At 59.6% G+C, this 53574-nt stretch carries 48 protein-coding genes (1 of these 48 cut by a window edge); 39 read left to right on the forward strand and 9 right to left on the reverse strand.

Going from position 1 to position 53574, the window contains the following annotated elements; translation table 11 throughout:
• The 3 genes in view from V7714_RS16715 to V7714_RS16725 are tightly spaced (at most 22 nt apart) and all read left to right on the forward strand, a layout consistent with a single transcriptional unit that may run on beyond the window.
• On the forward strand, positions 1-492 hold the end of the coding sequence (locus V7714_RS16715; protein ID WP_335710724.1) for a helix-turn-helix domain-containing protein. It extends 492 nt beyond the left edge of the window; the window shows 492 of its 984 coding nt (coding positions 493-984); its start codon lies beyond the left edge, outside the window; its stop codon occupies positions 490-492.
• Between the two features lie 22 nt (positions 493-514).
• Positions 515-664 (forward strand): hypothetical protein, encoded by a 150-nt coding sequence (locus V7714_RS16720; protein WP_335710725.1) that lies wholly within the window; start codon positions 515-517, stop codon positions 662-664.
• A 9-nt stretch (positions 665-673) separates the two neighbouring features.
• Positions 674-1378, forward strand: coding sequence for a helix-turn-helix transcriptional regulator (locus tag V7714_RS16725; protein ID WP_335710726.1), 705 nt, complete (start codon positions 674-676; stop codon positions 1376-1378).
• Positions 1379-1930: 552 nt separating this feature from the next.
• Here V7714_RS16725 and fghA read toward each other — a convergent pair.
• The 5 genes from fghA to V7714_RS16750 form a co-directional block, all read right to left on the reverse strand.
• Positions 1931-2776 (reverse strand): S-formylglutathione hydrolase, encoded by an 846-nt coding sequence (gene fghA / locus V7714_RS16730; protein WP_442891405.1) that lies wholly within the window; start codon positions 2774-2776, stop codon positions 1931-1933.
• Between the two features lie 19 nt (positions 2777-2795).
• Positions 2796-3920, reverse strand: a complete 1125-nt coding sequence (locus V7714_RS16735; RefSeq protein ID WP_442891395.1) for an S-(hydroxymethyl)glutathione dehydrogenase/class III alcohol dehydrogenase — start codon at positions 3918-3920, stop codon at positions 2796-2798.
• 102 nt (positions 3921-4022) lie between these two features.
• Positions 4023-5585 carry an FGGY-family carbohydrate kinase gene (locus V7714_RS16740; protein WP_335710728.1) on the reverse strand — a complete coding sequence of 521 codons (1563 nt, stop codon included), beginning with the start codon at positions 5583-5585 and terminating at the stop codon, positions 4023-4025.
• Complete coding sequence (locus V7714_RS16745; protein WP_335710729.1) at positions 5582-7165, reverse strand: glycerol-3-phosphate dehydrogenase/oxidase; 1584 nt, start codon at positions 7163-7165, stop codon at positions 5582-5584. The genes V7714_RS16740 and V7714_RS16745 overlap by 4 nt, the downstream gene beginning before the upstream one ends.
• Complete coding sequence (locus V7714_RS16750; protein WP_335710730.1) at positions 7153-8769, reverse strand: FAD-binding oxidoreductase; 1617 nt, start codon at positions 8767-8769, stop codon at positions 7153-7155. The genes V7714_RS16745 and V7714_RS16750 overlap by 13 nt, the downstream gene beginning before the upstream one ends.
• Before the next feature lie 174 nt (positions 8770-8943).
• On the opposite strand from V7714_RS16750, the gene V7714_RS16755 reads away from it, so the two are divergent.
• The 5 genes from V7714_RS16755 to V7714_RS16775 all read left to right on the forward strand — a co-directional run bounded on the left by V7714_RS16755 (position 8944) and on the right by V7714_RS16775 (position 15111).
• Positions 8944-9885: an AraC family transcriptional regulator gene (locus V7714_RS16755; protein WP_335710731.1), complete on the forward strand. Its 942-nt coding sequence runs from the start codon at positions 8944-8946 to the stop codon at positions 9883-9885.
• A gap of 417 nt (positions 9886-10302) precedes the next feature.
• Positions 10303-11832 carry a methyl-accepting chemotaxis protein gene (locus V7714_RS16760; RefSeq protein WP_335710732.1) on the forward strand — a complete coding sequence of 510 codons (1530 nt, stop codon included), beginning with the start codon at positions 10303-10305 and terminating at the stop codon, positions 11830-11832.
• Between the two features lie 19 nt (positions 11833-11851).
• Positions 11852-12607, forward strand: a complete 756-nt coding sequence (locus tag V7714_RS16765; protein ID WP_335710733.1) for a substrate-binding periplasmic protein — start codon at positions 11852-11854, stop codon at positions 12605-12607.
• 68 nt (positions 12608-12675) lie between these two features.
• A complete protein-coding gene (locus V7714_RS16770; protein ID WP_335710734.1) occupies positions 12676-13443 on the forward strand; it encodes a substrate-binding periplasmic protein in 768 nt (255 codons plus the stop codon).
• 414 nt (positions 13444-13857) lie between these two features.
• Positions 13858-15111: a DEAD/DEAH box helicase gene (locus V7714_RS16775; protein ID WP_335710735.1), complete on the forward strand. Its 1254-nt coding sequence runs from the start codon at positions 13858-13860 to the stop codon at positions 15109-15111.
• Here the strand turns inward: V7714_RS16775 and V7714_RS16780 are convergent.
• The gene (locus V7714_RS16780) at positions 15081-15617 is read right to left on the reverse strand and encodes a DUF1993 domain-containing protein (RefSeq protein ID WP_335710736.1); all 537 of its coding nucleotides are present in this window, start codon (positions 15615-15617) and stop codon (positions 15081-15083) included. The genes V7714_RS16775 and V7714_RS16780 overlap by 31 nt on opposite strands.
• A 219-nt stretch (positions 15618-15836) precedes the next feature.
• Between V7714_RS16780 and V7714_RS16785 the strand changes: the two genes are divergently transcribed.
• Positions 15837-16541 carry a glutathione S-transferase N-terminal domain-containing protein gene (locus V7714_RS16785; RefSeq protein ID WP_335710737.1) on the forward strand — a complete coding sequence of 235 codons (705 nt, stop codon included), beginning with the start codon at positions 15837-15839 and terminating at the stop codon, positions 16539-16541.
• Between the two features lie 13 nt (positions 16542-16554).
• Here the strand turns inward: V7714_RS16785 and V7714_RS16790 are convergent, their stop codons facing one another.
• From V7714_RS16790 to V7714_RS16800, 3 genes are all read right to left on the reverse strand, one after another.
• On the reverse strand, positions 16555-17388 hold the full coding sequence (locus V7714_RS16790) for a PA0069 family radical SAM protein (protein ID WP_335710774.1): 834 nt from the start codon (positions 17386-17388) through the stop codon (positions 16555-16557).
• A gap of 372 nt (positions 17389-17760) precedes the next feature.
• A complete protein-coding gene (locus V7714_RS16795; protein ID WP_335710738.1) occupies positions 17761-18135 on the reverse strand; it encodes a hypothetical protein in 375 nt (124 codons plus the stop codon).
• A 403-nt stretch (positions 18136-18538) separates the two neighbouring features.
• Positions 18539-18958, reverse strand: a complete 420-nt coding sequence (locus V7714_RS16800; RefSeq protein ID WP_335710739.1) for a hypothetical protein — start codon at positions 18956-18958, stop codon at positions 18539-18541.
• Positions 18959-19130: 172 nt separating this feature from the next.
• On the opposite strand from V7714_RS16800, the gene V7714_RS16805 reads away from it, so the two are divergent.
• The 30 genes from V7714_RS16805 to V7714_RS16950 form a co-directional block, all read left to right on the forward strand.
• Positions 19131-19361, forward strand: coding sequence for a helix-turn-helix domain-containing protein (locus tag V7714_RS16805; protein WP_335710740.1), 231 nt, complete (start codon positions 19131-19133; stop codon positions 19359-19361).
• Between the two features lie 458 nt (positions 19362-19819).
• Positions 19820-20086, forward strand: a complete 267-nt coding sequence (locus tag V7714_RS16810; RefSeq protein ID WP_335710741.1) for a flagellar biosynthetic protein FliQ — start codon at positions 19820-19822, stop codon at positions 20084-20086.
• Between the two features lie 7 nt (positions 20087-20093).
• Complete coding sequence (locus V7714_RS16815; protein ID WP_335710742.1) at positions 20094-20861, forward strand: flagellar biosynthetic protein FliR; 768 nt, start codon at positions 20094-20096, stop codon at positions 20859-20861.
• A 7-nt stretch (positions 20862-20868) separates the two neighbouring features.
• Positions 20869-21957, forward strand: coding sequence for a flagellar biosynthesis protein FlhB (gene flhB, locus V7714_RS16820; RefSeq protein ID WP_335710743.1), 1089 nt, complete (start codon positions 20869-20871; stop codon positions 21955-21957).
• A complete protein-coding gene (flhA, locus tag V7714_RS16825) occupies positions 21954-24002 on the forward strand; it encodes a flagellar biosynthesis protein FlhA (protein ID WP_335710744.1) in 2049 nt (682 codons plus the stop codon). The genes flhB and flhA overlap by 4 nt, the downstream gene beginning before the upstream one ends.
• A 13-nt stretch (positions 24003-24015) precedes the next feature.
• Positions 24016-24741: a flagellar hook-basal body protein gene (locus V7714_RS16830; RefSeq protein WP_335710745.1), complete on the forward strand. Its 726-nt coding sequence runs from the start codon at positions 24016-24018 to the stop codon at positions 24739-24741.
• A gap of 8 nt (positions 24742-24749) precedes the next feature.
• Positions 24750-25517, forward strand: coding sequence for a flagellar hook-basal body protein (locus V7714_RS16835; RefSeq protein WP_335710746.1), 768 nt, complete (start codon positions 24750-24752; stop codon positions 25515-25517).
• A gap of 59 nt (positions 25518-25576) precedes the next feature.
• Positions 25577-26470 (forward strand): flagellar basal body P-ring formation chaperone FlgA, encoded by an 894-nt coding sequence (flgA, locus tag V7714_RS16840; protein WP_335710747.1) that lies wholly within the window; start codon positions 25577-25579, stop codon positions 26468-26470.
• Complete coding sequence (locus V7714_RS16845; protein ID WP_335710748.1) at positions 26467-27045, forward strand: flagellar basal body L-ring protein FlgH; 579 nt, start codon at positions 26467-26469, stop codon at positions 27043-27045. The genes flgA and V7714_RS16845 overlap by 4 nt, the downstream gene beginning before the upstream one ends.
• A 16-nt stretch (positions 27046-27061) precedes the next feature.
• On the forward strand, positions 27062-28159 hold the full coding sequence (locus V7714_RS16850; RefSeq protein WP_335710749.1) for a flagellar basal body P-ring protein FlgI: 1098 nt from the start codon (positions 27062-27064) through the stop codon (positions 28157-28159).
• 16 nt (positions 28160-28175) lie between these two features.
• Positions 28176-28559 carry a flagellar basal body rod protein FlgB gene (locus tag V7714_RS16855; RefSeq protein ID WP_335710750.1) on the forward strand — a complete coding sequence of 128 codons (384 nt, stop codon included), beginning with the start codon at positions 28176-28178 and terminating at the stop codon, positions 28557-28559.
• Positions 28559-28990, forward strand: a complete 432-nt coding sequence (gene flgC / locus V7714_RS16860) for a flagellar basal body rod protein FlgC (RefSeq protein ID WP_335710751.1) — start codon at positions 28559-28561, stop codon at positions 28988-28990. Before V7714_RS16855 ends, flgC begins: the two co-directional genes overlap by 1 nt.
• On the forward strand, positions 28990-29292 hold the full coding sequence (fliE, locus tag V7714_RS16865) for a flagellar hook-basal body complex protein FliE (protein WP_335710752.1): 303 nt from the start codon (positions 28990-28992) through the stop codon (positions 29290-29292). The genes flgC and fliE overlap by 1 nt, the downstream gene beginning before the upstream one ends.
• A gap of 12 nt (positions 29293-29304) precedes the next feature.
• Positions 29305-30735: a flagellar basal-body MS-ring/collar protein FliF gene (gene fliF, locus V7714_RS16870; RefSeq protein WP_335710753.1), complete on the forward strand. Its 1431-nt coding sequence runs from the start codon at positions 29305-29307 to the stop codon at positions 30733-30735.
• Positions 30732-31217, forward strand: a complete 486-nt coding sequence (locus V7714_RS16875; protein ID WP_335710754.1) for a hypothetical protein — start codon at positions 30732-30734, stop codon at positions 31215-31217. Before fliF ends, V7714_RS16875 begins: the two co-directional genes overlap by 4 nt.
• Positions 31205-31966, forward strand: coding sequence for a FliH/SctL family protein (locus V7714_RS16880; protein ID WP_335710755.1), 762 nt, complete (start codon positions 31205-31207; stop codon positions 31964-31966). The genes V7714_RS16875 and V7714_RS16880 overlap by 13 nt, the downstream gene beginning before the upstream one ends.
• 2 nt (positions 31967-31968) lie before the next feature.
• Complete coding sequence (locus tag V7714_RS16885; protein WP_335710756.1) at positions 31969-33276, forward strand: FliI/YscN family ATPase; 1308 nt, start codon at positions 31969-31971, stop codon at positions 33274-33276.
• Between the two features lie 2 nt (positions 33277-33278).
• Entirely contained in the window at positions 33279-33737 is a 459-nt protein-coding gene (locus V7714_RS16890) for a hypothetical protein (protein WP_335710757.1), read from the forward strand.
• 1 nt (position 33738) lies between these two features.
• Positions 33739-34752: a hypothetical protein gene (locus tag V7714_RS16895; RefSeq protein ID WP_335710758.1), complete on the forward strand. Its 1014-nt coding sequence runs from the start codon at positions 33739-33741 to the stop codon at positions 34750-34752.
• Positions 34753-34758: 6 nt separating this feature from the next.
• Complete coding sequence (locus V7714_RS16900) at positions 34759-35157, forward strand: flagellar hook assembly protein FlgD (RefSeq protein ID WP_335710759.1); 399 nt, start codon at positions 34759-34761, stop codon at positions 35155-35157.
• A 37-nt stretch (positions 35158-35194) separates the two neighbouring features.
• On the forward strand, positions 35195-36379 hold the full coding sequence (locus tag V7714_RS16905) for a flagellar hook protein FlgE (RefSeq protein ID WP_335710760.1): 1185 nt from the start codon (positions 35195-35197) through the stop codon (positions 36377-36379).
• Complete coding sequence (locus tag V7714_RS16910; protein ID WP_335710761.1) at positions 36380-37165, forward strand: FliM/FliN family flagellar motor C-terminal domain-containing protein; 786 nt, start codon at positions 36380-36382, stop codon at positions 37163-37165.
• Complete coding sequence (locus V7714_RS16915; protein ID WP_335710762.1) at positions 37162-37512, forward strand: FliM/FliN family flagellar motor switch protein; 351 nt, start codon at positions 37162-37164, stop codon at positions 37510-37512. Before V7714_RS16910 ends, V7714_RS16915 begins: the two co-directional genes overlap by 4 nt.
• The gene (locus V7714_RS16920) at positions 37509-37895 is read left to right on the forward strand and encodes a flagellar biosynthetic protein FliO (RefSeq protein ID WP_335710763.1); all 387 of its coding nucleotides are present in this window, start codon (positions 37509-37511) and stop codon (positions 37893-37895) included. Before V7714_RS16915 ends, V7714_RS16920 begins: the two co-directional genes overlap by 4 nt.
• Entirely contained in the window at positions 37888-38640 is a 753-nt protein-coding gene (fliP, locus tag V7714_RS16925) for a flagellar type III secretion system pore protein FliP (protein WP_335710764.1), read from the forward strand. The genes V7714_RS16920 and fliP overlap by 8 nt, the downstream gene beginning before the upstream one ends.
• A gap of 19 nt (positions 38641-38659) precedes the next feature.
• Complete coding sequence (locus tag V7714_RS16930; protein WP_335710765.1) at positions 38660-39415, forward strand: sigma-70 family RNA polymerase sigma factor; 756 nt, start codon at positions 38660-38662, stop codon at positions 39413-39415.
• Positions 39416-39614: 199 nt separating this feature from the next.
• Positions 39615-40220 (forward strand): hypothetical protein, encoded by a 606-nt coding sequence (locus V7714_RS16935; RefSeq protein WP_335710766.1) that lies wholly within the window; start codon positions 39615-39617, stop codon positions 40218-40220.
• A gap of 21 nt (positions 40221-40241) precedes the next feature.
• Positions 40242-41384, forward strand: a complete 1143-nt coding sequence (locus V7714_RS16940; RefSeq protein WP_335710767.1) for a tetratricopeptide repeat protein — start codon at positions 40242-40244, stop codon at positions 41382-41384.
• A 24-nt stretch (positions 41385-41408) separates the two neighbouring features.
• The gene (locus tag V7714_RS16945; protein WP_335710768.1) at positions 41409-41789 is read left to right on the forward strand and encodes a hypothetical protein; all 381 of its coding nucleotides are present in this window, start codon (positions 41409-41411) and stop codon (positions 41787-41789) included.
• A gap of 354 nt (positions 41790-42143) precedes the next feature.
• Positions 42144-53574 (forward strand): LamG-like jellyroll fold domain-containing protein (locus V7714_RS16950; RefSeq protein ID WP_335710769.1); only part of this gene is annotated, 11431 nt, incomplete at its 3' end.

Consider the following 53574-nt stretch of genomic DNA (forward strand, 5'->3'; position numbering starts at 1 on the left):
ACTGAACCGCGTATCGCGGTGTGCTTGCCTGGCCGCGCACCACTCTCCAACGAACTTGCGACGAAACTGCAACTGTATCATTGCCAGACGGTAGAATATGCCTCTGGTACGGCGCTGCTGGAGGCCATGCAGCGCTCGCCCCTGCAGATGATCGCCCAGTCTGCTGCCCGCGCGATGGCAGACTTGGACAGCAACCCCAGCTATGCCCGCTATGAAGCGACGCGCGCTTTGCTACGCCAGTTCGATATCTGGCATGTGGAGGGTGACTCGCAGGTGGCTGAGCAGTTCAAGCAGGCCCCCAACCTCCTGATCGTGCATGAGTCACTGTCGGACTGGCCGGTGTTTGTTCAAGCTGTTCGTGCAGCCTGTGGCCGCTACGTGCCTGCGCTCGTGTTGTGCGCGGAACCTCCGCAGCCCCGCCTAATCGAAGGCCACTATTTTTGCTCCATCCAGTTGGCCGATGTGCTCGGTATGATACGTAGACTGGTTTAACCCCTTAGACAAAGGAATAGTCGTGATTGAACTCTTTATCCTGTTGCTGATCAACCTGCTCGGCGTCACTACCCCTAGCCCCGCTACAGAACAGCCTAAGGAGCAAGCACCCGCTGGGCTTGTGCAGCCACAGGGCGATACGCCGCAGCCTATCATCAACCCAGGCGTATAAAGTTTGGCCATGGAAGCACTGCGCGACTCGTTGGGGCATGTGAGGCTGGCGGATGAGCTGGCTGACCAGATTTCTGCCATGGCGAGTGAGCTGGGCTTCCGCAATTTTATGCTGGGTTATGTCAATCCGACACTATCCAACACACCGTTCTGGATAGATCGCATGCCAAGTCGTACCTGGGATGCCGGTACTGTTGTGGCAAGAGATCCAGTGACGACTGAAGTGGTAGCCACCACGGCGCCCAAAACTATTATATGGACAGCAGAGACCTACGCTTCGGCGGGCGCGGCGGATTTATGGGAGCTGGGTAACTCGATAGGCATACACAATGGTGTGGTGCATGCTGCACGCCCCGGTGGCCGGCGGCGCATGATGCTGAGCATGGATCGCGATGCAGCCTTCGATGGTACGCTGGAACAGCAGATCACCCAGGCCAAACAGCTGGCTTATTTTACCGACATGCTGGCAGGGACAGTCATTACCCTGTTCGATACGCAAGACCAGATCGAAGCCGATTTAAGCAAGACCGAATTGGAAGCGCTTAAATGGGTGTTTGGCTTTGGTTATTCTGCGATTGAAATTGCAGAGCGATTGCATATCTCTTATCTTGCGGCGCGGCAATTGCTACAAAGTGCTACCGAGAAAATTGGCGCAGGGAATTACATACAGGCCAGTATGGTCGCGGCGCGCTATGGTGCGCTAGGGGCGGTTTGATAGGTGGGGCCGTAGCAATAAAACGCTGCGTTGATGCTCCGAGATGGCACCCAAACTCAGGTATTCTTGCCACTGAATGCGACAGTCCTAGCGAATACGGGCATCAACTGTCTTGCTTGGAGCAAGGAATTGATTTATTTCGAATCAATTCCTTACATTCAAGACTCAGTCATCCTTGGATCTATATGCAATGTGTGACCTTTCCACACGCAGCGCTACCAGGAATTAGTTAGCATGAAGGGCAAAGGAGCCCATCTTGTTGATAAACTCGCCGAGCATCCCACACACCAGCAGCTAATGCGTCACATGGTGCCAAGTCGATGTCAGCGGCAGTCCCGTAGGTAAAGGTTTGCCTATGTCGCCCTCCGACTTCCGGATGAGGTTGCTCCATATTAATGGAAATATCATCACTCTTACTAACACCGTGCTGTGCCATGTGATTATCAGAAGGAATGTGGTGAGGTGTAATATTATCCCCCTTTGTACCAGCCCTTTTCAGCACACTATACGGTGCTACCTGACCTTCATTTGGTAAAAACTGCTTGTTTGGAACTACCCCTCAGCAACCTCCCCCAGCCAGTGCGCATGAAAGCGCAGATGATCTTCGATAAAGCTCGCAATAAAGTAATAGCTATGGTCGTAGCCGGGCTGCACACGCAAGGTGATGGGCCAGCCCCGTGCCTGGGCGATGTCGGCCAGTATCTGTGGCTTAAGCTGGGTGGGCAGGAAGTTGTCCTGCTCGCCCTGGTCTATCAATAGCGGCAGGGCGTGCTGGGCATGTTGCAGCAGGTGGCAGCTGTCGTAGTCTTGCCAAGTTGTTCTATCGTCACCCAGGTATGCGGTGAATGCCTTTTGTCCCCATGGGCTGGTCGTCGGCTGGCAGATGGGGGCGAAGGCTGATGCTGCGGCATAGCGGCCTGGGTTGCGCAGGGCAATCATCAGCGCACCGTGGCCGCCCATGGAGTGGCCGCAGATGCTGCGCCGTAGCGTAACCGGGAACTCACGCTCTATCAGTGCGGGTAATTCCTCCGCCACGTAGTCGTACATGCGGTAGTGGGCAGCCCAGGGTGCTTGGGTGGCGTTCAGGTAGAAACCGGCGCCTTGGCCCAGATCGTAGCTATCGTCGTCTGCCACCTCAGTGCCACGGGGGCTGGTGTCCGGCATTACGATGGCTATGCCCAGTTCGGCGGCCATGCGCTGCGCACCGGCCTTGGTGGCGAAGTTGTCGTCGGTGCAGGTCAGGCCGGACAGCCAGTACAGCACATCTACCTTGGCGCCCTGATCACACTGCGGTGGCAGGTAGATGGCAAAGGTCATGCTGGTACCGGTGCTGGTGCTATGGTGGCGAAAGCGCTTGTGCCAGCCACCAAAGGCGCGAAAGCTGGCGATCTGTTCCAGGGCATGGCTCATGCTAGTCTTACTTGGCGTAATGGATGACGGAGCGGATGGACTTACCTGCGTGCATCAGCTCGAAGGCGGTGTTGATCTCCTCGAGCGGCATGGTATGGGTGATGAAATCATCCAACCGGAATTCGCCGGCCAGGTAGCGCTCGACATACTGCGGCAACTCGGTGCGGCCACGCACGCCACCAAAGGCGGAGCCGCGCCAGACTCGGCCGGTTACCAGCTGGAAGGGGCGGGTGGCAATTTCGGCGCCTGCTTCGGCCACACCAATGATGACGGACTCCCCCCAACCCTTGTGGCAGCACTCCAGGGCCGAGCGCATGACGTTGACGTTGCCTATGCACTCGAACGAGAAGTCCACGCCACCACTGGTCATCTCGACAATGACATCCTGTATGGGCTTGTCGAAATCCTTGGGGTTGATGAGGTCGGTCGCGCCAAGTTGTTTGGCCAGGGCAAATTTATCGGTATTGATATCTATGCCGATGATGCGGCTGGCGCCAGCCATGCGGGCGCCGATCACGGCTGAGAGGCCAATGCCACCCAGGCCGAAGATGGCTACGGTATCGCCTTGCTTGACCTTGGCGGTATTGATGACAGCCCCCATGCCAGTAGTGACACCGCAGCCCAGCAGACAGATTTCTTCCAGTGGTGCTTCGGGGTTGACCTTGGCGAGGGCAATTTCGGGCACCACGGTGTATTCGGAGAAGGTGGAGGTACCCATGTAGTGGTAGATGGGCTTGCCGTCCTTGTAGAACCTGGTCGTCCCATCTGGCATCAAACCTTTGCCCTGGGTGGCTCGGATAGCCTGGCAGAGATTGGTCTTGCCCGATTTACAGAACTTGCATTCACGGCATTCCGGGGTGTAGAGCGGAATAACATGGTCACCCACGGCCACGCTGCTGACGCCTTCACCCAGTGCCTCGACGATGCCGGCGCCTTCGTGCCCAAGGATGGCTGGAAAGACGCCTTCGGAATCCTTGCCTTCGAGCGTGTAGGCATCAGTGTGGCAGACACCGCTGGCTACGATGCGCACCAGCACCTCGCCTTTCTGTGGCGGCATCAGATCGACCTCTTCGATGCTCAGGGGCTGATTGGGGGCCCAGGCAACGGCTGCACGGGTTTTGATCATCTTCATGGTGGTGCCTCAGTGGGAGGGAATGGCCAGATTCTAATGGGAACTGACCTGGGCTGGTGGTCTAGCGACTTTCTGGATGATGGCCACACCGCAAGATGCCGCCTATGCCCGGCGCGGATACCCTGTTATCTCGCGTATGGCGTGGTAGAGCGGTTGCAGGCGTTCGTACATCCGTTTGTACACCCTGGGGTAGAGCTGCTGGTAGATGGCGGCGTGCTCGGCCACGGGCTCGAATACCTTGCCTACACGGGTCATGTTGTGGATGGCGGTATCGAAATCAGGGTGCAGGCCGAGTGCAACCGCGCCGAGGATGGCAGCGCCCAGGCCGCTGGTTTCGTATAGATGGGGGCGTTCGCACGGCAGGTTGAATACGTCGGCGGTGATCTGCATGGCGGCGTCGCTTTGTGAGCCGCCACCTGAGATGCGTACACGTTTGATGGCGACGCCACTGCGCGTGGCGATGCGCTCGCCGGCTTCGCGTAGTGCGTAGGCCAGGCCTTCCAGGATGGCGCGGTAGAGGTGGGCACGGGTGTGGACGTCGCCAAAGCCGATGATGGCGCCTTTGGCCTCGGGGCCGGGCACCTTGATGCCGGGGTTCCAGAAGGGTTGCAGCATCAGTCCTTGGGCGCCGGGAGGCACGGCGTTGACCAGATCATCAAACAGGCTTTCGACGGCGACACCGCTGCTCTCGGCAGTCAGGCGCTCCTGCAGGCCGAATTGTTCCTTGAACCAGCTCACCATCCAGAAGCCACGGGTAATCTGTACTTCGGTGTTGTAGTGGCCGGGCAGCGCAGCAGGGTAGGGTGGCACAAAGGGCGTGGCCTCGACGTAGCGCTCGGTGGTGGTATTGATGGTGGCGGCGGTGCCGAAGGACAAGCAGGCTGTCTCCGGGCTGATGCAGCCGGCGCCCAGGACTTCGCAGGCTTTGTCGGCTGCACCGGCGATGACGGGCAGGCCTTCGGGTATGCCGGTATCGGCGGCGGTCTGCGCCGTGACCTTGCCTATGATGGTACCGCTGGCGGCAAGCTCGGGCAGCATGCAGGGCGAGATGGGCATGGCTTGCCATTTCCAGTCATGCCTGGGGGCCCAGCAGCCTTTTTTGTAGTCAAAGGGCACATAGCCGACCTGGCTGCCTATCGCATCGACATAGCGGCCGGTAAAGCGGTAGTTGAGATAGCCCGAGAGCAGCAGGAATTTGTGGGTGCGAGCCCAGATATCTGGCTGATGCTGGGCTATCCAGTTGGCCTCGGCCTCGTGCAGGAAATGTCGCAGGGTGTTGTGCATGCCAATGGCGCGGAACAGCAGCCGCCACCACCAGGAGAGCTTGGGCAGTTTGTCGGCACGGCGCTGATCCAGCCACAGGATGGCCGGGCGCAGTGGCTTGCCGTCAGCGTCCAGGTTGACCACTGTGCCACGCTGGGTGGTGATGACCACACCCCTTATGGCGGATTTGGGCACGCTGGTATTGGCCCACAGGTGCTGGCAGGCGCGGCTAAGGGCGTGCCAGAAGTCTTCGGGGTCGTTCTCTACCCAGCCCGGTTGGGGCGATTGATAGGTATCGATGCTGACCTGGGCTTTATCGACCAGGTTGCCGTGCAGGTCGAACAACAGCGCCCGGACGCTTTGTGTGCCGTTATCGATGGCGAGCAGGTAATCGTTGCTCATGGTGCGCTTTCGGTTCTGGTGGGTGGCAGGCTGTAGTGGCGGGCGATCAACTGCTGATAGCGCAGCAGCTCTGCCTCCCAGTGTGCATCGGTCCAGCCTAGTTCGGGCTGGCACAGGGCGCGTATACGGGCCTGATGATCCAGCCCCCCACGGGGCAGCAAGATGCCCAGCCGGGTGCGCCGTAGCAATAGATCATCAAGGTGAACCACAGACTCCGCCCTGGCGGCGCGTTGGAGTTCCTGCCACAGGGTATGGGTGCCGGGCACAAAGGCCAGGGTATCGGCTGTGGCGGCATCGGCGACCTCGGCAGCGTGCGGGCCATAGCGCGCGCGCAAGCGCTGGGCCATGGCTCCTGCCAACTGCGGCGGCAGGCTGCTGGCGGCACTGAAAACCGGGGCTGTGCTGGGCTGGTACGGCCGCCCCATGCGCTTGGCGGCCAGTGCCAGCGCATCTTGCGCCATCAGGCGGAAGGTGGTGAGTTTGCCACCCGTCAGGGTGATCAGTCCTTGCTCATCTAGTACCACATGGTCGCGGCCGGCGCTGGATGGGCTGCTGCCACCTTCATCCACCACCGGGCGCACGCCGGCATAGCAGGCTGAGACATCGGCCCGGCCTAGCTGGACGGCGGGGAACTGGTCGTTGACTGCCGCCAGCAGGTAGTCGACTTCGGCATCGGTAATGCTGGCTTCGGTATCGAGATCGCCGGCATGGTCCAGGTCGGTGGTGCCGATCAGGGTGGCGCCTTCCCAAGGGTAGAAGAACACTGGTCGACCGTCGCGTGGGTGCATCAGGCTGACCGCCTGGGCGACCGGCAGGCGCCAGAAGGGAATGACCAGATGGCTGCCGCGCAAGGGGCGCAACATGGGCTTGCGGCCCAGGCTGGCGCGCAGGCGGTCGGCCCAGGCACCGGTGGCATTGATCACGGTGCGAGCCTGCACGGCGATTTGCTTCCCGGTTTCCAGGTCTTCCAGCACCATGCCTGCCAACTGGCCGTGCGCAATGATGGGGGTGCGGGCGGCCAGGTAGTTGATGGCGATGCCGCCATCATGCTCGGCTTCTTCCAGCACCCGCCAGACCAGCCTGGCATCGTCGGTCTTGGCATCGCGGTAGACCATGCCACCTCGCAGCTTGTCGGGTGCCAACCCTGGGGCCAGTTGAGCGACGGCCTGGCTGCTGCAATAGGCGTGGCTGTTTTCTCCCGCCATGTGGTCGTAGATGGCCAGGCCCAGCTGGAACAGCCAGCGGCCCGGCTGCCGGCCTTTGCAGTCGGCAAACAGAAAGCTTTGCGGCTCGATCAGCTCTGGTGCCTCACGCATCAGGCGCTGCCGTTCATGCACCGAATGCAAGGTGGTGCGGAACTGCCCTTCCTTGAGGTAGCGCAGGCCGCCGTGCACCAGCTTGGAGGAGCGGCTGGAGGTGCCCCAGGCGAAGTCCCGCTGCTCGATCAGCAGGACTTTCCAGCCCAGTCGGGCCGCCTCGCGCAGCACACCGGCACCGCTGATGCCACCGCCGATGACCAGCAGGTCCCAATCGGTGATGCCCAGTCGGCTCAGCTTGTCCTGGCGGCTCAGACGTTCCACGGTCCGCCATCCTGCAACAGCTTGCCCGGATTCATGATGCCCTTGGGGTCGAAGTGGCGGCACAGTTCGGTCAGCGTAGCCATACCCAACGGGCCTTTCTCGGCAGCGAGGTAAGGGGCGTGATCGCGGCCCACGCCGTGCTGATGGCTGATGGTGCCGCCATGCGCCACAATCGCTTCCGAGACCCTGGCCTTGTAGCGCTTCCAGCGGGCCATGTTGGCGTCGTAGCCGCCCGCTGCCGTGGGCCAGACAAAGGTGGAGTAGATGCTACTGCCCTGTGCGTAGAGATGGGAGAGGTGGGTAAAGGCATGCACCCGCTCACCGTCCTCGGCAAAGGCGTCGCGGGCGGCTTGTTCCATGGCCAGCATCAGGGGTTTGACGCGTGGCCAGTCCACAGCGGTTTCTATGGTGTCGGCGCTGTAGCCGTGTTCCCACAGGGTGTTGCGCAGATATGGGCCCTTGAAGCGGTTCTGCGCCCAGCGGTCGCCCAGGCTGCGGCCGATGTAGACACCGCCATGCTGCCGAGTAAGCCGCTTGGCCTCGGCCAGTGCGTGCCTGGCGGTAGCGGGTGTGGCGGTCAGGCCCAGCATCAGCAGGCATTTTTCGTTACGGCAGCCGCGCCAGCCCAGGTAGCGTTCCAGCCAGGCGATCAGGTTGGCGTGCCCAGCCAGGGCCAGATTGGTTTCGGTTTCGATGGCATTGGAGAGCCGCAGCATGGAGAGAGGCAGTTTCATCTGCACCAACTGCCGTACGGCTGCTTCTGCCGCATCCCAATCGGGGAAGAACAGGCCATGGAAGCTCTCGTGGCCGGCCAACGGTGTGACTCGCATGACTGCCTCGGTCAGCACCCCAAAGCGGCCCTCTGAACCCAATACCAGCTCACGCAGGTCCGGGCCGGCGCTGGAGGCGGGCAGAGTGGGCATATTGAGCGTGCCAATGGGGGTTTCCATACGGCCGCCGGCAAACAATTGTTCGATGCGCCCATAGCGCAGCGACTGCTGCCCCGATGATCGGGTGACGACCCAACCGCCGACGGTGGAGTATTCGAACGATTGCGGGAAGTGACCCAGGGTATAGCCTTGGGCACGCAACTGGGCTTCGAGTACGGGGCCAGCCGTGCCGGCGCCAAAGGTGGCGAGCTGGCTGACGGTATCGAGATGCAGCAGCCGGTTCATTCGCGTCAGGTTCAGCGACAAGACCGGGCGTGGTGATACAGGGCAATCGAGGTGACCGGCCACGCTGGTGCCGCCGGCAAAGGGGATGACGATCCAGTCTGCTAGCTGTGCCATTGCCAGCAGTTCCTGTACCTGCTCGCTGGTCTCGGGGTAGGACACGCCATCGGGCACGGTAGGTGTGGTGCCGCAGCGCTTGCGTAGCCAGTCGGGGTAGCTCTCGCCCAGCGCCACGCTGAGCCGTACGACTGGGTCGGTACGGATCAAGGGGTGTGCCGGCAGGCGGGAGGGCGGGATGGCCGCCAGCAAGGCCTGCTGCTCGACATCCTGTTGTGGCCGGCCAGGGCCCAGCTTTTCCAGCAACATGGTGGTGGCCTTGTCGCTCAGGTTCATGGTGGTGGTGGTTTCTCCCCAACCGTTCCAGCGTCGCATGGCTTATGCTCCCAATCTCCCGCACGATGCGGATTGTTTATCTGTCAGTACTCTAGTTCAGTGATGCCGCCCAGCCATTTCGTTATTCCGCCAATCGCTTGTGCTATCGCGCCAAATCCGCGCGTGGTGGCGCCTTATGCCCGCACGCTATGGGACGCTGCGCGCAATGAGGGGGTGCCCGAGTCACTATTGCTGGCTGCTGCGCCCATGCCGCAGGGTGAGGCAGACATGCCGCTGGCCGATTACCTGGCGATGTTCGAGGCAGCACTGGCCGCCACGGATCCCTTGTTTGGCTGGCGCCTGGGGCAGCAGGTCAAGCCGACCACCTATGGCGTCAATGGCATCCTGCTGCTGGCTTGCCCCACCCTGGGTTTGGCGCTGGAGCAGGTATTGCGGTTTGAGGCGCTGGTGCATGACCTGGGGCGGTCTAGCCTGTTGCAGCAAGAGGGTGTGGCGGTTTATAGCTGGCGCAATGACATGGCCTCGCATGCGGTGGCCGGTGCCTTGGCCGAATCGGTGTTCTCTGGCATCAAGACCTGTGCAGAGTGGCTGGCGGGCCGTCCGGTAATGCCGCTAGCCTTGGAATTTACCCACGCGGCACCGAGGGGCGGTAGCCTGGCCAGCCTGGCTGGGGTGGAGGTGGCGTATGGCTGCCCGATCAACCGAGTGGTGTTCCCGGCGGAGCTGCTGGCCTTGCCCATACCGCAAGCCAACAATGGCTTGCTGCCGCTGCTGCAGGGCCATGCAGAGGCGCTCTTGCGTGAGCGCCACCAAACCGAGCCGGCCATCGTGGGGCAAGTACGGCAGGTAGTGCTGAACAACCTGGGGGAAGGCGGCCTCAAGCTGGCAGATGTGGCGCAAGCCCTGCATCTCTCCACCCGCACCCTGCAACGCCGGCTGACTGAGGCCGGCATGGCCTTCCAGGATCTGCTTGATACTACCCGGCACGAGCTGGCGCGGCACTATCTGGTCAGTTCTGCCATGCCCATAGGTGAAATTGGCTACTTGCTGGGTTATCGCGACCCTGCGGCCTTCCACCACGCCTTCAAGGGCTGGCAGGGCGAAGGGCCGGGTAGTTTCCGTGGGCGCAGCCAGCGCCCAGAGAGCCCGCTTTGAGCGCAAGTCATTAGGTGGGGACGGGGTGGCAGGCGCTAGGGCACCCTGGTCCTGGGCCCCGGGGCAGCCTGATCCGGCAGGCTTATCCCTGACAGTCACAGCCCCCCCCGACATAGCCGCTGTTCGCCATCATTTTGACTGAGCTTCGGCTTTCAATTCATCACAGGCGCTGAGTCATAAAACGCACAGCTGGCTGGTCTTGATTATTCAAAAATAAGAATATACTTATTCTTGTGCTAGGCTTGCTGCAAGCCAGTTGACCTAGCTGTCTTCTGCTCTCTGGAGTGCGATTGCCCTTGGTTTTTTCCCGTGGCTGACTAAGCTCAGTAGGCCAGTGCTATCAGCGCGTAGCCGCCATTAAGAACGGTTATCACACAATTCACTTTTCCTGGGGGACGGGATGACTGGGAGCAGGCAATGATATCTACCCGCAGCATCAGCGCCACGCTGAATACTCTCTTTGTACTGATCGTGACCCTCGTTCTGGTAACGATGGGGGCTTACAACCACTACACCAGCAAGGCACGCCTGGAGCGGGGGCTACAGGAACAGGCCGATGCATTGGCGGTGCGGCTTCAGTTGAGCCTGCCTGCTGCCATCTGGAATTTCGACAAGACCCAGATAGGCCAGGTGCTGGAGGCGGAGATGGTTTCGCCTACCTTTAACGGTATCCAGCTGGTGAATGGCAAGGATTACCTCAGTGGCCTGACCCGGGGCTCGGATGGTAAGGCTACCAATGCGGCTGCCGATGCCAAGATCAGCGGTGTGCTGCGCGAGGTGCAGCTGCAGTTCGATGACAATGGCCAGAAGAAGAATGTCGCCACAGCCAAGATTTATGTGGACCAGGGATCGGTGGATGCCGCACTGAGGCAGAGCATGATCGTGCTGGCCGTACAGATCGTGATTGCCGACCTTGTGCTGCTGCTTGCCTTGTCTGCCGCGCTGTCTGCCGTGGTACTGCGTCCGCTCAAGCGGCTCAACAACGCGTTGAAGGAGATCGCCTCGGGCGAGGCTGACCTGACACGCCGCCTGGCGATCATAGGCAAGAACGAATTTGCCGATGTCTCGCAATCATTCAATGTGTTTGTGGAGCGATTGCAGGGTGTGATGCGGCAGGTGTCTGATACGGCGCCACAACTGGCGGCAGCGGCAGAACAGACTAGCCGCATCATGGAGCAGAGCAGCGCCGGCATACAGTTGCAGCAGGAAGAGAGTGAGGCCGTGGTGGTGGCCGCAGGTGAGCTGAGCCGGCAGGTGCATGAGATATCAGTGAACACCAGTGCGGCGTCCGAAGCGGCCAATTATGCCGATATCGAGGCAGAGAAGGGTCAATCGGTGGTGAGCGCCGCCATCAGCACCATCAGTGAAGCCACGAACGAGGTTGAGAACGCCGCCCATGTGATTGCCGAGCTGGCAACCAATAGCGAGAAGATCGGTAGTGTGCTGTCGGTGATCAATGAGATCGCCAAGCAGACCAACCTGCTGGCGCTGAATGCTGCGATTGAGGCTGCCCGTGCGGGCGAAGCCGGTCGTGGCTTTGCCGTGGTGGCAGACGAGGTACGCACCCTGGCCAACCGTACCCACGACTCCACGACCGAGATACAGCAGGTGATTACCGAGCTGCAGAACGGTACCAGCCGTGCCGTGGCGGTGATGTCCATCAGCAAGGAGAAGGCTGATATGGGCCTCAAGCGTGCCCGTGAGGCGGGTGGCGTGATCCAGCATCTGGCCGAGTCCGCCCGCAAGATTGCCGAATTGAACGAGGAAATCGCTGCTGCCTCCAGCCAACAGGATGAAGTGGTGGTGGGGGTGACCGACAGCATCCGCGAAATACAGAAGGTTGTCAGCGAGGCTGCCAATGGCTCGCGCCAGACAACGATTGCCAGTGAGGAGGTAGCCCGCCTGGCCGTGCGTTTGCAGGCCACGGTGGAGCAGTTCAAGGTTTAGACCAATGAGGGATACATCCATGATACGTCGCAAGTTCACCCTGGCTTTGGGCGCATTGCTCGCAGCCGCCACCTTGTTGCCTGCGCAGGCAGACAACAAGACCATCACCCTGGCATCGCTGGAATGGCCACCGTACACCGGCGCCAAGCTAACCGAACAGGGTGCCAGCGTGGCGGTAGCCAAGGCAGCTTTCAAGGCCATGGGCTACGAGCTGAAGGTGCAGTTCTTTCCGTGGAGCCGTGCGGTGCAGCTGGGCAAGAGTGACCCAGGCTATGCGGGGTACTTTCCCGAGTACGACTCGGCCGACCTGCGCAAGGAATTCACGCTGTCTGACCCCATGGGCAACGGCCCCTTGGGCCTGGCGCAGCGCGTGGATACACCATTCAGCTGGAACAGCATCAACGATCTGTCCGCCAAGAAAATTGGCGTGGTGCAGGACTATGTGAACACCACCGAGTTTGACGCACGCGTGGCCTCCAAGCAGCAGAAGGTTGATGTGGCTATCGACGATGGCAAGAACTTGGTCAAGCTAGGCGCAGGGCGCTTGGACTTGGCCGTGGTGGATAGCAATGTCTTTAACTACCTGATGAAGACCGATCCTGAACTCAAGCCCTTTGCCGGCAAATTGGCCATGAACGCCAAAGTGCTGGAGGACAAAAAGCTGTTCATCTGCTTCAAGAAAGATGCCGAGGGCCAGCGTATCGCCAAGATTTTCAACGAGGGCCTGAAGAAAATAGACGTGAACGCCATTATGGCCAAGCGCCTGGGCAGCTGATAGTCAACACGGTAACCACCAATACGCTGGGCCAGAATCGGCCCAGTGCTTAGTATAAGGAGTGAGTAATGGGCAAAAAGCTGATTCTGGCTGGATTGCTGGCGGTGGCCGGCTTGGCGGTACAAGCCGCCGAGAAGCCTGCCTCGGTCAAACTCTGCTTTGACAATGTAGAGGTTTATCCCTGGGTAGTGGAAGGGCGGGATGGGCTCAATATTGTCCAGCTGAAAATGGCGGCACAAAAGCTGGGTGTGAAGATCGAATTTGTGCGTACGCCCTGGGCCCGCTGTCTGGATGACTTGGGCAAGGGCAATATGGATGGCGCCTTTGCTGCCAGCTTCAAGACCGATCGCTTGGCGGTAGGCTTCTACCCCGGCGCCAGCGACAAAGCCGATGCCACCAAGTACATGATGATGGACGGCTATTCGCTGTATAAGGCCAAGGGCAGCAATATCAATTTTGATGGCAAGACCATTGCCAACCTGACCAGCGCAGTAGGGGCCCAGCAAGGCTATTCCATTGTGGATCAGCTCAAGGGCATGGGTGTGCGGGTGGACGATGGCACCCGCAGCGCTGACGATACCCTGCGCAAACTGCTAGCCGGGCGTTTGCAGGCTGTGGCATTGCAGACCCTGGAAGGCGACAACTCCATACAGCAGGCGGAATTCGCCGGCAAGGTGGAGAAAGTCAGCACGCCGCTGGTGGAGAAGCCCTATTACCTGATGCTGTCCAAGCAGTTTGTGGGCAAGAACGCCGACTTCGCCAAGGAACTCTGGAATGCGGTGGCGGCGGCGCGCGAATCACCGGAGTACAAGAAGGCTGTCAGCAGCTTCAAGTAGTTGTAACGGTTTTGTGTGGCATCCAATGCCCGGCCTGGACCGGGCATTGTTGTTTCTACCGCGTTATCCAGAACATGAGTAAGTTTGATGCCATTGGTGCGGTCAGTTGGCGGCAAGCCGGCCTCGCTGGCGGGGGAGGGCTATGACCCCAGCTCTCGTATTCTGTCCGCCGAAGACACCACCTGGGCATGCTCAGCCTGGCAAGCCTGCCTGGCGTCGCTGTTGCGTCTAGGCAGCGACCCCGGCGCCATCCTCGTCTTTCAGGTGCCATGGCGGCCAACTGCACAATCGATCTGAATTGGCCCGATTGGGGCATCAACTGGCAGGGACTGCTCCCGCCTAGGTCTGCCAAGATTAGGCCTGATTGCTGGCTTGGGCACGTATAATCATTTCCTTTTATAAGTGCGGGATACCATGTCTTTTGCCGATCTGGGCCTGACTGAACCGCTGCTGGTGAAGCTGGCGGCCTGTCAGTATGCTGAGCCCACGCCTATACAGCAACAGGCGATTCCGGCCGTTTTGCAAGGGCGTGATGTGTTGGGGCTGGCGCCGACAGGATCGGGCAAGACTGCGGCTTACTGCCTGCCCTTGCTGCAGCAGCTGTCTGCCTTGCCCGAGAGCAAGGTACGACGTTTGCAGGTGTTGGTGCTGGTGCCGACGCGCGAATTGGCCATACAGGTGGATGAAACGCTGGGGCAGCTGAGCCAGGGTTCCCGACTGAAGCGGGTGCTTGCCTACGGTGGTGTATCAATCAACCCGCAGATGATGGATTTGCGGGGCGGTGCCGATGTGGTGATCGCCACCCCAGGGCGCTTGCTGGATCTGTTGGGGCAGAATGCGCTGAGCCTGGGTAGCTTGAGTACCCTGGTGCTGGATGAGGCAGACCGTCTGCTGGACATGGATTTTGCCGATGAGCTGGGCCGGTTGCTGGCCTTGATGCCTATGCAGCGGCAGAACCTGTTTTTCTCGGCGACTTTTCCTGCGGCTGTGATGGCGCTGGCCGACCGCTTGCTGCGGAACCCGGTGCGCATCGTGCTGACGACGGAACCCGCCTATGTGCCAGCCATCAGCCAACGTGCCATACAGATAGACGATAACCGCCGTACGGCTTTGCTGCGCCATTTGCTGCAGCAGGCCCAATGGACTCAGGTGCTGGTTTTTGCTGCATCCCAGCATGCTACCGAACGGCTGGCCGACAAGCTGGGCCGTGCCGGCATTGCCGCAGCTGCCCTGCACGGGCAGCTTAGCCAGGGTAGGCGTGGGCAGGTGCTGCAGGATTTCAAGGCGGGCCTGCTGCAGGTGCTAGTAGCAACCGATATTGCAGCCCGTGGCATTGATATTGTCCAGTTGCCGGTGGTGGTGAACTACGATCTGCCGCGTTCAGCGGTGGATTACGCCCACCGCATAGGCCGTACGGCGCGCGCGGGGGCGGATGGCCTGGCGGTGAGCTTTATCAGCGCTGATACCGAAGCGCACTTCCGCCTGATAGAAAAACGGCAAGGGCTGCGGGTTGGGCGCGAAGTGGTGGCGGGGTACGAGCCTATACAACAGGCCTCGGCGGTGGTGGACGCCAGTGGCAATGGCGGCATCAAAGGCAAGCGCAAGAGCAAGAAAGACAAGCTGCGTGAGGCTGCCGCCTATGCCACAAAAGAAAAACCAGGGGCATAGGCATGGTGGCCGTCGAAATCTTGCTTGCTGAGCGGCACACCCTGGTGGCGCAGGATGGCGTAAACCATGCCCAGGTGGAAGAAGAAGTTGGGCAGGGTGTAGTGCAGCAAATAGTCGTGCCGGTTGAACTGGCGCTGGGCCTGGCCTGCCTGGGTGGTGATGGGCAGTTCGGGGGGATGCGCCATCTGTTCGCGGGTCAGGCACTCCAGTAAACCCAGCGTCTGGCCCAGGCAGGCCTGCAGCCCTGCAAAGCTGCTGCCGGTATCTGGCAGGCTTGGGATAGCCTGGCCCGCCAAGGGGTAACAGGCGCGCAGGCTGAAGCCAGCGGTGATGCCGACCTGCTGCGCCAGGTTGAACATATCGGGTGCCAGACGCGCGGTCAGCAGCTTCTCAGCCGCGTACCCATCCTCTTGGGCATGGATAGCGGCTTTCGCCAGCATGTGCGCCAGTTGTTGCAGGTAGTGGCTGAACACTGGCACCGAAGCGTCGTAGAGGGTGGTTTGCATGATGACCGAGTCGCGTGTGGGGCAGCAAATCTAGCTGATTCCGGTGGATTTGGGGTGTTGGCGCTGCCAGCAAGCTCCTGCGTAGCGCTTGCGCAAACGAGTGTTGCGGCGGGGTGCTGCTTGAAAGCGGAGGCGGTCGCCCTGATGTAGAGCACTGCTGCTGTATCTACTTCCAATCATCAACCGGCGTGCAGGCTAGGCCTGCCCCGAAGGATAGACATGATCGACCTCTCGGCTTTCCCCATTACCCAGAAGTGGCCCGCATCCCATCCTGACCGGCTGCAACTGTATTCCTTGCCCACGCCCAACGGTGTGAAAGTCTCGATCATGCTGGAAGAGACAGGCTTGCCTTACGAGGCTCACCTGGTCAGCTTCGAGAGCAATGACCAGATGTCGCCGGCGTTCTTGTCCTTGAACCCGAATAACAAGATACCGGCGATATTGGACCCCCACGGCCCGGGCGAACGGCCCCTGGCCCTGTTTGAGTCGGGCGCCATCCTACTGTACCTGGCGGAGAAGACAGGGAAGTTTCTGCCGGCTGATCCCGCTGAGCGTTACGAGACGATACAGTGGCTGATGTTCCAGATGGGGGGAATAGGCCCGATGTTTGGCCAACTGGGCTTCTTCCACAAGTTTGCCGGCAAGGATTATGAAGACAAGCGTCCGCGTGATCGCTATGTGGCGGAATCCAAGCGCCTGTTGGCAGTGTTGAACCAGCGCCTGGCGGACAGGGAATGGATCATGGGCGAGCGCTATACCATCGCCGATATCGCCGTGTTCCCCTGGGTGCGTAACCTCATAGGCTATTACGGCGCGGGCGAGCTGGTAGGGGTTAGCGACTTTCCCCATGTGTTGCGCGCACTGGATGCGTTTGTGGCACGGCCAGCTGTTGCTACTGGCCTGGGGATACCTGCCAAGGCCTGATGTAGCCACTCAGTCAGCTAAATAGATCCAGCTGGCCGTTGAGCCTGGGTGGGCGGAACAGACTGCTATCCAGCCCCACGGTGGGCTGGTCCAGCCCCAGGCGCTGGCGTGCCAGCTTGAAGCGCTGTGACAGCATATCCGCAAACACCCCTACGCCGCGCATACGCTTGCCAAACCGGGCATCGTTGTCGCGGCCGCCGCGACTTTGCCGCAGCACACTCAATACATGATCACGCTTCAAGGGGTAGTGCTGGGCCAGCCAGTCATCAAACAGCTGGGCTAATTCCAGCGGCAGGCGCAGCAGAACATAGCCAGCGCGGCTGGCACCTGCTGCCTGACAGGTCTGTAATATCTGCTCCATCTCATGATCATTCAGTGCCGGAATCATGGGCGCCGCCAGCACCCCTACCGGTATGCCGGCCTGCGCGAGCTTGGCGATGGTCTCAATCCGGCGCAGCGGCTGGCTGGCACGGGGCTCCAGCTTGCGTGCCAGCTCTCTATCCAGGGTGGTAACGCTGATCATGACCTGCACCAGGCCGTCTCCGGCAAGGTCGGCCAGCAGGTCGATATCCCGCTCTATCAGGGCATTCTTGGTCAACAGCATGGTGGGGTGGCGTGTTTCTGCCAGCACTTCCAGTACGGCCCGGGTCAGCCCCAGCTCCCGTTCTGCAGGTTGATAACAATCGGTGTTGCTGCCTATGCAGATGCTGCTGGGCTGGTAGCCAGGCTTGGCCAGCTCGGCCCTGAGCAGCGCGGCTGCATTGGGCTTGGCGATAATTCTGGTTTCGAAATCCAAGCCCGGCGAATAGCCCCAATAAGCATGGCTGGGGCGGGCATAACAATAGATGCAGCAAAGTTATATGTAGAATTAAATTGTTCACACCTAGCGTAGGGCGTCCTAGCTGATTCTTGTTGCCTGTATCGCCTTCGACATATCTGTTCATGGACACATGGTCGCAGTCTCCGCAAGGTGAGTTGGCACTGGGAGACGCGCTGAGTATCTCAACCTTGAATACTGATGGTGGGGAGGGTCACTTCAAGATCCTTACAGCTTACGCAAATAGGCATCACGACTATCGCTATCACAGCGACATGCCACGCGCAGTTGACAGGTACTGATCAAACGAATGGAGCGTTGTCAGTTATGCCACAGATAGATCTCGCCATTCCTGAGAACGTTGCCTCGTTGAATAGCGTCTGGCGCGTGAAGTGCGCTGCGTCAATCACACACGCGCCAACTCTGCTTGGGTTCCCAGATAAGGTATTGGTTGAACCCACCGGTGAGCATGCCTGCCACATAACGCGCCGACACCAACACCTTGATCTTGTCCTGGTTTGTATCCTCGACGAAGCCCACGAGCTTCACGGGCGGCGCATCGCGGCACACTTTGGTACCGCGCTCGCCGATCCGAGCTTGCTTCTCAGTGAACTGGCGTTGCGCTTCAGCTAAGCGTCGAGCCGACTCCACCGGCGTTTGGTAACCCGCTTGGGCCAATCGCAGCCGGTATTCCTCGCTCACGATGCCGGGAACGGGCTCGATGACCTCGATCGTGAAGTCTCCGGCATTGCCGCTTTCCTTGGCCATGAACAGCACGGGAAATTCCTTACTGCTATTGATACAGTACGTACCGATCCAGGTCCCGCCGCGCGCGTTACAGATTTGCCTCAGCCCATGTCTCAACATGCTGGGCTTGGCACTACGCAGGGGTGCAATGGGCCAACTCATCCAAAGATAGGTATAGCTGTCGAATTGCCTATAGCGCGTCGGCCGGCCGGGGGCATCCAAGTCAATAAACGATGCCGAGAGCTTCCGGAACTCGCGCACGTAGCCGACCACCGAGGTGGACTCGTCGATGGGGATGCTCGGTGGCGTACTCGCACAGGACGCCACGAGCAGGGGGAGGCAAAGGAACGTGTATCGCCATTCGTTACGACGGCTAGCGGTAGCAAGTGACAGTCTCATGTGGGCTTTCAACGATGCGCCGCGATGGGCGGGGTTAGAGGCAAGGAATCCACTGGTAGCGATCAACCTTGGTTCGGTCGTCGTTCTTCATTACGTACTGGCGGCCGGATGCCACCTCAAAGCGCACTGCGGGCTGCGCCCTTGGCTTGAGCGGATGCTGGCCACGCGAAATCCCAACTAGGCGTTCAAGCCGCCAGCCTGACTGCTCATTGAGCCACCCCGGACTCAGCAGCTGGGCATCCAAAGCCTCCAGACTTTGGCCGCTTGTCCGCACCAATTCGTCCAGCTGTTCGATGTAGGCAAACAGCTTGGTCTCAACGTGGTGCTCACCATCCTCTAAAGCCACCCTTGGACTGACTAGGAAGAATGGCATCTGCACGGGCATCGCCACTTCGGCGCAGCTCTGGTCTTGGGCCCGGTCGTCGTTTTGTGCTGAAGATGGAATCAGGAACATAAAGAAGGCTCTCTCGGCTACTAGTCGTGGGGGATTGCGTCAACTCGCCCTCCTTCCATGAACATAAGTCACTTTTAGTTGTCATTATTGCAACTATACCGAGTGGAAGGCAATGGCGCGCCGCTAGATGCTGGCGCCCATGGCAACAACATCTGACTCCCCGACCCCTCGTATGATCTTCGCGCGCAACCTCCGCCGGGCGCGCCGACTCCAGGAAATGTCTCAAGAGGCGCTTGGCTTGGCGGCCGGACTAAGCAGAACCTACGTGTCGGAAGTTGAGCGTGGTGCACGCAACGTATCGATCGACAATATGGGCGCGCTAGCAAAAGCATTGGGCGTGCCGCTGAAGCATTTGGTCGATGCCGACATGTTCAATGCAGTAGAGATATTGCCCAAAGAATAATGAGTGGCGGTTCCATCGCCTTCGAGCAGCAGCGGCAACTCGCCGCACAAGTTTGCAATGCGCTGTAGCGTCATGAAGAGCGCTACCGCTCAACCCTGCTCTGTGTGAGCAGCGAACCTCGGAAGCGGCCAGACCACATTCCAGTCCCCCCATCAGCAACGCAATTGTCAATTCCCATACGACATTGGTATTTAAGTGGTGTTTGTGAGGTCGAGTCCGGCGCGCCGCCGTGGGCGGTGATCACAGATATGGATTCCTTGTCAAACAATACATAATGAGGGCTTCGTGGGAATGATGGCCATCTGTTCCGTTGCGAACATGATCTACTGAGTGGTATTGATTGTAAAATTCTCTTTTTTTTCATTGAGTTGGGTTGGTTTCTTGCCGACTGGCTGTGCTAGAATCGCACCCAATTTGGGTACTCTTATATAAATTCTGCTGAAAATTTCGGTGCATACATGCAACTAGACCAAGCGCATCAACTGCTGTCAGACATGCTGTGGAGCGGGTTGGCCATCTGTGCGCCCGTCCTGTTGATCGCCATGGTGGTGGGTCTGTTAATTAGCGTGATCCAGGTGGTTACGCAGGTTCAGGATATGTCCTTGAGCTTTGTGCCTAAGCTGGTCGCATCCGTGGTTGCCTTGTTCGTGTTTGGCCCATGGATGCTCCGGACCTTGTTGTCGTACGCCAGCAAGTTGATCCTGAGCGCGCCCAAGTACCTATAACGCGTTCATGCAGATCAATTACGACACTGCGTGGGCGGTGGCGGTGCTGCTTTGCTCGCTACGCTTGGCCGCGACGATTGCCCTTACGCCCCTATTGAATGGCTTCAGCGTCCCTGCGCGTGTCAAAGCCTTGCTGATGTTGATGCTCGCCGTCTGCATGGTCGGCACTAGCAACCTGACAGCAGCCAAAGTGCCTGCTGATCTGCTCGCACTGGCCTTTATGGCTATGGGCGAGCTGCTGATGGGGGCGATCATGGCTTTTGGCATCTTCACTGCCTTTGGGGCGTTCTCTCTTGCAGGGCGGCTGCTGGATTTTCAGATTGGGTTCACGGTGGGCGCGCTATTTGATCCGGTGACACGGCGCCAATCACCGTTGATCGCAACGCTGTTTGATTTGTTTGCAGTGTTGGCTTTTTTTGTCGCCAACCTGCATCACACAGTGCTCCGTGGCTTTGCGGCCTCGCTCAGCCATGTCCCTCTTGGCAGTGGCGGCATTGCCGTTGATCCCATGATTCTGGCGGAGCAGATGGGGCGTATGTTTGTGCAGGGCCTCAAACTTGCCGCTCCAGTCGCAATCTGTCTGCTGTTGGTGGAATTGGGTATGGCCATCCTGTCGCGCAACATTCCCCAGCTCAACGTATTTGTCATCAGTTTGCCGCTCAAGGTGATCGTGGGTATTGCCATGCTGGCATTCGCTCTGCGTCACCTTGTGCCCGTGGTATCGCAAACGCTCAATCTGGCCTTCCCTTACTGGGAACGGCTGCTGATCACGTAGGCTTGCAATGGCAGAACAAGAACAGGATCGCAGCGAGCAGGCAACACCGTACAAGCTGGAGCAGGCGCGAAAGAAGGGATCTGTGGCCAAAAGCCAGGATGCCGTCTACGTGGCCGTACTGACAGCGCTGTTGATATTCATTTATGGCTTTGGCTGGCAGGCTGTAAACGGCGTCCTCAAGGTAACGCAGACCGCATTGGTCTCCCTCAATCGCGATGACTGGACCGTGATGGGGGTCAGCACTTGGCTGTCGGGCATGCTGATAGATGCCGTTAGCCCCTTACTGCCTTTGGTGATGGCACTGATCATCGCCGCAGTGTTGGCGAGCGTGGCGCAAACGGGGCCCTTGTTTAGTTTTCATCCCATACAGCCCGACTTTACCCGGCTGAATCCTGCGACGGGTTTCAAACGGGTCTTCTCGCTCAAGATGGTGTACGAGGGCGGCAAGAGCGTGCTCAAGCTATTGGTGGTGGCTACGGTGCTGACACTGGTGCTGTCGGAGCTCCCAGCATTGTTTGTCTCCGCGCCGTATATGGATGTCAGGCATTACGCCCAACTGCTGCTGGACCAGGGAGCGTCGCTGATTTTCAAGTTGGCCTTGGCCATGATGGTGCTCGCTGTGCTCGATATGTCTTATACGCGTTGGGAGTTCATGCGGCAGATGCGTATGAGCAAGCGGGAGGTAAAGGATGAGCACAAGCAGCGAGAAGGGGATCCGCGCATACGCTCGCGCTTGCGTGAAATACGGCTGGAGCTGCTCAAGCGCAGCAAGGGGCTGACTCAAGTGCCTGAGGCGGACGTACTGATTACCAACCCAGTGCATTACGCAGTGGCTGTGAAGTATCGACATGGCGAGATGCTGGCGCCTCAGGTGGTTGCCAAAGGGGCGGGCAACCTAGCCCGCAAGATGCGAGAGGTGGCGGCAAGACACAATGTGGTGGTGGTGCAAAACCCACCGCTTGCAAGGGCCTTGTTCCGCCAGGTTGAAACCGAACAATACGTGCCTGAAACACTGTATCCACAAGTGGCCAAGATATTGGTCTGGGTTTATGCCATGCGCCGCAATAAAGCTGCAGAACAAGGGAGCGCTGCATGAACGCACTGCGCAAAGTATTTCATCAGAACACCGATATCGTGATTGTCCTGCTGGTGATCGGGGTGTTGGTCGTCCTGTTCACGCCTATACCGCCCCAGTTGCTGGACTTTCTGATTCTGTCCAACTTCAGCTTTGCCTTGCTGATACTGCTGCTGACTTTCTACATGCCCAAGCCGGTGGAATTCTCGACATTCCCGGCACTGCTGCTGATCGCCACGCTGTTTCGTTTGTCGCTGAATGTGGCGGCAACCCGGTTGATTCTCGGGCATGGGGACGCGGGCAAGGTAATTGGTGCAATAGGCAGTTATGTCGTTGGGGGTAACTACGCCATAGGTCTGATCGTCTTTCTGATCTTGATCGTTGTGCAATACGTGGTGGTAACCAATGGTGCCCAACGTGTATCGGAAGTTGCTGCACGTTTTACCCTGGACAGCATGCCTGGCCAGCAAATGAGTATTGATGCCGACCTGAACATGGGCTTTATCGATCAGGAAGAGGCCAAGCGCAGGCGTAAGAACCTGGAGAAGGAAGCAGGCTTCTATGGCGCCATGGATGGCGCCAGCAAGTTTGTAAAGGGTGACGCCATTGCCGGCATCATCATCATGCTGATCAATATCATCGGCGGGCTGGTGATTGGGGTAATGCAGATGGGCATGTCTTGGGGACAGGCCTTGCAGACATTTACCTTGCTGACGATAGGCGACGGTATCGTCACCCAGGTGCCGGCACTGGTGATCTCGGTGGGTACAGGCATCATTGTGACCCGGTCGGCATCGGATGCGCACTTGGGCAAGGAGGTGCTCAAGCAACTGGGTGCGTTCCCCAAGACTTTGCTGCTAGTGAGTCTGGCGCTGGGCGGGTTGATGTTTCTGCCGGGTATCCCGGTATTGCCTGCTGCCGTGCTGGCGATTGCTTTCGTTGGCCTAGCCTGGGTATCGCACCGCAATAAGCGGGCGGCGACTGAGAAAAGCGAGCTTGAGCCTGAGGACGCCGCGCGGCTGAGTGACGAAGAGGCGGCCTACAAGGAGCTTGAGGTCGAGCCTATAGAGGTATATGTCGCCACGAACCTGGGGGCGTTGCTGGGTGAGACACAAACGGTATTGATGGAGCGGATATCGACGTTCCGCAAGCAATATGCCGTTGAGTCCGGCTTGGTCCTGCCCAAAGTGAAAATCCGTGAAGCAGGGCGCTTGTCACCCAACCTTTATGAGATCGCCATCTATGGGGCTGTGGTGGCACGTGGCGAGTTGATGCCTGAGTACACGCTGGCCATTCATGGGGGCGGCAATACACGCAAACTGAACGGTATCGAGACTAAAGACCCCAGCTATGGCTTGCCTGCTGTGTGGATCGAGGACAGTGAGAAGGAAACGGCACGCAATAGCAAGTACACCTTGGTCGATGCACTGACGGTGTTTGTTACCCATTTCTGCGAAGTATTGCGGCAGCAATCAGGCGCTTTGCTGACGCGCACTGAAACGGAAAACCTGCTTGCTCGTGTAAGGCAGCAGCAAGTTGGTTTGGTGGAGGAAATCGTGCCGACCTTGTTGTCGGTCGGTGATATCCAGCGCGTGATGCAGAACCTGTTGAAGGAAAAAGTTTCCATCCGCCACCTGCAAGCCATCCTGGAGTCTCTGGGCGATGCAGCCAAAACAAGCCGTGATCCCAGCTACCTGACTGAAGTGGTGAGGCAGCGGCTTGGCCCCATCATTTGTCAGAGCCTGGTCAATAACCAGAACGTACTGCAGGTGCTGACGCTGGACCCATCGATCGAGCATAGGCTTGCCCAGGGTTTGCAGCCTATGGCTGAGGGGGGGGCACCCTCTATAGACCCGCAATTGACCGAGAAGGTCATGCGTCAACTGGCGCAGCAGGTCGAGAAAATGATGAAGAGCAACCTCATGCCAGTGTTGCTTTGCGCGCCAGAACTGCGTCGCCATCTGCGCACCCTTTCCGAGCGAATGATGCCGCATCTGCGCGTCATTGCGCTTACAGAAATACCCAATACCGTTGAGCTGCGTGCTTTCGGTTCAGTCACGATCTGATAGGAATCCCGCCATGCAGGATGCACTTTCCATTGCTGTCCAGAGCTTGCATAACGATATGCAACGCATCGAGACCCATACCCACAACCTGACCAACGCGACAGCCACAGGCTATCGACGTCAGATCAGCCTGCAATCTGCTGCTGCATTTGATCAGGTGTTTCAAGCCGAAAGCCAGGTTCAGCAAGGTCAACCGGGCAACCGTACCTTGGCTATCGATCAATCCGTCGGGGTGATGAAACCGACGGGCAAGGCATTGGATCTGGCGATTGCGGGTGAGGGCTATTTTGCTGTGCAGACAGCGCAGGGTGTGGCGTACACCCGCAGGGGTGATTTCCAGGTGGATGCAGAAGGGCGACTGGTGACGGCCAGTGGCGAGGCTGTGCTGAGCGAGCAGGGGCAGTTGCGTCTGCCACACGGCAGCTATGCGGTGGACAAGCACGGTGCCATTAGCGTGGATGGCAGGCAAGCTGGGCAGTTGCAGTTGGTAGAGATCAAGCGCGAGCATGCACTGGTTGCCTTGGGGAACGGCCTGTATCGACTGGCAGAGGCCGGTATCAACCCGGCTGCCATCAAAACCGAAATACGCAGTGGTTACCTGGAGGCTGCGAATGTTTCCACCGCACAGGAAATGGTCGGACTAATGGAGACCATGCGACATTTTGAAGCGAATCAGAAGCTGGTGCAGGGCTATGACGATGCCCTGAGCAAGGCCATACAAAAACTGGGTGAATTCTAGGAAATATCATGATTGAAGCACTTTATCTCGGTGTCAGCGGCATGCAGTCGCAGCAGGCCCAAATCGACAGCATTGCGCATAACCTGACCAATATGAATACGCCCGCGTTCAAGGCCTCACGCGTGCAGTTTCAGGAAGTCATGAACCAGGCAGCTGCCGATGAGGCTGCACAAGGCAAAGCGCTCATGCATCCGGCGGGTGTCAGGGTAATGAGCAGGGAGTTCGACTTCACACCAGGCTCGCTCAAAACCACGGGCTCTGCCATGGATATCGCCATCAACGGTATTGGCTTTCTGCCTGTGTCCATGCCGGACGGCAGTGTGGGCTATACCCGTGGGGGCACGCTGGTGGCAGATAGCAATGGCGTGTTGAGTACTCGCGAGGGTTACCCCTTGCAAGCGCAGATACAGCTACCGAGCGATGCCGCTGGTTTGCAGATCACACCCGACGGTCGCGTTTCGGCGAGCTTTGCTGATGGTCGCCCTGCCATGGAACTGGGAAGGCTGGAACTGATGCGCTTTGCACGCCCGGATGCCCTGGGTAGCCAAGGCGGCGGTGTTTATCAGGCCACAGAGGCATCCGGTGAAGCCCAGGCGATGACACCAGGCACCGATGGAACAGGCACGTTGGCACAAGGCTACCTGGAGAGCGCCAATGTGAATATGGCGGATGAAATGGTCCGTTTGATGATGGCGCAGCGCGCGTATGAGTTGGGTAGCAAGTTGGTACAGGCCTCCGATGAACTGATGGGCATGACCAATAATCTGCGTCGCTGATGTTGCTCGATCGCCTTGCCCTTGGGGCTCTTCTGCTGCCGCTGGTTTGTGCTGAAGCCATGCCGACCTTGACCTTGCATGATCAGGCGGTGCTGACAGGCACACGCTATCGTCTGGTTGACGTGGGTACGCTGGCCTGCAACGAGCAGCCGGACTGTATTGCGCTGGGCGCCTTGTTCCTAGGAACAGCGCCTCGGCCTGGTACGACGGTACGGATGAGTAAGACGCAACTGCAGGCCCAGTTGCGGCAGCTTGGCCTGCCGGCTGCCGGGCGTCTTGCATGGGCTGGCGCTGATGCAGTCGCCATTACGGCGAAGGCACAGTCCGTGCCGGCCGAGCAACTGGCGAGCACCGCTAGTGCTGCCCTGATACAAGCTTTGGGTGCGGATGGCCTGGAAATCATGGTCACCACGCCAGTTGCACCATTGCTGGCGCCGGATGGCGTTGTGAGCCTGCGCGCCCGGCCGGTATTGCTTGCGCCGCGCAGTGCCATGAAGGTGGATGTAGACGTCTTTATCGATGGACGTTTTTATCGTGCAGTTGCCGTACCGCTGGCTATTGCACTCCGGCGTCCTGTGCTTGTGGCCCGCCATGGCCTGAGCGCCGGAGCCAAGCTCGATTGTGCTGATTTCGTTGCAGAGGAGCGGGATATCGCCAAGCTGGCTACGCCCGCACAGGTCGCAGATTGCCAACGCAGCATGCGACTTCGCCATTCCATGCGGCAAGGCGAGGTGCTGGACCTGGCCAGACTGGCTCCCATGCCCGCGGTCCGCCAAGGAGATCGCGTGACGGTTAGCGTCCAGCAAGGCGGCATCGTTATCGAGACATCTGCCGTTGCACTGGCTGATGGCGAAATTGGCAAAACCATACAGATACGGCCCGGGCAAGCCTCGGCTGCTATCCCTGCCCGCGTGATTGCGGCAGGAAAACTGACTTTGATGGAGACACCATGACCAAGCCCAGGATAGTGATGACTGGCATGCTGGTCTGCCTGCTGGCGGGCACTTGCCTGGCCGACAGCTTGTATGACGAAAAAACGTTCCGCGCTTATACCGCGGACAACCGTGCCCGTTTACCTGGAGACCTGCTGACGGTGGTGGTTCTGGAGACTTCCAGCGCCACCACGAGTACCGACACTTCAGCCGATCGCACCAATGATCTGGGTATCAAGCTGGGGATAGACGGCAAAGCAAGCCAGGGCGGCAGCCTGCAAACGGGTAACGGCTATGACGCCCGTGGTCGTGCGCAACGTTCAGGTCGTTTGCTGGCGCAGATCACGGTAGCGGTTACTGCCGTCAGGCCCAATGGCGACCTGCAGGTGAATGGCCGGCAGGTGCTCGATATCAACGATGAGAAGCAGGAGATATTCCTGACCGGTGTTGTACGCCCTGCGGATATCGACGACCGCAATGTGGTGCAGTCATCACGCCTGTCAGAGGCCAGTATTCGCTATGCCGGCGAGGGGGAACTAGCCAACCGTGCGCGGCCTAGCTGGTGGAACCGTTTGCTTGGCTTGTTAGGGTGGTAATGCAATGAAGAAATGGATGCTTTTCATTCTGCTGTTGGCTTCGTTTACAGCCTCGGCAGATACCGACGGCGTGCGTATCAAGGATCTGGGTCGTTTGTCTGGCTGGCGCGAGAATGCCCTGGTGGGCTACGGGCTGGTGACGGGTCTGGCGGGGACCGGTGACTCTGCCAATAACAAGGCCACCCGGCAGTCGATAGCCAATGTGCTGGGGCAGTTTGGTGTCAATCTGCCACCCGAGGATGTCACTAGCCGCAATGCCGCTGTGGTTCTGGTTAATGCCAGCCTGCCTGCCTACGCTCGGCCGGGCGATACGCTCGATATTACGGTGACCTCACTAGGTGATGCCCGCAGCCTGGTAGGCGGCAGCCTGCTGCTGACGCCGCTCAAAGGTGCCAACCAGCGCGTTTATGCGCTGGCCCAGGGGGCCTTGTCGGTAGGGGGTTACAAGTACGATCTCAACGGTAATGTGGTGCAGAAAAATCACCCCACTGTCGGTTCGGTGCCGGCAGGTGCAACGGTGGAGCAGGGAGTGCGGGCCGATGTGGTGGATGAGCAGCGCAAGCTGACCTTCCTGCTTGCCGATCCGGACTTCACTACGGCTTCCCGCGTCGCCAGTGCGATCAATACGGCCATAGGCCGCAACGTGGCCCAGCCGCGTGACGCTTCTGCGGTGGAGATCGAATCACCCGGCGAGACCGGTGCCAAGCTGGTTGATTTTGTGACCCGTATCGAGCGCTTGACGGTGCAGCCAGATGTGCGTGCCCGAGTCGTGATCAACGAGCGGACCGGAACGGTGGTATCTGGCAGCGACGTGCGTATCGCCAAGGTGGCCATCTCGCATGGTGAACTGAAGGTATCCATTGTCACTGAGAACAGTGTGTCTCAACCCACCCTGGTAAGGGAAACGGGTCCGGATGTGCGCACCGAAGTGGTGTCGAACTCCCGCATTGATGTCGCTGAAGGCCCGAGCAACTTCATCGGGGCGCCTGGCAATACCGTCGGAGATCTGGTGCAGGCATTGAGCCGCATCAAGACCAATACACGCGACATCATCTCCATTCTTCGTGCAATCAAGGCTGCCGGCGCATTACACGCCGAGCTGGTCGTTCAATAAATCAGGGAATCGAACCATGCTCGATAGAGTTGAATCGGTCACGCTCAGCCTGGTCAGCCAGGCGCTCGATGCGGCGACACTCCGGCATCAGGCCATTGCGGCCAATATCGCCAATGTCAATACACCAGGTTACCGGCCGGTGCGTGTGAGCTTTGAAGAGCAGCTCACTGCCGCCGGCAGCCAGTTGAACAATGGCGGCACGCTGCGTGCCAGCGACTTGTTTGGCGTTGTGCCTAGGCTTGAACGTGCGGCAGTAGCACAAACGGGTAGCCATGGCGCAGGCCTGGACATGCTGACGGCCGAGATGGCGCAAAACACGGTGCAATATCAAGCCCTGCTCAAGGGGGTATCGCACCATTTCTCCATCCTCAGCACCATCATCAACGAAGGGAAACGCTAATGGATTTCCAGAACGCCTTCGCCATTAGCGCGGCCGGCATGAGCGTAGAAAAAACGCGGCTGGATGTGACCGCCATGAACCTGGCCAACATGAATAGCACCAAGGGTACGGATGGGCAGCTGTATCGCCCACTGCGCGTGGTGGCTAGTTCCGGTAGCGACAGTTTTGCAAGCCAGTTCAGCCGCCAAGCAGGCCTGAACAAGTTGCTGCCCCAGGTCAAGATTGAATCCATGAGTGTGGCGCCACGGGTTGAGCACGACCCGGGCCACCCTGATGCGGATGCCAACGGCAATGTCTCTCTGCCTGCCGTGAACCATCTGACCGAGATGGTCAATATGACGACCGCGTTGCGGGCCTATGAGGCCAATGTAGTGGCAATGAATGCAGCCAAAACCATGGCGCTGCGAGCCCTGGATATTGGAGGCCGATGATGAGCATAGAACAATTGGCGGCTTTGACTGCTATAGGTAACGACCCGGCAGTATCGGGCGCCAACCCGGTACAGGCCCCGCAAGCGGGATTTGCCACCTGGTTCGATCAGCAACTGGACGCCGTGAACCAGAAGCTGGCCATTGCCGACAACGGCTTGCAGCAACTGGCGGTGGGCAATACCAGCAACCTGCATCAGGTAATGATACAACTTGAAGAAGCCCAACTTTCTGTTCAGTTGGTCATGCAGATCCGTAACCGTTTGCTTGAAGCGTATCAAGACGTCATGCGCATGCAGATGTAAGGATAGATGACCATGCTTTCTCAACTTTGGAACAAGCTCGATAGTCGCGCCCGCATGGGCTTTTCATTGGGTGTCGTGCTCATACTTGGCCTCACGGCCGCGCTGGCCTGGTGGACATTGCGGCAGGATGAGGGCGTTCTGTTTTCCGGGCTCTCTCCTCAGGATGCTTCGGCCATGGTGGCCGAGCTCGACCGCATGAAGCAGCCGTATAGGCTGGATCATGACGGCAGCACGATACTGGTGCCTGCCGAGACCGTGCACCGTATCCGCCTGCAGCTGATGGGGCAGGATATTCCTCTGCATGGCACGGTGGGATTCGAGCTGTTCAACAACAGCGATTTCGGCATGACCGAGTTCACCCAGAAGGTGAACTACCAACGCGCCATGCAAGGCGAGATCACCCGCACCATCATGTCGCTGGATGGCATACAGGCTGCACGCGTGCATCTTGCCGTGCCCGAACAGGGGTTGTTCAAGCGTGCCGGCGTGCAACCCAAGGCATCGGTGACGCTGACGCTCAAGCCAGACCATCAACTGACCGCCGAGCAGGTACGCGGCATACAGCGCCTGGTTGCCTCGTCGGTTGCCGAGATACAGCCGCAGAACGTGACCATCGTCGATCAGAATGGTGTGGCCTTGACCCGAGTACGCCAGGATCAGGACAGCAGCGCGATGGCAGAGGACCTGATCGAGCAAAAGCGCAGCCTGGAAGGCTACTACACCCGCAAACTGGACGCCGTGCTGGAGCGTAGCTTCGGCATGGGCAAAGTGATTGCCAGCGTGGATGTGTTGTTCAGCGACAAACGCGTCAAGCAAACCACAGAGGATGTACTGCCGGCAGACAAGGAAAGCGGCGCCGGCGTATTGATACGCGAGCGGCAAACCAGCCGGCCCGCCAGTGGCGATGCCAGCGGCGGTGACGAAGTGACACAGAGCGAAACTGACTACCAAGTAGGCAGGCGCGTTGAGCAGGTCGAGCGCGGCCCCGGCGGTGTGGATCGCATCAGTGTTGCTGTGGTGGTGCGCAGCCCCTTGCAGGATGCCGAATTGGCACGCCTCAAGGAAATCGTGGGCAACACGGTGGGGCTGGTGGCCAGTCGTGGCGATAGCGTGGCGGTGTATCCCATGTCGCAACTGACCTCCGAAGGGCAGCCGCCGGCACAAGTCCCCGCTGTGCAGGGTGTTGTACCCCCCATTGCTGTGGCCGAGGCAACGGTACCCATTGCGGCTGCGAAGGCTAAGACGGGGTTTTCCTGGAGTGTGGTGGGTGCGGTATTGCTGGTACTGATTGCACTGACCTTGCTGGTCAACGCGCTGCGCCGGCCAGCCATGGCCGCACCCAATCGACTGAGCGACAACGAGCGGGAACGTGCCTTGCAGCAGGTCAGGCATTGGATCAGCGCGGATAGGCCCACAGCCTTGCCAAGAGAGGATCAGGCATGAGCAGTCGCCAAGCCGCACTGACCTTGCATGGCATGAATGCTGCCGATCAGGCATGGTTGCTCAGCCAGCTGGATGCCGAAGAGCGGGCGCAGATGCAATCTTTGCTCGATGAGTTGCGCGATTTGGGCATACCTGCAGACGCCAGCCTGGCGCCACACCATGACGATGCAGAGCAAGCCACCGAATTGCCCGTAGTGCAGTGCCTGGTCAGTGAACCTGCCTGGCTGCTGGGTATGTTGCTGCGCGTGCGTAGCTGGCCATGGCAGGCCGAGCTGCTGGCTGCACTGGATAGAGCGCGGCGCGAAGAAGTGTTGCGCAGTCTGCAGGACGATGGACCATTGGCACCCGCTTTGTCCGATGCATTGCTGGCACAGTTTGAATCCCGGCTGGCTGAGCTGCAGGGTGCCCCTGTACGGCGTGCGGCCAAGCCTGCTAGCCGCTTTAGCCAGGTAGCAGAACGGATCAAACAATGGCTCCCATAATCCGCAAGCCACCCGTGCTGCACGAGAAGCGGGCGCTGAAGTCGCGCCAGCCCGTGCGTGTGACTGATGCAGCGACACCGCCACAAGCGCAACGACCGTTGCAGCAAGCCTTACCGGTGGACGCCCCAACCGCCGTCATGCCCCCGCCGGTAGCGCCTGGACTATCCGAAGCTGAGCTGAATCGCCGGCTGGCGGAGGCTCGCCAGGCTCTGGAAGCCGACATGAAGGCCAAGCTGGAGGCGCTGCGGAAAGTGGCACGTGAGGAGGGCCATGCGGAAGGCATGCGGCAAGCCGAGGCGCAGCAGGCCAAGGCCGAGCAACAACGAGACGCGGAACAGCAGGAGCGAGCAGCTGCCTTTGCACGCTTGTTGGCCCAAATAGCGCAAGCGGCCCAACGGGAGGAGACTGTCCTGGAACAACTGGCCGTTACCATCGCCTATGAGGCCATATGCAAGATAGCCGGCGATACTTTGGTGACGCCGGCGGGAACGCTGGCCGTTGTACGCAAGGCCATGCAGGCGGTCAATCAGCGCAATATCGTTGCGGTACACCTAGCACCCCAGGACGAGGCCGCCTTGCGCCAGTTTGATGCCACTGGCCTGCCCAGCCATATACAGCTGCATGCCGATGACAGGGTAGCGTTGGGCGGCTGCATTGTTGAATCCAATATGGGTGAGCTGGATGCACGTTTGGAGGCCCAGCTGCGCGCCATTCTTGATGCCTTTGTGGCAGTTCAGGGCAGGAGCTGACCATGCAATCGGCCTATCTGGATGCCCTGCGCCAGCTCGACACCTACCATCGTATGGGCAGGGTGGTGCGCCTTGCAGGCCTCAGCATCGAAGCCAAGGGGCCGGATGTGCCGGTAGGCGAAGTCTGCGAGATCGTCTCGCGCCAGGGTAAGCGCTTGTTGGCAGAGGTCATCGGTCTGCATGAGGACCGTATCGTACTGATGCCTTATGGCGATACACGCGGCATCGCGGTGGGCTCGGAAGTGCTGGCGACGGGGCATTCCCCTGAGATCAATGTCGGCAATGCCTTGCTTGGGCGGGTAGTCAATGCCTTCTGCGAGCCGCTGGACGATATGCCAGCCCCTGAGCTGACGCAGACGCGCCCTCTGCGAGCGACACCGATCAACCCCTTGAGCCGCCCACCGATAGACCAGGTGATGGAAACCGGCGTGCGTGCGCTGGATGGTTTGCTCACCCTGGGCCGGGGCCAGCGCGTTGGCATCTTTGCCGGCAGCGGCGTGGGCAAGAGTACCTTGTTGGGCATGATTGCCCGGCATATCAAGGCTGACGTGAATGTCATTGCCCTGATAGGTGAGCGTGGCCGGGAGGTGAAGGAGTTTATCGACAAGCACCTTGGCCCAGAGGGGTTGAAGCGCTCGGTGGTGATCGTGGCTACCGCAGATATGTCCGCCCTGGCCAGGGCCCGCGCTGCCTATGCAGCCACGGCGATTGCCGAGTTCTTTCGGGAACAGGGCCTGCAGGTGATGCTGACCATGGACTCGGTCACCCGCTTTGCCATGGCCAAGCGTGAAATCGGCCTGGCTGCGGGGGAGCCGCCGACTGCACGCGGCTACACCCCATCGGTATTCACCGAGCTGCCTGAACTCTGCGAGCGCTGTGGTACGGCAGGTACGGGCGGCAGCATTACCGCCCTGTATACCGTGCTGGTGGAGGGAGACGATTTCAATGAGCCGATATCGGACATTCTGCGCGCCACGCTGGATGGCCATATCGTGCTCAGCCGCAAGCTGGCCCATGGTGGGCACTTTCCCGCTATCGACGTGCTACAGAGCGCCAGCCGCCTGTTGACCGACCTTGCCTCTGAGCTGGAGCTGGGGTTGGTACGCCAGACGGTGGGCCACCTGGCAGCCTATGAGCGGAACCGCGAAATGATCGACATCGGCGCCTATCGTGCTGGCGCCAATGCCGAGATTGATAGTGCCATCAAGCTGATGCCCGGCTTGCAGCGCTTCTTGCGCCAAGGTAGCAACGAACACGCGCCACGCAAGGCGATTCTGCAGCAACTCCAGCAAATATTGGGAGGTAGATGAGCATGATGGACAGGCGTGGTTTTCGCTATCCGCTGGCGCCACTGCAGAAGATGACGCAATGGGATGCCAATAACCTGCGGCAGGAGTTGGCCAGGTTGGCTGCGGAAGAGCGCAAGCGTCATGCGGTGGTGTCGCAGTCGGAGCAGGCCTACCAGATGGCTACCGTGGCCGTCAGGGAGCAAAGCATGGCTGGTGTGCTGGATGCGGCCCGGCACAGCCTCTGGTTACGGCACCTGGATCAGCTCGATGGCGTACTGGCACAAGCCAACAAGGCGCTCGCCGAGGTGAGCAGCCGCAAGCAGGAGGTCGTCGACCTGCTGGCCGAGCGGCATCGCTACCTCAAGGGCCTAGAGGCTCATCGGGCTGAGCTGCTGCAACAATTTGCCAAGGAACAATCCGCCAAAGAGGCGGTGCAACTGGATGAAACCTGGTTGGTGGCTAACAGAAACAAGGGGAACTGAGATGCGTATAGGAAGTGACCTGCCTGTGGAAGGCAACCACACAGCCTTTGAGCAGCGGTCGCAAGTGCTGCGCGATGCGTGGTCGCGTCAGCTGGCACAAGCAGACATGGAATTGCTGGGCGGCTTGCAGGCAGTGACTGCCCCCGCGCCCAGCCGCCGAGACAAAGCCGCACCTGGTGTGTCACCCCTTGCGCTTGCTGCGTTTGAGCCTGTGCAGGCACGCACCGCGGCGCATATGGCTGCCCAGGGCCAGGCTAGCCACCCGGGTGCGTCGCCTCAAGCACTGGCCACGGCCGGCGCAGGCACTGATGATGCGCCGGCCGTGGCCAGTGCCAAGTGCGCCGTAGCCAAGCCAGACGGTATGGCTGAGCGTGCGAGCAATGTGGACCAAGTGGCCACAGCACCGGCACAAATGGCCGTGCATGGTGCCCAATTGGCGCCGCAGGGAGAGCCCACCGCTGTCGTGGTGCAGCACGACACGGCGCTTGGCACCAATCTCCGGCAGGTGCTGTCGTTCAATGCGCCTGTCGCGGCGTTGACGGCCAACACCCCCGTCATGGCCGACGTTGCCAGCAATCTGGTGGTCAAAGCCGTGCAACCGCTGGGGCTGGCGCTGCCCGCTACCCACAGCCGGCTAGCCAACGCGCCACAGGGTGAATCGGCCGAGGCCATGCTGGCACCACAAGGGGGCAAGCAAGCTACCGACGATTGGCAGAAGCAGCATATGCACCTGATTGAGGACGAATCCGGACGGGTGCAGCTATGGATACGCGACAGCGCCATAGACGATGCGCAACAGCAAACCATCGTTCAGCGCATCCAGGCCGAACTACGACAGGCAGGGCTGTGGCTGGCAAGCGCCACCATTAACGGCCGAACAGCCTTTGAATCACGCCGTACTGGCAATGATCGCACCGAACCAGCCGACGACCAGGAGGCTGCCGCCATGGCAGCACCGCAGGCAGCCTATCAATCTGGCACGCTCAGCATGCCGCAGCAAACTAGCAAGAGGTAAATCCGCATGGCACTCGACCCGGTAAGTTCGTCATCATCCGCCCTGCAGGGTGCTGGCCTGGGCCTGCAGGATCTCCTCAAGATACTGCTGACCCAGCTGACCTATCAGGATCCGCTCAAACCTATGGACAACCAGGAATTCGTGGCTCAGATCGCCCAGTTCTCGTCCCTGGAGTCCAGCCAGCAGCTCAACAACAAGCTCGATCAATTGCTGTCGATGCAGGCCACCTCGCAGACCGTCGGCCTGCTAGGCAAGACCGTCGATGTCGGCACAGCCGGCGGCATGATCAGCGGCCAGGTTACTGCGCTATCGCTGGCTGATGGCGAGCCCAAGATCACCGTGCGCAAGGCTGATGGCCAGACTGTGGCCGGTATCGCCATGGGCATGGTCAGCGCCATACGCTGAAACAACACACATTCTCTATACAAGGTAGATTTTTATCATGCTCGATTCCATCTATATCGGTATTTCCGGTCTTTCCAGCTACTCCAAGGGCCTTAAGACCATCAGCAACAACGTGACCAACCTCAACACCCCCGGCTTCAAGTCGTCGCAAACCCAGTTCTCCGATCTGTTCAACCAAGGCGGGCTGGGTAGCCATGGTCACCAACGCCAGGGTAGCGGCGTCAGCATGTTGGGGACCTCGGTGAACTTTGCCGCTGGTGAGTTCCGTAGCACCGGCAACCCCATGGATATCGCCATCGATGGCCAGGGCTTCTTTGTGCTGCGGGACGACAATGGCAATCTCAGCTATACCAAGGCTGGTCAGTTCCAGTTCAATGAGGATGGCGTGCTGATCAGCCGGACTGGTGGCGAAAAGGTGATGGCCTTCAACGCAGAGGGCAAGCTGACCGAAGTGACACTGGACGGACTGAAGTCCAGTCCACCTGCTGCTACCGCCAATGTGGCCTTTGCCGGCAACCTGTCCTCTGTTGATACGGAGCACGTCATCAACAACGTCACGGTTTATGACAAAGCTGGTGGCGAACATAGCTTGAGCATGGTGTTCAACAACCGAGTGGATAACACCACGACGGGAGAAACCACTTGGACGGTTGCCGTCAAGGAAGGTACCAATGTCCTGACGACCACGACCGTCAAGTTCAAGGGTGGTTTGCCCTTGGCTGGCAGTGATGCATTCAATGTCGATATCAGCTCGACTACCATGGGTAATAGCACCGTCGCTTTTAAGCTGGGCACCAATGTGACGCATAACTCCGCGGGCACTAATTCAGAGCTGGTCATCGGCAGCAAGGACGGCTACGCCATGGGCACCCTGGTGGACCAGAGCTTCGATGAGGAAGGCAAGATCGTTCTCGGTTACTCCAATGGCCAGACCAGCAAGCCCTTCCAGCTGGCATTGGCCCATTTCGACAGCCTGGACGCGCTTGAGCAAATGGGGGGCAACCAGTTCTCGGTCCTCAAGCCTGATTCAGTGCGCTACGGCGTGGCCGGTTCTGGCAAGGAGGCGATCCGCACCCGCGCGGTGGAGATATCCAACGTCGATCTGTCACAGGAATTCAGCGATCTGATCTTGAACCAGCGCGGCTATCAGGCGTCGTCGCAGATAGTCAGTACCGCCAACGAAATGATTCAGCAGTTGTTTGACATGAAGCGAGGCGGCTAAGTGATATTGCGAACGTATCGCTTGCTGGGCGATAGCGCACTGGCAGCGGCCAAGGCGGCCGTGTTGGCTGGCATCGCGCGCTGGGAGCAAGCCTGGGGCGCCAGGCTGCCCACAGCTGGCTTGCAGGTGAAGCCAGCCTCGGCCTTGGCCGAGACTCGTAACGAGTGGCGCCAATGGCAAGACGCCAACGGCAACTGCATCTGGCTTGCTGCACCAGAAGGGTTGGCACGCGTCTGCGAGCGCCTGCTCTTTGGTGAGCGGCAGCAGGCACAGTTGCTTGATCGGCACCTGGATTCGCCCATTGCGCAAGGAGCAGCGGCCGACGCCGCCCAAGCCCTGCTACAGGCACTGGCCGATGTAGGGCAGGGGAGCGACATGGTGTGCACCGGGCGTGTGGCGCCGACAGACGAGCTTTTTCGACATGGTGCCGGTGTGGTTGCGCTGGAATGGTCGCTGGTGCCTGGCAAGCCCCTGGTCGTGCTGTATCCCAACCTGGTTGCCGCACCGATCAGGGGCCAGCCAGCCCAGCCGGTGGCCAAGCTGATGCCCGCGCTGGCATCGCAGCCCTTGCGCCTGACCGTGGAGTTGGGTCAGGTGGAGCTGACGCTGGGCCAATTGGAAAGCCTGCATGTGGGCGATGTGATACGACTGGACAAACACCTCGACGATACCCTGTTGGTACAGGGCCTGGATGGCAGTGCCGTGTGTCTGGCCCATGCCGGCCGACACGACACCCATCGCGCCATTGAGGTGCAAAAACTGAATGCTGCAAAGGAAAACAAGTGAACAACAAGCCAGATCAAGCTGCTGACAAGGCAGCCGACGTCACCCAACTGATCGACCTGCCCGAATTGCATGCCCAACCCAAGGCTAGCGTGCCGCTGGTGGGTTCCAACCTGAGCGTCATCCGCAATGTCAAGGTACGCCTGACTGCACGCCTGGGCGAGGCTGAACTGACCGTGGGCGAATTGATGAGTATGAAGGAGGGCGCAGTACTCCCCCTGGCCCAGTTGCTGGATGACCCCGTTGATATCCTGCTGGATGGCCAGATTGTCGCGCGTGGCCAACTGGTGGCAGCGGGTGATTGCTTTGGCGTACAGATTACCGAACTGCCCAAGCTGGACTGCCAATGACACGCCCACTCGCCATCGCCACCATCGCCTTCTTCGCCCTGGCACTGAGTTGCCACGGTGCAGAGCCGGCCGCCATACCCTACAAACAGGCGCCGGCCGTCGATGAGCTGATGATGCGCTTGGTAGGCGGCCTGGTACTGGTGGCCGTGGTCGGCCTGGGTATTGCACTGCTGATACGACGCTTCCTACCGGGCCTGCGCATCATCCCTGGCCAAACTGCCGCTCTGCAGGTTATGCAACGTACCCGGGTATCTGCCACCAACCAGCTTGTGGTGGTGCGCTATGGTGACGAAGAACTGCTGCTGGCCGAAGGCCCGCAAGGGGTGCAGCTACTGAAAAGCCGCCCCTATGCTCCAGAACAGAAAGACGGCAGCCATGCCTAGCCTATTCTCCGGTTTCAGCCGCTACTGGCTGATTGCCATCCTGGCCCTGTTTGCCCTACCCGCACTACCGGCCGACCTGACCTTGCCCGGCCTGCAGATAGGCGCTACTGGCGCCGGCCAGGCATCATCCGGCCTCAAGATCCTGCTGGCACTGACGGTGCTGAGCCTGGTGCCCGGCATCCTGGTCTCCATCACGGCCTTTGTGCGTATCGTTATCGTGCTATCGCTGTTGCGGCACGCCATGGGCATGCAGGAAACGCCGCCCAATACCGTCTTGTTGAGTCTGGCGCTGTTTCTGACCCTGTTTACCATGGCGCCTGCGATCAACCAGGCCAACCAGCAGGCATTCCAGCCTTACCTGCAGAACAAGGTCACGGGCGAGGTCGCCATCGAGAAAGGGTTTCAACCTTTCCGCGAGTTCATGATACGGCAGACCCGTGAAGAAGACCTGGCCCTGTTGGTGGAAATATCCAAAAGCCCCAAGCCTGAGACCATGGACGATATCGGTAATCTACAGCTGATACCGGCCTTTATGCTGTCTGAACTGCGCACGGCTTTTCAGATCGGCTTTGTCATCTTCCTGCCATTCTTGCTGATAGACCTGATCGTCTCCGCCATCCTCATGGGCCTGGGCATGATGATGGTGCCACCGGTGACAATATCGCTGCCGCTCAAGCTGCTGATGTTCGTGATGATAGATGGGTGGAATATCGTCGTTCGCTCGCTGCTTAGCTCTTTCAACTAGCTTCGCCGCGTTCTGTATCGTGTCCAAAACCCGTATCCCCGCCTGGAGGCAGATCAACCCGGACCAAGAGGCTGCGTTGTGGGCTGCCCGCCATTCAGACTGGACAAGCGCCAAACTGAAGCTTGCCGAGCATTACCTGCCATTTGCCAGGATGCTGGCGGCCCAGCTTTACGCCAAGCGAGTGGGTGACGAGATCGAATTCAACGACTACCTCCAGATATCGTCCATGGGCTTGCTGGAGGCCATAGAGCGATACGACGCAAGCGCTGGGGCCAGTTTCCGCACCTATGCCGAATACCGCATCAACGGCAGCCTGCATAATGCGCTTGCCAGTTATACCGAGCGGCAACAGCAAAACGCTACACAGCGCCGGGTGCGCGAGCGTATCGCGTCACTGAGTGAAAATAGCGAGCCCCACAGCAAGGCCCGCAAGGCCTTCGATGATCTCGCCGCCATCGCTGTTGGCATGGCCTTGGGCATGTTATTTGAAGATGAAGGGCTCTACGTGGGCGAGGAGGAACAGGCTACGGCCATGCCCGCCTATTCATCGCAAGAGCTAAAGCAACTGCGCCAACGCCTGCTGCAGTTGCTGGACAGACTGACCAAGTCTGAAGCCATGGTGATACGCTACCACTACCTGCAGCAAATCGAGTTCAGCGAAATAGCCAGCCTCATGGGCCTGACCAAGGGGCGGATATCTCAGCTGCACAAGCAAGCATTGGAGCGGTTGCGGATAGAGGTTCGTAACCTGGATTTGCGCAATGTGGCGTGGTAGATATTGGCGCCGTTGGACTAGGTCTTGGCTATGGCAAGTAAGCATTCCATGCTGCTTGGTGGGCTTTCCACCGTGCAGTCGTCGGAACTGCTGACGACTGACCAAGTAGCCCACCACGCTAAACTTTCCGCCAACCAACTGGATAACGTTGTTATGGGCACCCCATTCGCACCTTCCGCCCCCCACGAAAGACACCCCCATGAGTCAAGACGACCTTAGCCACCTGCTGACCGCAGACGAGTTGCTGCATATGGCCATCGAAGCCAGCAACCGAGAGCGCTACGACCTCTCCATCGCCTATCTCAAGCAGGCCATGGCCAAGCCCGAGCCATTGCGCCACGAGATCCCCTTCATGCTGGCCTCGCAGTATGCCCAGATCGGCATGAAGGCCGAAGCCAAGCAGTACTTCGCCCAGACCATCACGCTGGCCCCCCAGTTCGACATCGCCATCTTCCAGTTGGGCCTGCTGCAATTGTTCGATGCCGACCAGGCCGGGGCTGAGCTCACCTTCCAGCAACTGGACTTCCTGCCACCCGAACATGCCATCAACCAGTTCCGGGTCGGTATGCTGGCGCTAGGCCGCAATGAACTGGCTGTTGCCGGAGAGGCGCTGCGGGCAGGTTTGGCCACCGGCCTGGCCAACGCCCCACTGATGGCCGAGATGCAGCGCATCCTGGGAAATATCGAGAAGCTGCAAGCCGACGCCGCAGCGGCCCCAGCCGAAACGCCTGTTGCCGCCGCAGAGGCCAACACCGACACCGCACCGACAGAAGACCATATCTTCCTGTCCGCCTACCGTGAATAAGCCCTCACCAAGTCCCACACCGTGACCTCCTCTGATACCGACAAGCTCGCCCGCTTCCTGGGTTACCTCGAACAGGACCCGGACAACATCCAATTGCTGCTCGACACAGCCGAGCTGTGCTTCAGCGCCGGCGACCTGGCCCAGGGCGAAGCCCTGCTGGACCAAGGCCTCGCCAAATGGCCCGCCCATCCTGCACTGGCCCATCGCCGTGCTTTGCTGTGCCTGCAGCAAAACGACCCCACCACTGCACTCGCTTTGCTCAACAGCCTCCAGGGCATGGGCCATGCGGCACCGGGGCTGGCCTACAACCTAGCCTATGCCAAGTATCAGACCCAGGATTTCTCGGGCGCACTGGCCCATTTGACACAACTGTCGGCTGACGAGCTGGCCCAGTTGCCGCATGCCCTGCATCTGTGGGTGCTCAGCCTGCATCAGCTGGGCCAGTTGCCGGCAGCGCGCGCGAAAGCCGAGCAGGCCTTGGCCCAGCGGCCAGAGGATGCCGAGATGGCCGGCATGCTGTCCCTGGTCTGCCTGGACGACAACGATGCCGCCGCCTGCCTGCGCTGGGGACGTTACAGCCTGGATCACCTGCCGGACCAGCTGCATGCCCTGATTGCCACCGGTTCGGTGGATATTGTGGAATCCGGGCCGGACGTGGCCATACCCAAGCTGCAACGCGCCCTGGCCCTGGCCCCCAAGGCCGGGCGCGCCTGGTCGGCCCTGGCATTGGCCTATTTCTACCAGCGGCAGTTCGCCGAAGCCGAGCAAGCCTTTGAGCAAGCGGTACACCATATGCCCGAGCATATCGGCACCTGGCACGCCTATGGCTGGCTGCACCTGCTGCAGGGCAGGCTGGATCAAGCCGAGACCTGTTTCCGCCAAGCCTTGGCGCTGGATCGCAACTTCGGCGAGAGCTATGGCGGCCTGGCCGTGGTGGCACACCTCAAAGGCCAGCAGGCCGAGGCCGATCCCTTGCTGGCGCGAGCCCGGCGGCTGTCGCCTGGGGGCATCTCCAGCCGCTACATCGACCTGCTCCAAGCCCAGTCAACCGGCGACAGCAAAGCCGCCGAGCAGTTGGTGCAGGATGCCTTCCGAAATATCGAGAGTCTGGCCAATCGCCCACTGTCGGGCGAGACCGCCACAGACATTGATCACCCAGCCTGAGCAGCAGGATAGCGAGCCCCAGCCATGAGCCTGGACCCAGTGAATCGCCTGTCGAGCATTGTTGCCCTGATCCAGCGCCGCCAAAGCGCTGCGGAGGGGGCAACGCCTGCCCGCAGTAAGGCCACGGCACGCTCACGCAGCAAGCCAGCCGTGGCGCTGGACAGCCTGGGTAAACGGGTCATGGCGCGGATAGATGCGATCGCTCCGGATGACCCGCAGCGCCGGCGCAAGGTATTTACCACGTTTATCGAAGCCGCCTTGCTCAATGAGCTGGGAGAGAACCTGATCAACGATGCCGGTTTCCACCAGATGGTGGACACCATCAGCCAGACCCTGCTGGAGGAGCCCTTGCTGTCGGCGCAAGTGGAGACGGCCATTGATGCCTTGTTGTCGGCGCCGGGCTGAGCGGCCATCGTGGCCGCAACACAAGCGTCGTACTGAAGAAACCGCCTGATGGGCGGTTTCTTCATTTGGGGCATCGGTTGGTAGCCGCGAACGGGAGATTACGGCGCTGGCCGCAGAGAAAATGAAACCGATACACAAAACCGGACTATCGCAAATCATTGATTTGTAATGTATCGAAAAATTCTTTAGGCAATTTCGTAAAAAATTTCAAGAAATCGCTAAACAAATGCGCGCTCGACTGGATAACGTTGTTTGAACGGGCTGCCCATCCAACAGTGCGGCCCATAGAAAAAATTCAGGCAAAGGTTCTACACCATCATGGTCGGTATTGTTGCGAGTCAAGGCACAGGTCTGTTGTCCGGTACGGTTGCACCCAGCATAGGTGCAGGGGTGGCAGGTTCGTCGCACGGGCAGGACGGTAGCAATGTCTACGTCAATCTCAGCAACGGTAACCTGGTCTTGCAGCGCCGTGATGAGCTGCTGGTAGGCCTGGGGCTGGACGCCAATACAGTCCGCACCTACAACAGTCAGGCGCGCTGGAAAGACGACAACAACGACGCCTGGTGGCTGAGTGGCTACCGTCGCCTGGCCAATATCGAAGGCACCATGGGCCAGCCTGGCAGTTCGCTGGACCGTATCCAGGCCGACGGCAGCGTTCAGCATTTTGTCTTTGATGTGTATCGCTACGTCAGTACCGATGGTGCAGGTGCCCATGACACCCTGACCTTGGATCAGCAAGGTAACTGGGTATGGACCGATGGCAGCAGCCAAGCCCGGGAAGTCTACGAGTCCTATGGCAGCTACTGGCGCATGACCAGCAGCAAGGACTTGTCGGGCAATACCCTCAATTACGTCTATACGGGTGAACTGCTCAGCAAGATCATCACCCAGAACGGCGAAACCATCGAGTACGCCTATAGCGGCCGCAATGTCACCAGCGAAGCCGTGATCAAGGCCGATGGCACCCGTCTCACCCGCACCTACTATGAGTATGACGCCAGCAATCGACTGGAAAAAGTCACGGTTGATCTGACTCCCGAAGATAACGCCAAGGCCGATGGCCAGGTTTACGTCACCACCTATACCTACTTCGATGGTGGCAACCTGCTCAAAAGCGTTACACAAAGCGACGGTAGCCTGCTGGCATTCACCTATGTGCCCGGTGACGAACGCGTGTCTACCATCACCGATGCCCTGGGCCATGTCACCGAGTTTAACTACAGCGGCGACGTCACTACGGTCAAGGATGCCCGCAACTACATCACCACCTATAGTGTGGACGCAGCGGGCCGCCTGACCAGTGTCACCGCCCCCACCGTAGAAGGGCTCGCACAGCGACTGGTATATGGGTATGACCTCGACGGCAACCTGCTGACCACGACCGATGCCCTGAACCATACCGTGACCTATGGTTACGACACGGCCGGCAACCAGACCAGCCAGCAAGACCATCTGGGTAACCGCATCGAGCGCCGCTATGGCCTCAAGAACGAACTGCTGGCCGAGACGGTCTTCCAGCAGGCGGATCCCGATGGCGATGGCCCGCTCAAGGCGAGCCAACCGGCCACCGCGCGGTTTATCTACGATGAACTGCTGAACCTGCGCTTCAGCGTGAGCGCTGAAGGTCGTGTGACGGAATATCGCTACGACGTACGCGGCCAGCGGCAGTCACAGACGCAATACCCCAGCGGCCTGTTCGTCAAAGATGGCCTGCTGCCACTGCATGATCTGACCGAAGCCGAGCTGATAGCCTGGACCGGGCTGCAGGACAAATCCAAAACCGTACTGGAAGAATACGTTTACGACGCGCGCGGCCAGTTGCGTCAGACCATCCGCTACGCCGCCCTGGACGCCAACGGGGTGGGGCTGGAATACAGCAAGAGCGAGACCACCTACACCTACGACATCAATGGCTTGCTGCTGAGCACCATCGATGCCAACACCCAGCAGACCAGCTATGCCTACGACGGGCTGAATCGCCTGATCAGCACGGTCGATGCCAACAACGCCGCCACCGTGCATACCTACTTGAACGGTGGTCAGCAGGTAACGCACCTGTTGGCCAATGGCCGCGTCGATACCGACACCTATGACAAGGCGGGTCAGTTGATCAGCCGCCTGAAAGGCGGCGAGATACCCACCCAGTATCAGTACGATGCCTTTGGCAACCGGGTTGCCGAAATCGACGGCCAGAACAACGCCACGCGCTATGTCTACGATGCGGCCAACCGGCTGAAGTACACCGTCTCGGCACTGGGCTATGTAGAAGAGCTCAAGTATGACGCGGCCGGTCGCATCAGCGAGCGGGTGAGCTACGCCACCGCCATCGATTCGCGCCTGATAGGCACCCCCTTGCCCGCCAAGGATGTCGCCACACCGCCCGTGGCGGATCCTGTCCCCACGCCGTCGCCGGATCCGGTACCGGGCCCTGTGCCTGTTGCCACCAATCATGCTGCCCAAGTCTTCTACAAGAAGGGCAGCAATAGCTCGATCTCCCGTGCCTTGGGTGAATTCAAGGCAGGCGATCGTGTTACCGCCACGGTCCGTTTCAAGGCGGCCACCGATACCTTTGCCGGCCTCTATCTGGGCGATGCCGGTGGGACGACGCCCTACCAGCATGAGGTTATCGACGGTCGCTACGGTGAAGCCATCGACGGTTGGCAGACCCTGACGGTTGAACTGACCATGAAGAGCGACGACCAGTTGTGGGTCTTCCTCTATGGTGATCGCGATGGCAAGTATCGCGCTGCTGGTCACAATGTGATCTACGACGAAGTCAGCGTCGTCAGCGTGCAACGTGGTGCCGTGCTGAAAGAAGACTTTGAAAGCGGTCTGAAGCTGGTGTCGGACTTCAATGCCACCACCGGTTGGAACAGCGCTGGCCAGACGACTAACTGGATAGAGGCAGAGGCGGTTCAAGCGCCCGTGCCGACGACCTATAACGCGCGCGCCGCCAAGGTCTGGTACAAAAAGAGCAACAACAGCTCCATTTCCCGCTTCCTGGGCAACTTCCAGGCTGGCGACCAGGTGACGGCCACGGTTCGCTTCAAGGCGCCTGCCAACACCCATGCCGCGCTTTACCTGGGCGATGCTGACGGTGCCATTCCCGAGCAGAACCAAGTCTATGGCGGTAGCTATGGCACCGATACCGGCGAGTGGAAAACACTGACCGTCAACCTGACCGTCAAGAACGACGATGAGCTATGGGTCTACCTGATCAGCGATCGTGACGGTAAGAACCGCAGCATCGACCATAACGTCATCTTCGACGATGTTCAGGTCACTAGCGTCAAGCGCGGCACGGTACTGAACGATGGCTTTGAGGATGGCCTCAAGCTGACCGAAAACCACGACCTGACGACCGGCTGGTACAGCAGCGGCTCGAAGGTGGAACTGGCGCAGTTCGCCCCACCACCGGCGCCGATGGCCGCCGCCACGCCCGCTGCCCCGGCTGCCCCAGCACCCACTACACCAGCGACCACCGCACCGGTGGCTGCCACCACCAGCCTGACACCTCCGGCCAGCTTGGGCATCCTGGGCGCCGACGGCGCCATCGACCCCACCGTACTGGCCGCCTTGCTGGTACCGACAGCCAGCCAGGACAAACATACGCGTCTCTACTACGACCCGGCAGGCCGTCTGGCCCGGACGGTCGATGCAGCCGGTGCCGTTGTTACCTTCGAATACGACAGCGCAGGTCGCCTCAACCGTGAGATACGTCACGCCAACCAGCTGGCGCAACAGCCTCTGGTGGGCGCATCGCTGGATAGCTTCTCGGTAGAAGCGTCACGCCTGGACCGTGTTACCCAGCAGTACTACGACAAGGATGGCAAGCTGATCTATGCCATCGATGGTGAAGGCTATATCACCGCTTATCGTTACGATGGTGCAGGTCGGCAGATCGAGCGCGCGCAGTTCCTGTCCGCCACAGTCGATTACTATCAGGTTATGCAAGACGTCAGGGCGTTTTGGCGCCTGGACGATGCGCCAGGCACCCAAGCCAAGGATGTGCTGGCCTCAGTAGGACATAGCGCGGTAAATGGTGAGTACCTGGAGGGTGAGCGCATCGTCCTGGCCGACGGCAAGCGCGTGATGGCTCTGAATGGTTCGGGTCAGGGGGCCAAGTTGGATGGTCATTTCTCGTCCGGCGGCGCGGAGGTCTGGTTCCGGCCCACGCAGCCGGTACAGGATGGCGAGGCTATTATCCTGGCCTGGTCGGACTCAAGCGGCACGATGCTGAGCGCACTGACGCTAGGCCCTAACAACACCCTGCACTACACCGACAATGGTCAGCAAATAGACTTGGGCATTACGCTCAAGCAGGGTAGCTGGTCTCATCTCGCTGTCGTCAAGACAGAATGGAGCGTACAGCTTTATGTGAACGGTCAACCCGTCCAAAGCCTCTCTACGGCAGGTGCTACCTCGTACTTTGAGGGGCAACTGGTGCTTGGCCGGAATATCCACGGCCAGTTCAGTGACGCTGCCATCCTGGCTGGCAGCATCAGCCCCGAGTCTGTGGCACAGCACTACGCCTTCGGCAACCAGGATCTCAACAATGTCCCGGTCGATCCCAGCCAGTTTGAGCGTCTCTCCAGCGGCAACAACAATCTGCGCCATAACACCGTCTATGACGCACAAGGGCGTGTCACCGCCGAGATCGATGCTGCGGGCTATCTCACCCGCTATACCTACGATGCCGTGGGTAACAAGCTGTCGCAACGCCGCTACGCCAATGCCATGCAGGAGGATATCCGCGCCTACGCCATGAACGCCGGCGGCGGTGAGATCAATGCATTGGATGAAGCCGTCGTGATGTCGGTCATGGGTGAGTTTCAGACGACCCATTACACCTACACCAAGCTGCACCAACTGGAAACCACGCGCCTCAGCTATACCAAGCTGGATGCCGCCGACCAGCCGGTGGCGACCTTCGACCCCAATACCACCCGTTACGTCTATGACCAGATGGGGCAGCAGACTGCGGTTCGTCTTGCGGACAAGACCTCGGACGTCCGTGCCACCTTGATCCGCTACAACCAGCTTGGGCAGGTGATCGGCGAGCTATCGGCAGAGCACGCGCCCAAGCTGGATGGTCTGGCGCTGGAGTCCAGCATCAATGCCGTGTGGGACCAATACGGCACCCAATACAAATACGATATCGCCGGCCGCCGCATCAGCAGCAGCCGTCGCGACGATGTCGGCAAGCTGCTGACGACGGTGTATTACTACGACAGCCAGAGCCGATTGCTCGGCAGCATCAATGCCGATGGGGAAGTCACCCAACGAGGCTACAACGCACTCGGCCAGATCATTCTGTCCTACACCTATGCCAAGCGTGTGCCGGTCGCCGAGCTGGCCAACTACACCGGTGGCCTGATCGACCAGAAGACTATCGACCTGGTCGAGGCCATGGCGGATGCCCGCTATGACCAAGTCATCCGATACCGTTACAACGCCCGTGGCGAGCTGATCGAGACGGTGACAGGTAGCCAGAGCACTGAAATACGTCGCCACAACGCCTTTGGTGAGATCGTCGGTACCGTCAACCCGCATGGCGAGGGCTATACCGACGTCCAGACCATGGACTACGACCGCCGTGGCCTGCTGACCCGCACCGAAACGCAACTGGAGTATCAAGGACCGGTAGGGGAAGGCTGGAATAGTGCTGGCTATGCCGTCGGCAAGATCACCACGAATACCTATGACGCCTTTGGCCGGCTCACCGATGTGAAAGCCAACGGCGGTCGGGACGGCGAGTATGATGGCTACACCTACTACTACTACGATGCGCTGGGTCGTGTGACCGGCAGGTCGGGTGGTGGCCAACTGGGTCGGACTACAGATTACGATGCTTATGGACGGGTCATTGCCGAAGGCAATGGCCAGAACCTGACCACGTATGCCTACGACCCCATCGCCCGTACCGTTACCGTACGGACGCCAGAAGGGATGGAGACCGTCACCACCCGCAACCGCTTTGGCGAAACCATCGCGGTCAAGGATGCCATGGGGGCGATCACCCGCTACAGCTACGACCGCGATGGCCGCCTGAAATCCGTCAGCCGCCCCTACAAGGCCGATGGTAGCGAGATCAACAAGACCACCTACCAATATGACCGCCTGGGCAATCAGGTCCAGGTCCAAGAAAACCGTTACCGTGTTGCCGGTCAGAATGATATCGCCATCGATGGCAACGGTATCGTCACCACCTTCAAGTTTGACGCGGCCGGCCGCGTTATCAGCCGCACGGTGGACCCTGCCGGCCTGAACCAGACCACCATCTATACCCTGGATGGCCAGGGTCGCAAGGTCACCGAGACCGCCCATGACGGCACCCGCACCGAGGTGTACTACGACGACCAGGGACGGGTTAAAGCGACTGTGCTAGACGCGCAAGGCGCCAAGCTGCGTACAGCATTTGCCTATGATGGTGCCGGCAATCTGATCAGCGTGATCAAGGGCGCCAACGAAGATGACACGCCTGCTCCCGGCGCGATTGTGGAGAAGAACTTCTACGACGCCTTGGGTCGCCGTGTGATGGAACACCGTGGCGACAATGTCATCGAGTATGTTTACAACGCCTATGACGTTATGGTCGGCAAAACGGTAAATGGCGACTCCACGATCTATGTTCACGGAAATAATGGTCTGTTGGACATCACCATCAATGGATCCGGTGATGCGGTCTACTATCAATACGATAACAATGGCGCGTTAACGCGAACCCGCAAATACAGCAACAGCGGCGGGGTACCCGCCTACAACCTCACCGGTTGGTTGGTTGGTGACACAGTTCATGAGCCTGAATGGACTGCCCAAGACAGCGTTACCCGCTATGTCAACGACAAGGATGGCCACCGCCTGTGGACCATTGATGCCGAGGGCGGCGCTACCCGGCATTACTATGACAAGAATGGTCGGTTGGAGCGCGAAGTCCGTTACGCCAACCGCTTCGAGGGTGAGGATACGGGCCAGGCGCTCCGCTTTGAGGATATCAACCTCACTGCCTCGGCGCAGGACCGCGAGACTGTCTACACCTATGACGCCTTGGGCAGACCCAAGACCACCACGGTCAATGGCAGGTTGATCAGCAGCATCGAAAGCTACGACCATGCAGACCGCGTGCTGGTGAGCGTGGATGCCCTGGGTGGCCGTACCACCTATCAGTATGATGTGCTGGGCCGGGAGAAGCTGCGTACCGAGCCGGATGGCGATGTAGTGCAGACCCTCTACGACGATGTTAATCGCACCAAGGAAGAACGTCGCAGCGCAAGACTGGCAGTGGACTGGTCTGAAGGTAAACTGCTGCGCAACCCGGATGGCAGTGCAACCTATCTGGGGCCGGATGGTGAATACCTCACGGTCAATGCGGGTGTGGATCCCATCACCCTTGCCCGGTCAAGCCGTGCCATCGCACGCAGCTGGCAAGCGGGTTATGGCCTGGAATTGGCGTACGTCCTGCCAAACAACGACCCATCCCGCGCCTTCAGCAATTTGCTGGCCGGCTACTGGAGCAACACGGCCAGTTATCCTGCGGGCAGCGTGGTATCACTGGCTGGCGGGACACTGACCCGCAATGCGGATGGCAGCGCCACCTACGTGGGCGCCTCCAAGCAGTCGCTGCATCTGACCCAGGCCATGAGTGCCGGCGAAATCGCCGCCATGAGCCGCGATATCCAGCAATTCATCGGCTACACCAATCCCGTGCTGGTTGTGGTGAATTCTGGGCGATTGGCCGAACTGACGGCGGATCTCCAGGCCTTCTTCGCTACGCCCGTCGTTGACGAAGCCCGAGCGCAGGTCAGCAAGTACTACTACGATCGCGCTGGCCGTCTTGAGAAAGTGGAGCACGGTGAAGGCAGCAGCACGCTCAGCACCGAGCGCTATCGCTACTATGCTTCGGGCCTCAAGCAGCAATATACCAATGCCCGTAACGACAGCACCGATTACGCTTACGACACCAGCGGCCAGCTCACCCACGAAACAGGCCCCGCAGTGCGTATCCGCGAGGACAGCAATGCGGGCTTCACCACCATACGCAAAGTGGTGCAGTACCAATATGACGGCAAGGGCAATCTGACCGCCAAAATTGAAACGCAGGACGGCAATCTGTTCACCGGTGCCGAAGGGCAAGACCTGTCCCGGATGCGCATCACCTACTTCCAGTACGATGGTGCCGGGCGGCAAGTGGCGCTGGATCAAGCGGGTAGCGGCTCGTTCAATGGCGGCATCAAGGCTGATCCATACAATAGCGAAACGCCTTTCGACAAGGCCACGCTGGAATCGGTCTTTGGTGGCGCGACAGTAGATCGCAACCAGGCCCTGTACGAAACCAGCAGCCGCGATATACGCACCACCTTCTACGATCGTCTGGGTCGTGCTGTGGCGCATAGCGATGCCGAAGGACACTACAGCTACAAGGTTTATGACCGCCTAGGTCAGTTGCGTTATGAGATCGATGCCCTGGGCTATGCTACGGCGTATCGCTACAACGCCTTTGGCGACGTGATTGAAAAAACCCGACACAGCCGCTCGCTGCTGGGTGTGGAGGGGTTGGAATTACTGAGCAGCGGCGTCGGCACCGAACGCGGCTTTACCGTCACGGAAGTCCAGGACGCCCTGGCCTATGTGGCCGCGCAACCACGCGAGGGTGACCCGGTTGCGGATCGGACGATCAGCTACGAACACGACAACTTTGGCCGCGTCATCAAGCAAATCGACCCGGCAGTACAAACACTCAGTGCCGATGGCAGCATCCAGATGCTGTCACGCGTCACCGAATTTGCCTATGACGCACGCGGCCTGCTGGTCAGCCAGACCGTCACGCTCGACAACTACCAGAGTGCAGTGACCGGCTTCTTCTACGACGAGCTGGGCCGTAAGGTAGGCGAAATCAACGCAGAGGGCTATTTGAGCCACACGGTGTATGACGGCTTTGGCAATGTTCTGCAGGTAGCCCAATACGCCAAGCGGTTGGATATCCCCTGGAGCAGTGGCACCCCCCTCCAACTGCTGATCGCCAACGTAGCCGGACAGCAAGGCAATGGCGGCGGTGAAAGCCGCATCGAGCGCTATAGCTACGACCGTTTTGGCCGCAAGCTCAGCGAGATCAAGCTCAATGTCAGCGATGTACAGGGCGTCAAGCAGCAGGTCCGCACCGGCTACCGCTACGACGTAGCCGGTAACCAGATCGCTATTGTCGATGCGCGTGGCAACAGCAGCTACCAGATACTGGATGCCCAGGGCCGGCTGATCTACAGCCTGGCCGCCACCGGCAGTGATGCCAATGGCCTGCTCTACACCCTCAGCGAAGTCAGCTATGACGCCCTGGGCAATGCCGTCCGGACCGTCCGCTATGGCACCGCCATCCGCCAGAGCCAGCTCAGCGCCACCCCGGAGACCATGAGCGTGGCCGCCGTCGACGCCCTGGCCCAGTCGGTACGCAACGACCTGCAGGATAGGGTAGAGAAGCGCACGTATGACATGGCAGGCCGTGCCATTACGCTGAGCATCGACGCTGGCAATGTCAGCGGCGGCGGCACCCGTAAGCAGTGGTTCTACGACAAGAACGGCCAGGTTGTGCTGGAATGGCAAGGCAATATCGACGCCGATGGCCAGGCACGCAACAACCTGCTGTCGCATCTGTACGATGCCACCGGTCGCCTGGTGCAGACGCTGGAGCGCAACAATGGCCTCACTGGCCAGACCGGTTACACCCGCACCGCCAATGTCCACAATGGCTTTGGCGAGGTCACCGAGCGCTCGGTCACCGCCGAAACCCAGGAAGCCGTGGTCTCGCAAAACCGTAGCCAGTACTGGTACGACCGCGCCGGCAATGCCTGGGCGCGCAAGGAGAATGGGGTTTCCTCATTCCACTTCCACAACCTGGCTGGCCAGGAAACCGGCCGCCTGCTCTCGCCGGAGAAAGACCTGTGGGACTTCGGCGGTCTTATCGACGCAGACCATGGCGGCCCCTCGAGCAGCCTGATCAGCGCCATGCGCGGCGAAGGTGCCTTCCCGGTATCCGCAGCCAGCTTGCGCCGCACCTACAGCAGCTATGACAAACTGGGCAATCTGACGGGGCAGCGCCTGCCGGCATTCAGTAATGAAGTGGGCGCTGGTCTCGCCATCCCTACCATCGTCACCACCAAGGAAGCTGGTGGTAGCGTTGCACTAGGCCGTGATGAAGAGCAAGTGGGCACCGACGACGATAGACCAGACCTGAGCCACAGGTTTGTCTACGTTTATGAGATCACGGGTACTTGGACCGCAATCCCTGTTCCTAACGACTTCGACAGCCTGACTGCGGAAGTCCGATACTCCGTCAATGGCGTGGAAAAGGTCCATCGCGAAACCCACCCCAGCCTGGAGTTTCCTAACGGCGCAGCCATACGCGAGCCGTATGATCCCAAAGTGATCACCAATGTTGTGTGGCTGGGAACCAAGGTGTACGCGACAAAGGGTACGGTTACCACGTTGGTTCGCGACGATACGCGTGAACCGGTCTCCACCTTGCGCTATCCCACCGAGACCAACGATGGGTCGCAAACATGGCTGCGACTGCGTTACGACAACGGCACCACCCAGATCGTCCCACTGGGGCGCGGCGCGTTCGACAGCGCGACACAAGCCATCTGGGCTCAACATGCGGTGAGCGACCTGATACCGTCTGGCGCCATGGGGCTGGAGGTTGAGGTCTACTCCCTGGCGCCTGGCGCGACCTTGCCTGAAGCGGGGTTGGACAAGGCGACCGCAGAACAGTCACTGCGTGGTCTCAGCAGCTATCGCATGACCAAGCACCCAAGCACAGGTGAGTGGCAGATAACGGCGATCCCGAATAGCGCTGCTCAAACCAAACGAGAGAGCTTTACCGTTACCCATACGCCCACCCAGAGCTTTGCGTATGACCGTTGGGGCAGCCGCATAGCCGCCACCGATGCACTCGGTGTAACGACCCGTTGGCACTACAACCTGTACGGCCAGGTGACTGATCAGCTTGGTGCCGTGGTGGCACGCGTGGATGAACACGGCAAGATTGAATGGGCCGCGCAAACCAACCACTACCGCTACAACGAGTTTGGCGAGCTACGCTATAGCATTGATGGCAATGGTGATGTCACCCGGTTTGACTATAACCGTCTGGGTAGCAAAACAGCACAGGGGTATCTGCAGCGCAGCAACCAGCCTGCCTGGGCGAACGATGGCCGCAGCGTGCGAGACGGTTATTTTGTGGCGGCACAGAACTGGCGTTACGATGAACTGGGACGCCTTGCCGCACACCAGAGCAACACTGCGCTGGCGGAGACTCGCTACAGCTACAACACCCTCGACAAGATCATCCGCAGCGAACAGCAAGGTAGCAGTTGGGTCCTGAACGCAGACAACGACGGCACCACCATGCAGGACTACACCGCCGTAGTGGACTATCGCTATAACGGTGCTGGTCAACGCGAGGTGGAGACCCGCTACCGCGCCGATCAGCCGCTCAACAGGCAGGAGCTGCATCAACGCTATGATGCGGCAGACCGCGTCATCCAGAACCAGAACAAGGAATATCGCGACGGCATCCTGGTGAGCAGTGGCCTGTTACGTAGCTATCGCTACAACGAACTGGGCAATAAGATTGCCGAGAGCGTGACCGGTACGATCAAGACTACCGCCTCCGATGGCACGGTGACCTATAGCACGCCAACCGACTCGATCAGTTGGACTTACGAAAACGGCCAGATGATCCGCTCGACCGATCTGGCCAGCAACATTACCTCCTACGAGTACAACAGTGCTG

The organism is Chitinimonas sp. JJ19 (genome assembly GCF_036961565.1).
Classification (GTDB): Bacteria; Pseudomonadota; Gammaproteobacteria; order Burkholderiales; family Chitinimonadaceae; genus Chitinimonas.

Excerpts from the sequence above, each read along its gene's own strand:
- V7714_RS16725 (WP_335710726.1), top strand. The coding sequence starts at position 674 with ATGGAAGCACTGCGCGACTCGTTGGGGCATGTGAGGCTGGCGGATGAG.
- V7714_RS16735 (WP_442891395.1), bottom strand. The coding sequence starts at position 3,920 with ATGAAGATGATCAAAACCCGTGCAGCCGTTGCCTGGGCCCCCAATCAG.
- V7714_RS16740 (WP_335710728.1), bottom strand. The coding sequence starts at position 5,585 with ATGAGCAACGATTACCTGCTCGCCATCGATAACGGCACACAAAGCGTC.
- V7714_RS16750 (WP_335710730.1), bottom strand. The coding sequence starts at position 8,769 with ATGCGACGCTGGAACGGTTGGGGAGAAACCACCACCACCATGAACCTG.
- V7714_RS16760 (WP_335710732.1), top strand. The coding sequence starts at position 10,303 with ATGATATCTACCCGCAGCATCAGCGCCACGCTGAATACTCTCTTTGTA.
- V7714_RS16765 (WP_335710733.1), top strand. The coding sequence starts at position 11,852 with ATGATACGTCGCAAGTTCACCCTGGCTTTGGGCGCATTGCTCGCAGCC.
- V7714_RS16770 (WP_335710734.1), top strand. The coding sequence starts at position 12,676 with ATGGGCAAAAAGCTGATTCTGGCTGGATTGCTGGCGGTGGCCGGCTTG.
- V7714_RS16775 (WP_335710735.1), top strand. The coding sequence starts at position 13,858 with ATGTCTTTTGCCGATCTGGGCCTGACTGAACCGCTGCTGGTGAAGCTG.
- V7714_RS16780 (WP_335710736.1), bottom strand. The coding sequence starts at position 15,617 with ATGCAAACCACCCTCTACGACGCTTCGGTGCCAGTGTTCAGCCACTAC.
- V7714_RS16785 (WP_335710737.1), top strand. The coding sequence starts at position 15,837 with ATGATCGACCTCTCGGCTTTCCCCATTACCCAGAAGTGGCCCGCATCC.
- V7714_RS16800 (WP_335710739.1), bottom strand. The coding sequence starts at position 18,958 with ATGTTCCTGATTCCATCTTCAGCACAAAACGACGACCGGGCCCAAGAC.
- V7714_RS16805 (WP_335710740.1), top strand. The coding sequence starts at position 19,131 with ATGATCTTCGCGCGCAACCTCCGCCGGGCGCGCCGACTCCAGGAAATG.
- V7714_RS16810 (WP_335710741.1), top strand. The coding sequence starts at position 19,820 with ATGCAACTAGACCAAGCGCATCAACTGCTGTCAGACATGCTGTGGAGC.
- V7714_RS16815 (WP_335710742.1), top strand. The coding sequence starts at position 20,094 with ATGCAGATCAATTACGACACTGCGTGGGCGGTGGCGGTGCTGCTTTGC.
- flhB (WP_335710743.1), top strand. The coding sequence starts at position 20,869 with ATGGCAGAACAAGAACAGGATCGCAGCGAGCAGGCAACACCGTACAAG.
- flhA (WP_335710744.1), top strand. The coding sequence starts at position 21,954 with ATGAACGCACTGCGCAAAGTATTTCATCAGAACACCGATATCGTGATT.
- V7714_RS16830 (WP_335710745.1), top strand. The coding sequence starts at position 24,016 with ATGCAGGATGCACTTTCCATTGCTGTCCAGAGCTTGCATAACGATATG.
- V7714_RS16835 (WP_335710746.1), top strand. The coding sequence starts at position 24,750 with ATGATTGAAGCACTTTATCTCGGTGTCAGCGGCATGCAGTCGCAGCAG.
- flgA (WP_335710747.1), top strand. The coding sequence starts at position 25,577 with ATGCCGACCTTGACCTTGCATGATCAGGCGGTGCTGACAGGCACACGC.
- V7714_RS16845 (WP_335710748.1), top strand. The coding sequence starts at position 26,467 with ATGACCAAGCCCAGGATAGTGATGACTGGCATGCTGGTCTGCCTGCTG.
- V7714_RS16850 (WP_335710749.1), top strand. The coding sequence starts at position 27,062 with ATGCTTTTCATTCTGCTGTTGGCTTCGTTTACAGCCTCGGCAGATACC.
- V7714_RS16855 (WP_335710750.1), top strand. The coding sequence starts at position 28,176 with ATGCTCGATAGAGTTGAATCGGTCACGCTCAGCCTGGTCAGCCAGGCG.
- flgC (WP_335710751.1), top strand. The coding sequence starts at position 28,559 with ATGGATTTCCAGAACGCCTTCGCCATTAGCGCGGCCGGCATGAGCGTA.
- fliE (WP_335710752.1), top strand. The coding sequence starts at position 28,990 with ATGAGCATAGAACAATTGGCGGCTTTGACTGCTATAGGTAACGACCCG.
- fliF (WP_335710753.1), top strand. The coding sequence starts at position 29,305 with ATGCTTTCTCAACTTTGGAACAAGCTCGATAGTCGCGCCCGCATGGGC.
- V7714_RS16875 (WP_335710754.1), top strand. The coding sequence starts at position 30,732 with ATGAGCAGTCGCCAAGCCGCACTGACCTTGCATGGCATGAATGCTGCC.
- V7714_RS16880 (WP_335710755.1), top strand. The coding sequence starts at position 31,205 with ATGGCTCCCATAATCCGCAAGCCACCCGTGCTGCACGAGAAGCGGGCG.
- V7714_RS16885 (WP_335710756.1), top strand. The coding sequence starts at position 31,969 with ATGCAATCGGCCTATCTGGATGCCCTGCGCCAGCTCGACACCTACCAT.
- V7714_RS16890 (WP_335710757.1), top strand. The coding sequence starts at position 33,279 with ATGATGGACAGGCGTGGTTTTCGCTATCCGCTGGCGCCACTGCAGAAG.
- V7714_RS16895 (WP_335710758.1), top strand. The coding sequence starts at position 33,739 with ATGCGTATAGGAAGTGACCTGCCTGTGGAAGGCAACCACACAGCCTTT.
- V7714_RS16900 (WP_335710759.1), top strand. The coding sequence starts at position 34,759 with ATGGCACTCGACCCGGTAAGTTCGTCATCATCCGCCCTGCAGGGTGCT.
- V7714_RS16905 (WP_335710760.1), top strand. The coding sequence starts at position 35,195 with ATGCTCGATTCCATCTATATCGGTATTTCCGGTCTTTCCAGCTACTCC.
- V7714_RS16920 (WP_335710763.1), top strand. The coding sequence starts at position 37,509 with ATGACACGCCCACTCGCCATCGCCACCATCGCCTTCTTCGCCCTGGCA.
- fliP (WP_335710764.1), top strand. The coding sequence starts at position 37,888 with ATGCCTAGCCTATTCTCCGGTTTCAGCCGCTACTGGCTGATTGCCATC.
- V7714_RS16935 (WP_335710766.1), top strand. The coding sequence starts at position 39,615 with ATGAGTCAAGACGACCTTAGCCACCTGCTGACCGCAGACGAGTTGCTG.
- V7714_RS16945 (WP_335710768.1), top strand. The coding sequence starts at position 41,409 with ATGAGCCTGGACCCAGTGAATCGCCTGTCGAGCATTGTTGCCCTGATC.